The sequence below is a fragment of the Bacteroides sp. DH3716P genome (genome assembly GCF_025914115.1).
In the GTDB taxonomy this organism is placed as follows: domain Bacteria; phylum Bacteroidota; class Bacteroidia; order Bacteroidales; family Bacteroidaceae; genus Bacteroides; species Bacteroides ovatus.
In genome coordinates, this window is sequence record NZ_CP083673.1 from 5,538,445 (window position 1) to 5,579,339 (window position 40,895).

Genomic DNA, 40,895 nt, shown 5'->3' on the forward strand with positions numbered 1-40,895 from the left:
GTTGATGTCCATATTCGCCAACTCATTGATATTCTTATCATGGATACGAAAATGCAAAGCTTCTTTATTCAAACGAGCCCCTTTACATTCGGGACAAACCGTTGTTTTGGCAAATTGTTCCGCCCATTTCTGTGCTGTTGCAGAAGCATCCTTTTCCTGCAACATCTGAATATACTTCACCACTCCTTCGTAAGTAACAAAGTAATCGGAGGAAGTACCGATCAGCGAACTCTTGATTTTAATCCGTTCATCAGAACCGTACAAGACTTCATCAATCGCATCGTCCGGCAACTCCTTTATCGGAGTTTTCAGTGTTGCGTCGTACTTCTCGAGCAAAGCACCGATTTGCCAGAAAATCATCGCATTCTTATATTTTCCCAAAGGTGCTATCGCTCCTTCATAAATGGAAAGTTCACGATCGGGAATCACTTTGTCCACATCAATCTGATTGACTACTCCCAATCCCTTACACTTCGGACATGCCCCTTGCGGTGAATTGAATGAGAAGTTATGCGGAGCCGGTTCACGATAAGACAATCCGGTGACAGGACACATGAGCCGCTTACTATAATGACGGATGCTTTCAGACTGGGCATCCAGAATCATCATCAACCCATCTCCCTGGCGCATAGCGGTTGCCACACTCTGTTTCAAGCGCCGGTCATCTTTCTCCGCTACCACTAATTTATCAATAACCACTTCTACATCGTGATTTTTATAGCGGTCGAGTTTCATGCCATGCGTTATTTCACGCACTTCACCGTCCACCCGTACATACAGGTATCCTTTTTTACGTATTTGTTCGAAAAGTTCCCTGTAATGTCCCTTACGTGAACGAACTAGCGGAGCCAGCAGATATATTTTCTTTCCTTTATAATCTTTCAGAATCAAGTCCAGAATCTGCTCTTCGGTATATTTCACCATCTCCTCACCCGACAGATACGAATAAGCCACTCCAGCACGGGCATACAGCAAACGGAGATAATCATATATCTCCGTAGTCGTTCCTACGGTAGAACGGGGATTTTTATTCGTTGTTTTCTGTTCTATGGAGATAACCGGACTCAAACCAGTTATCTTATCGACATCCGGACGTTCCAGATTGCCCAAGAAGTTACGGGCATACGCTGAAAAAGTTTCGATATAACGACGCTGTCCTTCGGCAAAAATCGTATCGAAGGCTAAAGAAGATTTTCCACTACCGCTCAATCCCGTGATAACAGTCAAACTGTTACGGGGAATTTCGGCATCAATATCCTTTAAATTGTGCACGCGCGCACCGTACACATTAATATATTCTGTTTCCTGCATATTCATATCCTTCCATAAATGTTGCAAAATTAATGTTTCCGCCCGAAATATGCTCCTAAAAAAGCACAATATTATTTTCTTAACTCAAATCTTATGAAGATATAGGGCATTATTTGTACCTTTGTTCCTTGATTTCAAGAACCAATAGTTATAATTTGATGAAACCGATAAACCGTATATTCTTATTTCTGCTTTTTATAAGCGTTTCATATGCTATCAGTTATGCACAGGAAAACCAATCATATTTCTTGCATACCATCGAAAAAGGACAAAGTTTATACTCCATCTCCAAGATGTATAATGTCACTACATCAGACATCATACGTCTGAATCCGGGCTGTGACGAAAAGATCTATGCCGGACAGACAATCAAAATTCCTACGGGAAAAGAGAGTCAGAAGGGAGAAACATTCCATACAATTCAAGCCGGAGAAACACTATACAAACTGACAACCATGTATAATGTATCCGCCAAAGATATTTGTGAAGCAAACCCCGGTTTGAGTGCCGAAAATTTCCGTATCGGACAGGTTATCCTGATTCCACAGAAAAAAGAAGAGCAAACTGCTACTGCAACTCAAACGCCTACCGAACAGACCACCATTCAAGGTCCTGTTGTTCCGAAATGCAAGGATATGCATAAGGTAAAACGCAAAGAGACTATTTTTAGCGTGAGCCGTGAATATGGAATCAGCGAGCAGGAGTTAATTGCAGCTAACCCGGAACTGAAAAAAGGCATGAAAAAGGGACAATTCCTTTGCATCCCTTACCCGGCAGCAACGACCGTGCAACCTACACAGAAGGAAGATCCTTACGCTATTCCTCCCAGCAATAGCGAGCTTTTCCGCAAAAGTAAAGAGACTCCCCAAAAGCTGTCTACCATTAAAGCAGCCTTATTGTTGCCTTTCCAGGAAGACAAACGCATGGTGGAATACTACGAAGGTTTCCTGATGGCAGTAGACAGTCTGAAACGTACAGGTATTTCTCTTGATCTATATGTATATGATTGTGGAAAAGATGTTTCTACATTAAATACAATTCTTGCCAAGAACGAGATGAAAAGTATGAATATCATCTTCGGTCCGATGCATCAGAATCAAATAAAGCCATTGTCCGACTTCGCAGAGAAGAACGACATACGCCTGGTGATTCCTTTCTCTCAAAAAGGAGAAGAGGTATTCAACAACCCGGCTGTTTATCAGATCAATACGCCTCAATCTTACTTATATTCAGAAGTTTACGAGCACTTCACCCGTCAATTTCCCAATGCAAACGTTATCTTCATAGAACCGGCGAGCGTTGATAAGGAGAAAGCGGAATTTATCAGCGGCTTGAAACAAGAGTTGAAAAGTAAAGGAATTCCAATGAGAACCGTCAGTGAAAGCGCAACGAAAGAAACGTTGAAAGCAGCGCTCCGCAGTGATAAAGAAAACATCTTTATTCCGACATCAGGCAACAACGTCTTACTAATTAAGATACTTCCTCAACTGACGCTGTTAGTCAGAGAGAATCCTGCAGAGAATATTCATCTGTTCGGCTATCCGGAATGGCAGACCTATACCAGAGATCATCTGGAAAACTTCTTTGAATTGGATGTATATTTCTATTCTTCATTCTATACGAATACGTTGTTCCCGGCAGCTGTGCAGTTTACCAATGCTTACCATAAATGGTATAGCAAAGATTTGGCAAGCAAATACCCTAATTACGCAATGCTGGGTTTTGACACCGGCTTCTTCTTCCTGAAAGGATTATCGCTTTATGGCTCGGAACTGGAAAACAATCTGCCTAAAATGAACCTGACTCCCATCCAGACCGGATTCAAATTCGAGCGTGTAAACAACTGGGGAGGATTTATTAATAAAAAGGTGTTCTTCATACGTTTCACTAAGAATTTTGAATTAGTAAAACTTGACTTCGAATAATACGAAAATGATAAAGATAAAACCATTTTTGATCGCAACACTCCTACTTACAGGATTTGCCCTTCCTGCTGTCGCTCAAATCGGAGAAGCACGAAACAATTTATCGGTAGGTATCAATGGAGGTGTCAATTTAAACAGTGCTTCTTTTACTCCCACCATCAAGCAAAATAGCCTGATGGGAATTACCGGAGGTTTGACAGCACGTTATATATCCGAGAAGTATTTTGCCATGATTTGTGGCGCACAGGTCGAGTTGAATGTCTCGCAACGAGGCTGGGACCAATTATTTGAAACAATATCACTGGACGCCAACGGATATGAAGTCACTTCGAAGGACCCTACTAAAACTTACACTCGCAAAATGACTTATATAGATATTCCTTTCCTCGCTCACCTTGCTTTCGGACGAGACAGAGGATTGCAATTCTTTGTCCATGCAGGTCCTCAAATCAGCTTTCTAATCAGTGAATCGGAAACAATAAAAGGTATTGATATGAATAGCTTATCTGATACACAGAAAGCCCTGTACGGAGTTAAGATTCAAAATAAGTTTGACTATGGTATTGCTGGTGGCGGTGGTGTAGAACTTAGAACAAAGAAAGCTGGTAGCTTCATCGTTGAAGGCCGTTATTACTTTGCCCTGTCTGATTTCTACAGCACTACTAAGAAAGATTATTTCGCCCGTGCAGCGCATGGAACCATTACCATAAAGCTCACATATTTATTTGATTTGAAGAAATAACCCCTCTTTCAAGGAGGAAGAGATTAAAACCTCTTATTTATAAACAAAATCCCATTCATAACGAACTAAAAAATCCCCACTAACTCTAAACGAATTAGCGGGGATTTCTATTTCTGGGGACTTTAGTCCTTTTTATCGCAATCTATCCGCAGCTTTTACCATCACCTCATCCCGTCCGATAGCACGGATAGCCAGTATATTCAGGATGATGGAAACAAGCGGCAAACACAATGCCCAGCCTATACGGAACATATTTTCATCATTCTTCAATGCAAAATAAAAAGCAAGGGCAGCAATGTAATAACCTACTAATAATAAGCTATTGAAAATTGTCATGCGAATCTGCAACATACGGTTCTTATACAAAAAGATAGTAGCCACAGCCACGATAGTGCTAACCATCAGAATTCCGAATAAGCCCCATGTAGACTGAATAGCACCGTTTACTTCCAATCCTAATGCCTTAAAAGGATGTTCTCCCATCGCATCAATGAAGTAGCCCATCGGCAAACACATGGCTGTAATCAGCAATCCTACAACAATCAATAAATAAACAGTTTGAATTCGTTGAATCATAAGTATTCTAAATAGTAGTTGAGTTAAACAATAATAGCCAAGCAATAAGGAGCAGGGATCATCATCCCACTTACTACTTGACTATCAAATTCTTCGTCAGAAAATAAATTACTGAAGTTTTTCTTTCTCCTTAGCCGGATTTCTATAATATATTTTCCCTTCGATGTATTCTTGCGTAGCAATCAAGTCCGGTTTCGGCAATTTCTCATAATAACGAGAAATTTCGATTTGCTCTCTATTTTCAAACACTTCTTCCAAATTGTCATTGTAAGAAGCAAACTCTGCCAGTTTCTTAGAAAGATCGTTTTTGATTTCTACACTGATCTGATTAGCACGCTTACCAATAATGGCAACTGTTTCATAAACATTACCTGTATCAGCACAGAGTTCCATCATATCACGGGTTACTGTTGTAGCAGGAGCATTCGTTTTTTTGTAGTCCATAAATCTATTTAAATTTAGTCTTTAATTACTTTCTGTGATTCATTGAATATCTTCTCGGCTTCTTTCAAATATTTACTTTCAGGAAATTCATTCTTAAAAGCGTAATATTCATCAATCGTTTCGCGGTAACGATCCATCTTCTTGTCTTCAACGCTATAGATAGCCATTTCGTGTCTTGCACGCAGAACCAAAATGGAAAGTTCTTCACGATAATCAGTATAAGGATAATCCTTCAATGCATTTTGAGCTGTGATTACACAAGACTCATAGTTATTGCCCAAATAATTACCCAGATTATAATATAACCTTGCTGAATAAAGCTCTTTCAATACCAGTTTATCCTGTAAAGCAAAAATCATATCCTGTGCTTCCTGCTTCTTTGTGCTGTTCGGGAAATACTCCATGAACATCTGCAATTGCTGGATAGCCTGATAAGTGCTTGACTGATCCAAACGTGGTTCCGGAGTATCCAGGAATAAAGCCTTACCTGCATGGAAACGTGCCAGTTCAGTAAAAGTACCACGAGGATATGTATTGAAATAGGTGATAAATGTCTGGGCAGCTGTCTGATAATCTTTCTGATTATAGTAGCTCATTCCCAACATATACAAAGATTCTTCCGCTTTATCGGTTCCTTTCAGAATGGTTATCAACTCATTCAGCAACGTAGCTGAACGATTATACTGTCCCTTCGCAAAATAGTTTTTGGCGGCTTCGTACTTGTATTCGTAATCGGTGCTTTTCAGCAATTTATTGTACTCTCCACATGATGTAAGAGTAGCCGCCGCAAGCAAAGTTATAATGATATTTTTCTTCATCCTATTTAAAAATAATGCGCAAAGTTACTTATTCGCTGGGAATTTAGCAATTAATCTGTGTTTTTTAATACATAAAAGGCGTTAAACATCGACAAAAGGAGAGAAAATGACGTCGAAATACAAATGACAAACTATAAACTGCAGATTATAAACGAATCACAATAGTGACGGTATGTGTTCAGGATAGTGACGGTATCGTTGGCATATACCGTCACTATCTTCACCGGATAGCGTCACTATATTTATAGTAAAAACGGTAAGCAATTGCGCTGTCCTTGAATTGGATAACACAACTGTTTACCGTTCATTATTTATTGCTCACTGTATATTTACAGCTTATACAAGTCACTTGCAGCCAGTAGATCGACTTTCTTTTCTTTCAACACCTCGATACACTTATCCAGGTTGCTGGGGCGGATCACTACATTTGCAATATGGTTATTGGCAAACGAATACATATATTCAATAAATACGCCCTCTTCTGATAAATATCCCAGCACTTTTGCCAAAGCACCTGGTATATTGGGACAGCTTATACCTACCACATCAGTCACATTCACTGCAAAATGATTATCTTTTAAAGCTTTGTATGCTCTATCCGGATCGGATACAATTCCACGCAAAATACCAAAATCAGCATTTTCGGCAATGCACAAGGCAGAAAGATTGATATTTTCTTTCGCCAGCACTTCAGTCACTTCCGTCAAACGGCCTGACTTATTTTCCAAAAAAATAGAAAGTTGTTTTGCTACCATTATCGTAAAGTTTTAAGTATTAAATCTTTCTGTTATCAATCACACGTTTTGCTTTACCTACGCTGCGTTCAATGCTGCGAGGCTCTACCAGTTTCACGTTGACTCCCAGTCCGAGTACGCTTTGCAAACGTCCTCCCAGTTTCTTCTTCAAAGCCAGCATTTTGTTGATCTCATCCGAATAGAATTCCGGACGTACTTCAACCTGGAGTTCCATTGTATCGGTATTGTTTTCACGACCTACTATCAACAAATAATGCGGTTCAAACTCTTCCATTTCAAGAATGACTGATTCAATCTGCGTCGGGAATACATTCACACCGCGGATAATCAACATATCATCACTACGTCCCAAAATACGATCCATACGTACCAATGTACGGCCACAGGAACATTTATCATGATGCAAGGCCGTCAAATCACGCGTACGGTAACGAAGTAACGGCATACCCTCTTTGGTTAAATGAGTAAATACCAGTTCTCCCGTTTGACCGGATTCCACCGGTTGCAATGTATTCGGGTCGATGATTTCCGGGAAGTAATGGTCTTCATTCAAGTGAGTCCCGTGCTGACATTCGCACTCGTACCCGACACCCGGTCCGGCAATCTCACTCAAGCCATAAATATCGTATGCTTTGATTCCCAACTTTTCTTCTATCTCATGACGCATATTTTCCGTCCAGGGTTCTGCACCGAAAGCACCGACTTTCAGTCGGAATTCTTCACGCGGTAAACCGGAATCTTTGATTGCATCTGCCAGATAAAGCGCATAGGAAGGAGTACAACACAGCACGGTCGATCCGAAATCGTGCATCAAGGTTATCTGTTTTTCCGTGTTACCACTGGACATCGGAATAACAGAAGCACCGATATTTTCGGCTCCTGCATGTGCTCCCAATCCGCCCGTGAACAGTCCGTATCCATAAGATACCTGAAAAATATCAGAACGCCCCGCTCCATAAGCGGTAAAAGCACGTGATATACATTCCGCCCATGTAGACAAGTCCTTACGGGTATATCCGACAACCGTCGGTTTTCCGGTTGTTCCGGAAGAAGCATGAATACGTACAATTTGGCTCATCGGCACGGCACAAAGTCCGAACGGATAATTATCTCTTAAATCATGTTTCGTGGTAAACGGCAGTTTTACAATATCATCAATACTATTGATGTCATCGGGAGTAATCCCCATTTCCTGCATCTTCTTTCGATAGAAAGGCGTGTTGTGATAAACGTAATCTACAATTTTCTTGAGTCGTATGCTTTGAATCTTGCGAAGACTTTCGCGGTCCATACACTCAATGCTCTCATTCCAAATCATGTGTTTCTGGTATTACTAGTTGTATGAATCTGTTTTTTGATATTAATATGTTGCAAAGTAAAGGATTTATTTGGAAAAATGATTTGTTATCTCGATTATTTTACCGAATATTGCTCCACTTTTTAGGATTTAACTATGAATTATGAACTAACATCAGCTTATAAACCTACCGGAGATCAGCCGGAAGCTATAGCACAACTTACTGAAGGGGTCCTTCAGGGAGTTCCCGCACAGACTTTATTGGGAGTGACCGGGTCGGGAAAAACATTTACCATTGCCAATGTGATCGCCAATATCAATAAACCTACGTTGATTTTGAGCCATAACAAAACACTGGCTGCCCAGCTCTACAGTGAGTTTAAAGGTTTTTTCCCAAACAATGCGGTAGAATATTACGTTTCTTACTATGATTATTACCAGCCGGAAGCTTATCTGCCGAACAGTGATACATATATAGAGAAAGATCTCGCCATCAATGACGAAATCGACAAGCTCCGGCTCTCTGCCACTTCCGCCCTACTCTCCGGGCGAAAAGACGTGGTAGTGGTTTCTTCCGTATCTTGTATCTACGGTATGGGAAATCCTTCGGACTTCTACAAAAATGTCATCGAAATAGAACGGGGACGGATGATGGACCGCAATGTGTTTCTACGTCGTTTGGTAGACAGTTTGTATGTTCGCAATGATATCGACTTGAACCGTGGCAATTTCCGGGTCAAGGGCGACACGGTGGATATTTATCTGGCTTATACCGACAACCTGCTCCGCGTCACCTTCTGGGGGGATGAAATTGACGGCATCGAAGAGGTAGACCCTATCACAGGAGTCACTATCGCACCATTTGACGCCTATAAGATTTATCCGGCCAACCTGTTCATGACTACCAAAGAGGCTACTCTCCGTGCTATTCATGAAATAGAGGATGATTTGACCAAGCAAGTAGCTTTCTTCGAATCTATCGGCAAGGAATACGAGGCCAAACGATTGTATGAGCGAGTAACTTACGATATGGAAATGATTCGGGAATTGGGACATTGTTCCGGAATTGAGAATTATTCCCGTTATTTCGACGGCCGTGCTGCCGGTACCCGCCCCTATTGTTTGCTCGATTTCTTTCCGGATGATTTCCTGATCGTTATCGACGAAAGCCACGTAAGTGTACCCCAAATCCGTGCAATGTACGGAGGAGACCGTGCGCGAAAAATCAATCTTGTGGAATATGGTTTCCGATTGCCTGCCGCTATGGACAATCGCCCGTTGAAATTTGAAGAGTTTCAGGAGATGGCAAAACAAGTAATCTACGTCAGTGCTACACCGGCGGATTATGAATTGATTCAGTCGGAAGGAATCGTCGTGGAACAGGTGATTCGTCCTACCGGTCTGCTTGATCCTATCATCGAAGTACGTCCGAGTCTCAATCAGATTGACGATTTAATGGAAGAAATCCAGCTCCGTATTGAAAAGGAAGAACGCGTACTCGTCACTACACTAACCAAACGAATGGCAGAAGAACTGGCAGAATATCTTCTTAATAATAATGTGAGATGTACCTATATCCATAGTGATGTCGACACACTGGAACGTGTGAAGATTATGGATGATCTCCGGCAAGGAGTTTATGACGTACTTATCGGGGTCAACCTGCTTCGTGAGGGTCTCGACCTTCCGGAAGTGTCTCTCGTCGCTATTCTCGATGCAGACAAAGAAGGATTCCTCCGCTCCCACCGTTCGTTGACACAAACTGCGGGACGTGCCGCGCGTAATGTGAACGGTAAGGTAATCATGTATGCTGATAAGATGACGGATAGTATGAAACTGACGATTGATGAAACGAACCGTCGCCGCGAAAAGCAGTTGGCATACAATGAGGCAAACGGAATTACCCCGCAACAGATTAAAAAGGCCAGAAACTTGTCTGTATTCGGTAATGCAAAAGAGGCAGATGAGCTGTTGAAAGAAAGACATGCTTATGTAGAACCTTCTACTCCGAATATCGCAGCAGATCCGATAGTGCAGTATATGAGTAAAGCGCAGATGGAAAAGAGTATCGAGCGTACCCGCAAACTGATGCAGGAAGCAGCCAAGAAACTTGAATTTATCGAAGCCGCACAATATCGTGACGAATTATTGAAACTGGAGGACTTGATGAAAGAGAAATGGGGATAAAATTTCCCCTTTGTTCACTTATTATAGCCTGATTGCTAAGGGCTGAAACTCTTAACAAACCTGTAACTTCGCATTTAGTCTATTAATTAGTGTTATAAAAACACCAATTAAGGGCTGATAATTTGCAAAGTTACCGGAATCCCGTATCTTTGCACTGTGTTTTTCATAGTATTAGATTTAAGGTTAACAAAGGTTGGAGCAAGGCGTTGCTCCTTTTTTTATGTCTATACGTCACCTTCAATGAAAAATATAAAATTGAAAAGACATAATGTACCACTCTCTAAAGCATAAATTAAGGAGGATTGCAGATATAGACTGATCGTTCATTACGACTGAATCTATTCATGCAATCCTCCCATTTCTTATAGTTGGATTATTCCTACTTCAAGCGATGATAAATCAAAGAGCCTTCTCTATGGCATTTTTAATCAACGGTTCCATAATATCATATCCCTCGCTCGTTGGATGAACTCCATCTTTAGTATATTGAGGATTCAAGGCCTGATTTTCGTCAACCACCATTGCCTTGTAATAATTAACAAACGGAATTTTATTTGCTTTTGCATAAGCCTCTATCCGGTCATTTAAAGATTTAATTTTCTGCGGAACATCTTTTATTTCCATTCTCCACTTAAATGCAGCAGCAGGCAATACGGAAGTCAAAATTACTTTTATTTTATTTGCTTTTGCCAGTTCCGCCATAGAAACGATGTTTCCGAATGTATAATCTTCATTATACGCTTGTGTATTTTCAGCGACATCATTTGTTCCGGCATTAATCACCACTAAAGCAGGAGAAAGATTAATCACATCTTCCCGGAACCGTAACAAGAATTGATAGGAAGTCTGCCCACTGATTCCACGGCCAATGTAACCATTTGATTTGAAAAAATCCGGATGAGTCCTTACCCATCCTTCCGTAATGGAATTTCCCATAAAAATAACCCGTTTGTCTTTCTTTGTCGCTTGTGGAAGTGCAGCATTTTCTTTTGAATAACGACGTAGATTAGCAAAATCATTTTTCTGCGCATAGCTTTCTCCTATCGAGAAACTCAAGCAAACAACAGCCAATAATATCCATTGGCCCCATCTTCTTTTATCCATGTTTATATTAAGTATTAGTAATATTATATTTCATGCAAAGATAAAAAGAAAAGCGATGCACCATACTTTGTACGGCTATTTTTTGTGCATTTCCATGCCATAATGTGCTGATAAATGTCAGACGCGAGAGATTTTTTCTGCATATTTGTTATTGTTTTCAGGTTTCCAGCAAAAATACGCCATACGCTGGGAGCTTCTAAATTCATCGGTTCTTTTCAATTGGTTTCGGTTCTAAATAGTCATATACGTTCGCATATTAATAACCTTTCTTTGGGGAAGCAAAAGTTAGAGGCTTCATTTGCCTGAAACGAAGCCTCTGAATGTATCAAACAGAGGCTCTGCCGCATGGGTTTAGAGCCTCCATTTAGGGAATAAAAAGCGCCTTTTTGCCGAACGCATAGTGGAACACTCTCCAAAGGCAGATAACTCACTATATGACAACTGGTTACGCCTTCCTAAAAAGCCCCCTTGAACACTTACCGGTATTATTATAAATATATAAATAATAAACTATATATATTAAAATGTATAGTTCGATTTTTCTATTTTTGAATCTTTATAACGCAAATCGCATGTGCTAAAATTTATTTGTAGCTTTGCTTTTTTCGAATAAATTCAGCTGTTAAATCAGTTCATAGTAATTATTAAAAAAGTTGATGAAGAAAGAAAAATGGAAGCATACGCATTTATCTGTCGTCCAAAATATCGAATAACCGTTAAGGCGAAGGTACTTTTTCTTAATCTATGTTATATAACATGCGTTTTTTCTTGGATTATTTGCTAATTTCACAACAGTCCGTATCTTTGCATTGTGTTTTTCATAGTATTAGATTTAAGGTTAACAAAGGTTGGAGCAAGGCGTTGCTCCTTTTTTTATGTCTATATGCTTGATTTCCTAAAAAAGAATGGTATTTTTGTAAAGTCACAATTATTATCCGAAACATGAAACGCAAACTACTTTATACCACTCTAATAATAGCTATTCTGTGTGTAATCAGCATACTTGTATGTAACAGGACGATCAAGAAACACACAGTCTCCAAACTATATACGGAAGTAAATACTATCCCCTCCAACAATGTAGGATTACTTCTCGGAACTTCTCCCAAGTTGAAAAATGGAAATAACAATTTATATTTCGATTATCGAATTCTTGCAACAGTAGAGTTATATAAAGCCGGGAAAATTAAATATATCCTCATCAGCGGCGATAACCGTAAAGAGGATTACAATGAACCGGAAGAAATGAAGAAAGCACTCATACAAAAAGGTATTCCTGAAAAATTCATTTATTTAGATTATGCCGGATTCCGGACTCTCGACTCTGTTGTACGTGCCAAAGAAGTGTTTGGACAGAATCGTCTGACCATCATCTCACAACGTTTCCATAATGAACGAGCGATCTATCTTGCAGAGAAAAATGGAATAGACGCCATCGGGTACAACGCACAAAATGTAAATGCTTATGCCGGACTGAAAACTAACATCCGGGAATTACTCGCAAGAGTCAAAATGTTTATAGATTTAGGTATGGATAAACAACCTCATTTCTTGGGGGAGAAAATCATTATTGGAAACAATAAATGACTAAATACAAAATGCCATGAATAAACACAAAAGATAAAACCTATGAGACATCAACAAAATAAGAAAAAAACAGCCTGGAAGAAAAGTCGCACCTTTGGTGACATTAAAGGAGGAAGAATGCGAATCAAATTAAAGGATAATATAGTGAAAAGAGAACACTCTTTATTAAAACCAACTGAATTTGATAAATGCCCCATTTATATAATGGAAAATCCGTCCAGGGATTTCTATTTTCCAATAACAATAGACCATATTGAAAGTGTATTGAATCAATTACCCGAAAAAGATGTATCATGTATAACACACATATGGCTACGCAAGCCTAATTCTAAAGTAAATTGCCAAAGTTATTTTACTACGGGTAGTGGAGTATATGCCATCATACTGTATCCATTTCCCAAAAACAACAAAATATCCATAGGAAAGAGCAAACCCAGTCACAAACTACTAACATGGTATAAAGGCTATGCATCTGAACCTGTAAAAGAACGAGATAACTGGTATATTGAATTCACAGAAGAAAATGCAAGAAGATATTATCTTGAACGTTTATTAATGCATGAAATCGGACATTGTGTCAATGTATGGTTAGTTTATAATAAAGCAGCAAACTACAAATCAGAAAATAGTGCAGATAATTATGCTTTGAATAATAAACTTGAAATAACTTATTAAATTATGGAACAACAAATTCAACTCAACGATCACAATAAGCAGGAATACCCTCCTATGCATACAGCAGAGCATTTACTCAATGCAACCATGGTGAAAACCTTTGGCTGCCCACGTTCTCGCAATGCCCACATCGAAAGAAAAAAAAGCAAATGTGACTATATACTTTCGTCATGTCCGACAGCGGAACAAATCCAGTCTATTGAAGATAGAGTGAACGAGGTAATCAGTCAGAACCTACCTGTGACTGTTGAGTTTATGACTCATGAACAGGCCAAAGATATTGTAGATTTAAGTAAGCTACCTGCCGATGCAAGCGAAACTCTTCGCATTGTCCGCATTGGAGATTATGATGCCTGCGCCTGCATCGGATTGCATGTATCCCATACTTCTGAAGTGGGTACCTTCAAAATCATTAGTTATGATTATGACGAAGAAAGGCAAACACTAAGAATAAGGTTCAAACTGATCGAGAAGAAGTAAACAGGTTATCAAATTAATATCTATCTTATATAAAATAAATAAAAACAGGATACATTTTGTCATTTATATTGCAAAAATGACATTATAAAAATGACAAATAGACAATTTTAGTCTCTAAAATCTCTTGGCATAAGGTTTGCATTTATAGAAACGAACAACGGTTCGAGAGCGGACGATGGAAGGCGGGATAACCGATACCATCGGAAGTGAAAATGCCGAAGTTCTAAATTTATTAATTGAATGTTTAACTTAAAGATAGGAGACTAAAATTATGATGCCTGTTAGAAGAACTCAAAGTTGGTTACCAAGTATCTTTAATGATTTCTTTGATAACGATTGGATGGTAAAAGCAAATGCTACTGCACCTGCAATTAATGTTTTGGAAACAGAAAAAGAGTACAAAGTGGAATTGGCTGCTCCTGGTATGACGAAGGATGATTTCAATGTTCGCATTGATGAAGACAACAACCTCGTTATCAGCATGGAGAAGAAGACTGAAAACAAGGAGGAAAAGAAAGACGGTCGCTATCTGCGTCGCGAATTCTCATACTCTAAGTTCCAGCAAACAATGATTCTACCGGACAATGTGGACAAAGAAAAAATTGCTGCATCCGTAGAACATGGTGTTTTAAACATCGAACTTCCGAAACTCTCTGAAGAAGAAGTGAAGAAGCCCAATCGGCAAATCGAAATAAAGTAATACGGTAACCACTTGCTGTTCACCGGAAACGGTGATAAGAAGTAATAAAACAGCTCTTTCCCTGAAAAGGAAACGAGCTGTTTTTATATTATTATCCTTAGTTATTCTTCCGATAACTAATCACTGCCCAACTATTAAACACTACTGCAAAAAACAACAATACTCCAAACTGTGGCAGTAAATCAAAGAAACCACTCCCCTTTAAATACACCATTCGCATCACTTCCATAAAATACCTCAAAGGATTGAGCCTGGTTATTATTTGAGCCCATTCCGGCATACTGCTAATGGGAGTAAACAAACCACTCATCAAAATTACAACCAACAAACAGAACCACATAACAAACATAGACTGTTGCATCGTTGCCGAGTAGTTGGAAATAACAAGTCCGAAACCGGACATTACCAGAACGAAAAGAACTGCGAAAAAGTAAATCAATAGAAAATGACCGACCGGCACTATGCCATAAATTAACCAAGCTAATATGAAACATACAGTCAGCACCACAAAACCAATCAACCAGTAAGGCAGGAGCTTTGCCAAAATAAAGATAAACTTCGGAACCGGCGTCACATTGATTTGCTCAATCGTTCCTACTTCCTTCTCGCTAACTATATTCAATGCAGGCAAGAAACCACAAATCAAAGTTAATAACATGACCATCAATGCCGGAATCATATAGAGTTTATAGTTCAGATTCGGATTAAACAACCCCTGTGTATCAATGCCTATCGAAGGGAAAGCACCGGAGACTGTAGCAGTTGCAGGATATTCCGAACGCAGCTCGGCTGCATAATCATTAATAATAGAAGATAGATAAGAACTCCCCAGCCCTCCTTTTGTCCCATTCACAGCATTGGCTGCTATCAGTATGTGGGTATCTTCTCCATTCATCCAATCCCGTTCCAGATGCCGCGGAATTTCCATCACAATATCCGCCGTTCCAATTTCAATATTCCGTAGGCCTTCTTCATACGAAACCGGCACTTCCACCAGACGGAAATAGGTAGAGGCGGCAATCTTATTGACTAAACGTTGTGAAATAGCCGAATGGTCATTATCCACAATATTCAGCTGTATATTCTTGATTTCCAGATTTACCGCCCAAGGCATCAACAGCATAATCATGCATGGAAATACAAGAATCAATTTCGGAAGAAACGAATTGCGAAGCAATTGTTTAAACTCTTTTTCTATCAGGAACTTTATCATAAATAATTCTTCCATTTATCAATCTGCCCATTAGCACACTGTATAGTATTCATACAACCAATTGGCATATCGACATATTATTCCAATCTATACTTAAATTTCTTGATACTGATCGTAATAAGTACCGTCGCCATCAATAACAAGATACCAATCTCTTTATACACCAATGCAACTGGTACTCCTTCAATCATCAGTTTACGCACAGCCTGTATATACCAACGTGCCGGAAGTATATCCGAGATCCATTGAAGTATCACCGGCATACTCTCTATAGGGAAAATCATGCCCGATAAAAGCATTGTGGGCATCATCAGCATCAATCCGGAAACCAGCATGGCCGCAACCTGTGTACGTGTGACTGATGAAATCAATAAGCCCAATGCCAAGGATACGAAGATAAACAGCAAAGATACGGTGATTAACCAGAACAAACTTCCTACCACCGGAACATCCAACACAAAGACCGAAAGCAAAAGGATCGTTATCAGATTGACAAACGACAGCACAAAATAAGGTACAGCCTTTGCCAAAATAATAAATAGCGGCTTCACAGGTGAAACCAATAATACTTCCATCGTGCCTGTTTCTTTCTCACGAACAATGGAAATCGAGGTCATCATGGCGCAAATCAGCATCAGGATCAAGCCCATCACTCCCGGAACAAAGTTATAAGCACTCTTCATCTGCGGGTTGTAGAGCAATTTGATATCAGGAGTCAGGCGGGCAGCCGACATATTCGGGGGAATCATCTCCTGGCCTACCATAGAAACGATTCCTGTCGCATAATTAACTTGCGAAGTCGACATATTGGGATCTGTTGCATCTACTATCAGCTGTACACGAGCATCACCCGTATAGAGATCATCCGCAAACCGTTCGCTAAAGACAATCGCCATATCAACTTCATTCTTTAGGAAAGCAGCTTCCATTTCCTGGGGCGAATGAAAACGTGCAGTAACGGTGAAATACTCACTGGCATCCAAACAATCAATTATTTTTCGCGTTACCACATCATTAGAAGGATCGAGCACCGCCAACCGAACATTCTTCACTTCCGTGCTGATAGCAAAACCGAATAGAATAATTTGCACGACAGGCATCCCCAACAAAATCAGCATGGTTCGCCGGTCACGGAAAATATGATAAAACTCTTTCTTTATAAAAGCTATAAACTGTCTCATAATCAATCTGCTTTGCGCACCGCACCGCGGGCTAATTTCTGAAAAACGTCATCCATCGTTTCCGCACCGAATTGTTGTTTCAGACGGGCAGGTGTATCAAGTGCTTTAATCTGACCGTCCACCATGATAGATATCCGGTTGCAATATTCCGCTTCATCCATATAATGGGTAGTGACAAACACGGTAATACCCTGATCAGCTGCCTGATAGATCAATTCCCAGAACTGTCTTCTCGTAGCAGGATCTACTCCACCGGTCGGCTCATCCAGAAAAACGATTCTCGGTTCATGGAATATTGATACTGAAAAAGCCAATTTCTGTTTCCATCCCACCGGAAGGCTCTTCACCAGAGTATCCCGTTCGGCAGTAAGCTCCAAACGATCCAACAATTCTTCTGTCTTCCGTTCTATCTCTTGTTCCTTCATGCCATAAATTCCGGCAAACAGACGGATATTCTCCCACACTTTCAGGTCTTCATATAGCGAAAACTTTTGGCTCATATATCCGATATGTTTCTTAACTTGTTCGGCCTCCCGGTAAATATCATATCCTGCCACCTTTCCGATGCCTGATGTCGGTTTACTTAATCCGCAAAGCATACGCATAGCTGTCGTCTTTCCTGCTCCATTAGCACCCAGAAAGCCAAATATCTCGCCTCGATTCACCTGAAAGGAGATATGATCTACTGCAGTAAAATCTCCAAAACATTTTGTCAACTGTTCCACTTCAATGACCGGAGCTACTTCATGCTTCACTTCCTCCCGCTCCAAAGAAGGAGGGCAAAGGATAGACGCAAATTGATGAAGAATACGTTCCGGGGTATCAATGCCATGAATCTGTCCATGATTGATGAAAGCAATCCGGTCACATTGCCGGGCCTCATCCATGATAGGAGTAGAAACGACAATGGTAATACCCTGTTCCCGTAAGTTTCGGAGCATTTGCCAGAATTCCTTACGCGACACGGGATCTACTCCGGTAGTAGGTTCATCCAGGAATAAAATATCCGGTTTATGAATCAAAGCACAGCTCAATGCCAGTTTCTGCTTCATACCACCTGACAAAGCCCCTGCCCTTCTTTTCCTGAACGGTTCTATCTGTTGATAGATATCTTTAATTAAATCATAATTCTCCTGAACTGTCGTATGGAACACGGTAGCAAAAAACTCCAGATTCTCTTCTACCGAAAGATCCTGGTAAAGTGAAAAACGACCGGGCATATATCCCACCTTCGTACGAATCTGTTTATAATCCGTTACCACATCCAGCCCGGCAACTATGGCCGTTCCTTTATCCGCCAGCAACAAAGTAGTCAGAATACGGAATAAGGAACTCTTACCGGCACCATCAGGCCCTATCAGCCCAAAGATTTCTCCCCGTTCCACAACGAAAGAAACGTCTTTCAGCGCCTCCACTGTTCCATAGTTCTTGCCGACTTCTTTCACAACCACTATGGGTTCTTCCTTTGCCATTCCCTTGCGTTTAATTTTTAATCTTCAATTTTTAATTTTTCAATGTCACTCCTCCGTACATGCCAATCTTCAATGCTCCGTCATTCTTCACGGCAATTTTCACTGCATATACCAGATTAGCACGTTCGTTTTTCGTCAAAATCGTTTTGGGAGTGAACTCCGAACGGTCGGAAATCCAGGTCACTACCCCCGGATAAGCTTTCTGCTCCGAGTTTCCATAATCAGCATACACAGTTACCTCATCTCCCAGTTTCACTTGCGACAACTGTTCGGAGGTGATGTAAGCCCTCAAATACATGCGATCCACTTCAGCCACTTTAAACAGCGGTTTACCTATTGCCGCCAATTCACCGGCTTCTGCATATTTTGCCAATACGGTACCTTCAATAGGCGACTGGACATGACATTTAGCTAATTGATCCTCCATCTGTGCAACTTGTATGGCAACCGAATTTCCTTGTTCTATCAGGCTGTTCGTACTATTCTGCAATGACGATTCCTGTGCGACAAGCTGCCTTTCAAGCAATTTGACTTGTGCGTCCCAGTCGTCCAACTGTTTCTGATTCGCCGCTCCAGCGGCAAGCAGGTTTTCCACGCGTTTCTTTTCACGTTCTGCTGTTGCTATTTGCTGTTTGGTAGCAGCTATCTGTTTAGCAAGATCCGGACGTTGGCTTTCCACTGATTTCATACTGGCCTCCAGTTGTAATTTCTTCAAATACAATTGCACCGTATCCACCAGCCCAATCTCCTCACCTGCTTTCAGTCTTGTTCCCTCTTCTACCTCCAGTCGCAACAGCTTTCCGGCAGCTTCGGCAGAGACTATCACTTCCGTGGCTTCAAACGTGCCGGTTGCATCATAGCCGGGTATTCCCTTACCACAAGCAGCCAACATAATCAATGCCACTCCATACATTCCTATCTTTGTCATTCGTTCCATATCTAAAGAAGTTATATTAATCATTCGTAGTATATTTCAATTGATAAATTCCCATTAACCGTTGAATTTCATGCAACGCTTTCGACTGACGTGCCAAACTCTCATTGGTCAATTCCCGAAGCATCTCGGTCACCGTCAATGTTCCATTCGCCACTTTGGCCTCTGCCGATTTGCGAATATTGGTACGCAAACGGATAATCTCATCATCATCCTGCATTTGCTTTTCCAATGATTGGATGGCCTGATCTTGTTGTGTCATCTCCAATCTTGTATTAAACAGAAACACATCCCGGTTATTATCCAATTGCCGGCGTTTATTTTCAATTACCTTCCGGTCATTCTTCAAGGTATACAAACTACCAAAATTCCATGAAAGGCGAACACCCGCAATATAGTAGGGAGAAAATTCATTTTTCAGCATATTCAATCCGGGGTTTCCATAAGCTCCCTGCACGAATAATCCGAACTGTGGAAGATGACGCACATTCAAAGCTTTCTCCTGTACTTGCAATCCTACTCCTTGCGCATTGAACAAAGATAATTCCGGACGACGAATCTCACCGACAGCCGAAATGTCATCTTGAGGAACAGGTTTCTCCAAAACCGTTTCCTGCGACAATTTCTCTCCTACCAAAAGTGAAAGCATCTTCAAATACGCCATACGCGATGAAGCCAGTTCAACTCTTTTCTGCTTTGTGTTCAACTGCTCCACTTTCACAGCATCCAAATCGGCCTGATTGGCAATGCCATTTTCTACGTAAGCAGTAATCTGGCGATAATTTCTCTCCAGTTCATCTTGCAACAATGCATTCTGTTTCAGTTGCTCGTCCAACAAAAGAATCCCAAAATAAAGGTCATTTACACGACTATTTAGCGCATACATATCCACATTCAGTTTTTCTTTCTCTATCTCCGCTTCCGCAGTCGTTTGTTTCTTCTGCATCCGGATTCCTCCACCATCCCAGATTTTCTGTTGTAACTCCAACATCACCTGATACTGATCTTTCGGCACTCCTTTCAAATCCACTCCGGGAAGCTTCACCGGAATTTCCGTTACCTCACTCTGATAAGAAGCTTTAGCCGAAAGGGCAAACTGTGGCAAATATCCTTTTGCCGCATTCTCAAGATTATATTCCTTTGTTTTCTCCACCAAGCCATACTGATGTACCAACGGATAATTTTCTTGCGTCTTCCGTTGACATTCTTCCAACGTTATCTGCGCATTTATTCCCGATACAAACAATAAAAAGGAGAAACTGAAAACCATTCTTTTCATACACATCATTTCTTTAATTTCTTCAAAAGACAAAGATAGAGGTTTCAAAGATACGTTCACATTCCGATAGTTAGTAAAAATGTTCCAATAGTTCGATAAAGAGAAAGAATAAAAGGCTATTTGCTGATTTTTATTATCTTTGGCGGAAAAAACAGATAAAGATGGAAAAGAAAATACCATTAAATATAGGTCTCGAAATCTTAGAAAATCCGGATATCGTCCGATTTAACGAATTTCGTTTCATATCTCCGCATTTCGGATTCGTAAACAGCTTCGCCAAAATAGAATCCAATCTTATCACAATAGATCAACCTTATCGTATCAAAGAGGGACGTATCGCAGTTATCAAACAGGGATATGCACGCGTATTAATCAACCTGATAGAAGAAACTTTTCAGCCGGACAAGCTACTATTAATTGTTCCGAATTCCATTCTTCAGATTATAGAAGTCTCTCCGGATTTTGATATGCAGATGGTAGCCATGGACGCGGAATTTCTTTCTATAGCCGGAAAAGACAATTTCTTCACTCATCTCTCACAGTTACAGAAAAACCTCATATTATCTCTGACCTCACATGAATACGACTTGTTTAAGAGTTATTTTGCTTTAATATGGAATATATTACAAGAACCGACGTTCCGACGGGAAGCTATTCAATATCTACTAATCAGTCTTTTGTGCAATATAGAATATCTTGTCAAAAACAACAATCAAAAAGAACAGAGCTGTCAGACACATCAGGAAGAGATTTTCCAGCGTTTCATTTCTTTAGTCAATGCTTATAGCAAGAAAGAACGTAATGTTAGTTTTTATGCGGATAAGCTATGTCTCACTCCTCGTTATCTTAATACGATCATCCGCCAAACCAGTCAACAAACAGTAATGGACTGGATAAACCAGTCCATTATATTAGAAGCTAAAGTATTGCTAAAACATAGCAATCTGCTTGTTTATCAAATTTCTGATGAATTGAACTTCCCTAATCCTTCTTTTTTCTCGAAGTTCTTTAAGCGAATGACAGGAATGACACCACATGAGTATCAATTCTCGAAATAAATTTTATTTCGAGAATTCCTTAATTCTTTGCTCTTCTTCCAGCTTGCAGATCAATAATGTGTTATCTTTCTCTGCAATGATATATCCATCCAAGCCTTGAATGACTACTCGTTTTTCTTCGCTGGCATGCACAATACAATTTTTACTTTCGTACAAACGGATATCGGTTCCTACGGTTGCATTTCCAGACTTATCCTGTGGAAGCAAACCGCGAAGTGCTCCCCATGTACCCAGATCTGACCAACCAAAAGAAGCGGGAAGTACATAAATCTCCTGTGCTTTCTCCATCACTGCATAGTCGATAGAAATGCTTTCGCAAGTAGGGAATAACTTCTTGATTGTTTCATTCTCTTTCTCTGTATAGAAATCGGGGAAAATGCGATCGAAAATTTGTGCGATGCCCGGAGCATATACACGCATCACGGAAGTAATAGTACGCACATTCCATACAAAGATTCCCGCATTCCAGAAGGAATTGCCTTCTGCCAGATACTTTTCGGCAGTCTCTTTATCCGGTTTTTCCTTAAATGCATCTACTGTATAAATCTCTTTATCTGTCTGGAGCTGATCGGCAGCAGCAATATATCCGTATCCGGTTTCCGGACGAGTTGGCCGGATACCTATCGTTACAATAGCGCTGCCATCATCTGTGAAACGAAGGGCTTTCTCCATCACTCTACGGAATTCTCCCGTATCAATGACTAATGCATCCGAAGGAGTTACTACAATGTTAGCATTCGGATGTTTTTTCTTGATCTTCCAGCAAGCAAAAGCAATGCAGGGCGCAGTATTGCGCGCACAAGGCTCCGCCAAAATATTACTTTCCGGAATTTCCGGCAACTGCTCCCGAACAATATCAATGTATTTTTCAGAAGTTACGACCCACATATTTTCCCTAGGGCAAACACCGTCGAAACGGTCTGCCGTCAACTGAATCAGCGACCGGCCACATCCCATTACATCAATAAATTGTTTAGGACATTCCGGAGTGCTCATCGGCCAAAAGCGGCTCCCTATGCCACCAGCCATTATTACAACATGATTATCCATACCTGTTATTCTCCTGTTAAAAAAATATTCTTTAAAATAGGTGTGCAAGGTACTTCAAAATGTCCAAAACAGCAAATAAAAATAAGAGTATTTGTAAGCTCCCGATAAAGTACCAATATTTATAATGAAGAAGTATTCAATATAAAAACGGAAGACAACAAAAGTGCTGTCTCCCGTTTTGAGTTGTATATTATCTAGTGATAATATCATTTCAAATATCAACGATCTTCACAGACAGTTGATATAATAGAAATCACATCGGATTTACACCGACATGAGGGCATTGATCAGGAATACACCGCCGTACATTTCCTGACCACAAAATGTAGGGTGCTTCATATGTGTAGCATGAAGTTAGGGACCTACATGTTCCATCTCACTTTTGTGTAAAGTATTAAAAGTACTCTATGACATTATTAACTTAAAAAAATCTCGATCACCAATAAAATATATATTGGCGAATTCTATGTCAAAGTTTATTAACCGCTATATTTTGGTTGAATTTATGACTCCTTGTCATGAAAATGTTCTCCATATCCATAACCGTAACCATAGCGCTTACCATAACCATAGAACTTGCCATATTTACCATAACCGTAATAATAACCGTATTTTCTTCTTTTCAGATCCAAACCATTGATTACAGTACACAGGCTAGGCAATTTATCTTTTTTAGCAAGTTCGTTGATCAAAGTATACTCGTTTTTATGAGTATAGTCTGCACGGCAGACATAAACAGACAGGTCAGCCACACGTCCTATCAACAAGGTATCAGTTACCATACCAACAGGAGCTGTATCCAGAATCACATAATCAAAATTCTTCTTAAGAGTTTCAATCGCTTTATCCAGTCCATCACGAGCCAATAATTCGGTAGGATTAGGAGGAACTGTTCCACCGGGAAGAATATAAAGATTCTTACTTACATCAGAAAGCTGTACTAAATCCATCAAGTTCTTTTCCGGATTAGCCAAATATTGAGTTATACCAACTTCTTTTCTCGGAATATTAAATACTTTATTCAAGCCCGGTTTACGAATATCAAGACCAACGATTACTACTTTCTTCCCTAATAAAGAAAGACTAATAGCAAGATTAGCAGAAATGAAAGATTTACCCTCACCACTAACCGTAGAAGTAACCAGAATCACCTTCTTGTCATTTTCAAGCATAAACTGAAGATTCGTTCGGATATTGCGGAAAGTTTCACTCATCAAGTTATTGTGATTCTCAAATACAGCAATAGTACCCTGCTTTTCATCAGTCAATGGAATATCACCAACAATAGGCACACAAGTAAGCTTTTCTACATCAGAACGACCTTCAATCTTGAATTTGGTTAATTCGAGCAGGTAAATAATCCCCACCGGAATTCCGATTCCTAACACTAAAGCAACCAGATAAATTATCTTGCCTCTAGGAGATACAGGAGTATCATCCGCTATAGCGTCATCTATAATCTTCGCATTATTGGCTGTAGCAGCCAGAGTTATCGCATTCTCTTCACGCTTCTGAAGAAGCATCAAATAAAGTCCGGCCTTTATCTCCTGTTGGCGAGCAATACTCACAAACTCACGCTCCTGACCAGGTGCCTCACTAATACGACGGGAATAACGATTCGCTTCACGATCCAAATCTGCCTTTGTAATCAACAATCCACGCAAAACCCTGTCTAAAGATACTTGTACATTCTCTTTCATGGCATGAATACTTGTATCCAAGTTTATAATGGTAGGATTATTCTCCGTTGATGTACGCAGCAAACGTTTTCTCTCAACAAGCACATCATTATAACGGTTGATGGCAGCCGCAAGATTCACATCCTGCAATCCGATATTACTAGGTAAAACCTCATAACCTTCATTTTGCATATATTTTTGCAAATCCTGCAGCAAATTAATCTGGGTTTGATTCTCCACACGCTTCTTTTCATATTCAGCACTACCCGTCAAAGCTATTTGTGCATCACTGGTCAAATCCGTAATACCCGCCCCACGTTTGAAACTTTCCAGATCCTTTTCCGTACTACCCAGTTCTTTAGAAATAATACTAATACGTTCATTGATAAATTCTGCTGTTTTCTGTGCCACTTCATTCTTATCATTATTCGTATTGATATTATACATCTCCAATAACTTATTGATAAAATCCTTGCCGCGTTGTACATTTGAGTTTTTCAATGATATGACAGCCACAGAAGTGGTCTTGGAAGTAGGCTCAATAGTCATATTTTTGCAATACCCTTTCGCTACAGCCAAAGGCTTATTAATTGTTGCTGTAATATTACGTGTAGTCTTTTCTGAATCTGTATTTTTTTCCAATATTTTTTTAGATAATACAGAATCCGGTGTCAGGAAAAAAGCCAATGTTCCTTTATCGGTAGGAAAAACAGCCGGTAACTTTTCGAAATGTTTCTGATATTCATCATCGCCAAGCTTCACATTCACATCCAGACTTCCTTGTGGTTGCAATATCATCTCCACAATTATCGGTTTCTCCAATAAATCGGCCTCCTGCGGAGTCATGCTCACTTGTACAGGTGAAGTTTTATACATATTCCTGGAAAGAAATTCATCCTCATCCGTATAAGAAATATAGAGGCCCAAATCTTCAACCACTTCTTTGACGATAGTCTTGGAACGGAGCACTTCAATCTCGTTATCAATATTCTGTGAAGAAGACATCAAACCATCCAATCCCAAACTCTCTAGCCCAGAAAGCATTCCGGCACTACCTCCCTTTTTATCGTCCTTTATTAAAACCGTAGCAGATATGTTATACACAGGAGTAGCTATATACAAATAGACCCATGCTGTAATCAAACATACCACAACCGCCCCCACAAACCAAGGCCAATGGAGCAAATACTTAAACAGCAGTTCCTTGACATCTATACTTTCTTCCTTAGGCTCTTGTGTTCCGTTGAATTCTGTTTCTTTCATTGCAAATCGTTATTTTAAGATGTTTACTAATAGGCTGACAACGGATACCAAGATAGAGGTAGCGGAGAACCAGAGGCTGGTACTATTGCCCACATCAGAATTTCGAGCCTTTGCTTTATTGGGAGTTATATAAACAATATCATTCTGTTGTAACCAATAGTAAGGTGAAAGAATCGTTTCGGCATTATTTAAATCCAAAGTGACAATTTGCTGTTTGCCATTTGCGTCCTCACGAATCAGCTTCACATTATCACGAAGACCGTATACCGTCATATCACCAGCCATGGCCAATGCCTCCAATAGATTCACCTTCTCATTAGAAATAGTAAATGTACCCGGTCGAGCAACCTCTCCAATGACTGATATCTTATAATTTACCATACGTACTGTAACAATAGGATTTTCTTTCATATAAGGCTTCAATTTATCAACGATTAACTGCTCTGCCTGTTTCTTTGTAAGCCCTCCAACTGTCAGTGCTCCTAATACTGGAAAAGATATTTTCCCTTCATTGTCAACCAAATATTGTTGTAACACAGGCTGAGTAGTAGTGTACTGTATTGATAAATTAGACGGGCTGGCAATTGTCAAGTTAAAGGGTGCAGCTAGTTCCGGACTGGTACACGAAACCACAATTGTCAATAAATCTTTCGGCATGATCTTTGCATCATAAAGAGTTTCCTGCTGAGTAGCTTGATTGACTGCTTCCACGTCTTGCAAATAAGGTACCTTTTTATAAGATTGACATGCTGCTAATAAAAAAGACAACAATATCACACATATTAGTTTATTTACTTTTTCCATATTCTTATCATCTTATTCACTTTTAAAAGTAATATCATCTGTAGGGGGGTATATAAATTCAAACTCTAAAGTTCTTGCCAGCCCCTCTCCTAAAGAATAAGGAGCTTTAAAAACAGAAGAATGTATTTTAGCAGCATCAAATTCAGTTGTTGCACAAAACTTCTTCACACGCACAGAACTTACTGCCAATTTCTTACGAGTAATGCAAGCAAATATATCAAAACAATATCCTCCTATCATGCCCAACCAATAAGGGAAATGAGTAGCCGGAATATGTTTATTCATAACTTTGCTCACATGAGCCACTAGTTCATTCATTGTAAAATCCGGCTTGTCAACATAATTAAACACATTATAACCTGTCCGAACCTCATCAATCATGTATTTTACAAAAGCAACAACATTACCGACATAAGCCATTGACTTTTTATTGTTTCCAGAACCAATCATTAGAAACTTTCCACTCGCAATTTGCTTTAATAAATTGTACACATTGCCTCTGTTACGTTCTCCAAAAATGACTGTTGGACGAATAATATCAATATTCCAATCCGGATGTAACTTATACCATTCATGCAAAATTTGCTCTGCCTGCCATTTACTTTTCCCATAGTGATTAAACGGATCTGCCGGATATTCTTCATTTGGATTCTTTTTATTTAGACCATATACTGCAACAGATGAAAAAAAAATGATTCGTTTTATATTATTTTTCTCCATTGCTTTTAATGTCTTTTCTATACCACCTACATTTGTATCATAATAAAGAGATACCGGAACAACATCATCCCGATGCTGTGCTGCTAATAAAACAACACATTCAGCCCCTTCCAATTTCTTATCTAAATAATCCTGATCACGTACATCACCAATTGCTGTAACTTCTGGAAAGAAACGACTTTGTTGCAAATCAATATTCAACATCTCATATCTTTGTGCTTTTTTCAAAAGTGTAATCAAACGAGTCCCGACAAAACCTGACGCACCAATTAAAGTTATTTTCATGTTTTTTACTAATTATCTTTTTACTAACAATTTACAAATTACAGACATCTTTAAATTTCACGCATAGTTTCGCATAATCATATTTTTCGGCTGCTTTTTTCGCTTTATTACATATTGTCTGATACTCATCAGAAGGCAAGTTTTTAAGCGAAAGTATAGCAGCGGCATAATCCTGCGGATCAGTTAACTTACAGTCTATGCCGACACCCTCCTCTAATATGATACTGTATGGCATTCCCACATTACAACATAATGGTTTACCACTTGCCAGTCCCAAAAACATCTTATTCATACTGCCACCATACTTCCCGAAATTAGTAGAATAATTCAGAGCATTCACATCTGCTTTTGAAAGTATATATGGCACATACTCAGGTGATGTCCATTTTGCTTTAAATTTTACGTTTGTAATCTGTTGTTCTTCACAATAATGCTCTAAAAAAGCCCTATCCTCACCATCACCATAAATCAAGACCTGCACACTATTATTCTGCAATATTTTAGCTGAATCTATAAGCAGTTTAAGATTATTTGCCAATCGAATGCTTCCCAAATAAATAATATTGAAAGTTTTATCGTTTGCCAAATCAAAATCTTCTATTTTGTATCTTTGCATGTTAACATTAAACTCAGACAAATCAATACCATTATTTATATAATGCAATTTATTTAAATCAATTGTCCCCCCCTGATCACTATCCCATCCGTTTTCTCTCACATAATTAACTGCACCAGGCATAGAAAAAACAACGTTGTCTGCTTTACTATAAATATATCGTTCTAAACAATAAGCAATTTTCACGCATGGATTATTTTTTCCCAATAAGCCTAAGCTTACGAATGAATCAGGCCATAAATCTGTAACATCCACAATATATTTTGCTTTTACCTTTTTAGCAAGTTGATAAATTGGAATATCAAAAGGAATACGAGATGTATGAATTATCACATCCGGTTTCTCAAATTGTTTTCTATGGATGAATAATTTAACCGCAAACCTAAAATATGATATAATCCTTCTTATCCCATTAGTAGATCCACAACCTGCATTTACTAAAACAAAAGGGATATTATCATAAGTTTTCTCTTCAAATGTCTTATTAGAGTCAGACAAACATAAGTTTCTATTGTGAACATAACTAGAACAAAACAATTTCACATTATAGCCTTCTGATTGAAAATATTGTGCCAACTTTATTGTTCTCAAATGAGTGCCATAAAATTCAATAGGTGCTGCATCTTTATTTATGAACCAAATAGTCTTTTTCTTCATCATAAGATTATTACTTCCAAGCATTCAACACTTTTACAACCCTTTCAACCTCTTCCATAGATATAACAGGACTCATTGGAATACTCAATTCTTCAGCATGAATCAATTCTGTAATTGGAAAGCTAAGATCATTCCATTCTTTATAGCATTCTTGTTTATGAGGAGGAATAGGATAATGGATATTAGTTTGAATATCATTCTCTGCTAAATATTGTTGCAAGCCATCACGATCTGCACAACGAATTGTAAAAAGATGAAATACATGTGCATTCCAATCTTTCACAATTGGCAAAATAATCGCTGGATTCTCAATGTTTTCTATATAATATTTTGCAACTTCTTTTCTTAATTGTATATCATTATCAAGATAACGGAGTTTAACATCAAGAATAGCTGCCTGAATTTCGTCAAGACGACTATTACGCCCTACATATTGGAAAACATATTTCTTTGCAGATCCGTAATTAGCAACCGACCTTACTATATGTGCCAACTCATCATCATTCGTTGTCACAGCTCCTGCATCCCCTAATGCACCTAAGTTTTTACCCGGATAAAAGCTATGCCCTGCAGCATCGCCTATCGAGCCTGTCATTCTCCCATTAAATTTGCAGCCATGTGCCTGCGCATTATCTTCTACAAGCTTAAGATTATATTTTTCACATAATTCTCCTATTTTCTCAGTATACGCACACTGACCATAGAGATGTACTATAAGTATAGCTCTTGTACGAGAAGTTATAGCTTTTTCAATCTTAGAATCATCAATTTGATATGTTTCCAGATTGGGTTCAACCAACACAGGAATGAGTCCGTTCTCAGTAATGGCTAAAATAGAAGCAATATAGGTATTTGCAGGAACGATAACTTCATCTCCAGGTTTCATTATCCCCATTTCAATATAAGCACGGAAAATCCAAATCAATGCATCAAGGCCGTTAGCACATCCTATAGTATATTTAGTACCAATATATGAAGAATAATGTGTTTCAAACATTGCATTTTCTTTGCCTTGTAAATACCACCCTGAATCAACGACTCTCAATACTGCTTCATGAATCTCTTCTGCATATTTTGCAGTAACTTTCTGTAAATCTAAAAATTTAATCATATCCGTTTTATATTTTATGTTTAACTCCATTTTTATCACACATATTTAAGTCCAGAGCAATACCATCTTTAGTGATATACCCTTTTTTACATGCAGGATTACCAAACCAAATCTCATGTGCCGGAACATTTTTTGTAACAACACTTCCTGCCCCGACAAGAGCGTACTCACCAATAATCAATCCTCCCATTATTGTAGAATTGGCTCCGATCGAACAATGTTCCTCAAGTGTCGTCATTAAAAATTCACTTGGATAGACTTTTGAACGAGGAATCAAATCATTAATAAAAGAGACATTTGCTCCGATAAAAACATTATCTTTTACTCTTAGACCATCCCACAATTGTACTCCTGATTTTACAGTAACATTGTTACCTATAATAACATCATTCTCTACAAAAACATGGGCACATAAATTGCAGTTACTTCCAATAACAGCACCATTTAAGATGACACAAAATTGCCATATAGTAGTCCCGTCACCAATTAATTTACTTTGACAGTCAGCCAGTGGGTGTATCATATATTCCTCGCTTTATATATTTGTTAATACTTCAATGTATAGTTTAGCCTGACTTTCCCAGTTATACTCTTCTAAAACTGCTCGCCGACCATTTTGCCCCATCTGATAAGCCATTTCCTTATTTTCAACTAAATATTGAATAGCCTCCTTTATTTGCTGCGAATTATGTGGATCAACACAAATTCCACAATTATATTTTTCTACAATTTCACGATAGCATTTCACATCCGAAAGCAACACCGGTAACCCCGCCTCCATACTTTCAAATATTTTCAACACACCAAAAGATCCATTCGGACTGCCTGTCCGACTAAAATCCCGAAGAGTATTACTAATAGTCATTTTTGAAAAAACTGTTGATATCTCTTCTTTCTTAAACGGCCCTGCAAAATCCACATTCTTCCAGTTTGGAAAAGTTTCAAGAACATCAACATATCCTTCTTCAATCACACCTGCAACATAATATTTGATATCCGGCAATTCCGCTAAAGCTTTTAATACTTCTTTTTGACAACTAATCCAATAGACTGTTCCAATATATCCAAGAACATTTTTACGGGATAAATATTCCTCCTTGGATAAAGTAAACCTGGAAGATACAACAGGGAAATTTTTAATAACATAATGATTCTTTATTCCCCACTTTTCAAGGCGATTGTCAGTATCATCAGTTACAGTAAATACAGCATTATATTTCTTTAGAGATGACTTCAGATATTTCTCCATCAGCACTGCAATTACATTACGAGCCATTTTAGGCAAATATGCTTTATCATGAATGATGCCAGGATAAAACTCACGAAGATTAAATACAACTTTATATCCCTTATGTTTCAATTTAACCCCAAGAGATAATAGCTCCGGATCAGAAATTTGGTATACATCTGCATTTATCATCAGTGCTTTCCTATAAAGAAATTTCTTGGTATTCAGCATCCTCTCTATACGCGAGCATGGCTTATAGTTACACGAAATAAACTCAATACCATCAATTGTTTCATTCGGTTCTAAGTCACAAACAACAATAGTAACTTTATAGCCAGCCATTGCCAATGCCTTCCCCTGACGGTCAAAGATCAATGGGTCTTTTCGAGAATAAAGCCCTGTGAGATAACAAATATGCATCATGGATTTAATTTTATATTTTCACGTTTGTCGTGCATTACTATATACATAGAAAATAGAAAGATATAATTAACAGAAAATAACCCAGGACGCTGATATAATGTAGCAAGTAGCAAGGTTATAAATATAAGAATATACCATATGGACTTTATACGATTTAAGGCATAAAGAACAAAGAAAAGCAGGTACATAATACAGACAACAGCTCCATTGGACAGAATTGCATTTCGATAACCAGCACTATCCGAGAAGTTTGCCAACTGTCTCTTATTATCTACCCCCCACCAATATTGACTTGTACCCTGAATAGAATTAAAATAACTTTTTAAACTACTATCAGCCCTATTATCCCCACTGATCATCCCTTGTGTTTTATCATATTCCAATCTATCCCAAATCAACAACCTAGTCATTGTATTTTGCATAGAAAAAACAATTAACAATGCCATTAAAGAAGAGATGAAGAATTTATATACGACCTTGACATTTCTAGAAAATAAAAAATACACTAAAAAAATGGCAGAAAGGACATAGAAAAATAGAGACAATGAAAGAAGTCCAGAAATTAAAATAAATATATTCCTTTTATCCTTCAGATTAAAATTATCTATATACAGCATAAGTCCGGCGATAGTACCAACAACACCCGGCTCATCAAAAGGGCCACAAAATCTTAATGATTGAAAATAAACATCAAGACCTGCCCCTAAATAGTTGGGAATAACTAAAAATGGATATGCAATATAATTATATGTTTTTACAGCATTCAAAGGAGCTATTATTTTTCCAGGGACAGGAATACCAAAGAAAAGTAACAGCCATACCAAAATGGATATTCCAATTATTATAGAATATAACGTTTTGTACCTATCAAACACGTTAACCATAAATCTTTTCGATCCAAAAGGTACTGCTGCCAAAATAATCATAAAAAAGAATCCTATCAGATTACGATTTTGAGAAATAGAAGCTAACAAAAGGGTAAAAACAAAGAAAAACAGATACAGCACATTCAATCTATTCATTCTATAATTCCGCCAGAATAGAATCGCCAATGGGAAAAGAAATACAATTTGCGCATAAGACCCACTTAGACTCCAAGTAAAAAATGGCCTTAGAGTTAACAAAAGTAATATACCTCCTATAAAATAAGTTATGTCATTACTATTTTTAATCCTCATTATAATCAATCATTTTTTTCAGTTTATCAGTGCTGACAATGTAATCAGCATGTAAATCTACTGTACTATCAGAAATACCAGCTAAATACCGCATTTTAACATCGACAATATTAGCAATAGTCGAAAATATTGGAGAATAGTTTCTTATGGATCTAAAACAAATAACCTTACAACCGCTATGACAAAACAATAAATTTGTAAATGCAGCTCCAGAACCACCCACAATATAGTCAGCATTATTAAACAAGGCCATTTGCTCACAAAAAGTGTATGTTTCGGGAGCAACAACTTCAAACCCATATTCTTTAAGTACTCCCCAAACTTCAGATTCATTATAATGCCTCTTTTTTGTACTCTTCCGTGTCAGAAAAATGCGTTTCGGAGTTGCTAAATTAGACTTAAACAAGAGCAATTTATCACGCATTTGCAATGTTAAATGACAATCAAAAACAAACCCAAATAAATGATCAGGATCAGTAATATCTCTATAATGAGGTGCAATAGAATTCACAGCAGAAAGAGAATATAAAGTACCAAATTCTACTATTTCTTTTTCTCCTATAGTAATTATGTCACGTTGGGTTTCATTAAGAATCTCAAAAATCTTTTTAAAAGAATCTATTTTCATTACGATTTCATCGATTATCAACGGAGCATCTTTTGATATGTTTATTCTGTTGAAGACAAGCAGTTTAATGAGAATTTCATACAATTCATGATAGTAATTACATGAAAATTTCCCTGAAAGCATAATTCCAGACTTCAAATAACGACATTTCCCAATACCGCCATCGTTACGTAAAACAGCAACATTATTCTTTAACCGCAATAAAAGCCCATCAAACATCACATAGCGATCGTTCATATTATAACAGAAGTCGTTAATTACACACTTTTCTTTCACATTTAAGATAAAATCGGAATTTCCTTGTATTCTAACACCTTCATGTTTATAAATAAAAATATCTTGCATCGGAACTGATATCAGTTCTTTCTTCAAAGGCTCCAACTCATAGGTTAACTTACTTGTATACCCTACTCTATTAGTAATAAGTGGTATTATAGATGAAGTCAAATGCGATTTCGCATAGACATGATGACTAACAACTTCAAACGGTACAAACGAAACACAACGTAAAACCATATTATTCATCGCATATAAACAATGCCCCCAACTGTTCTTTTTTGAATGATAATAGAGTCTACATGATATACTTTCTATAGCATTTCCGATTCTTTTATTTATTGAATGTTTTATTTCGAGCAATATTTTCTTCATCATCCATCATATTAGTTTTTACGATGTAATTTGTTTATTATAACCTGCCTAATCCCTATCCTACGATCTAGTCCCGTATATGAATAATATGTCGTTAAAACTAAAAACACTGTCACCACTGCGTATCCACTCCAGCCAAACATTAATATTTTGCAGGTAAGGACTATGGCAGTGATACAAGAAAATAGTATAAATAATTTCATTATTGATCTGGTAAATTTGAGATTACATTTTATTCGACAAATGATCCATAGCTGCAAAAAATAGAATCCATATTTAATGAATGATGATATGCCAAGTCCTATTAATCCCCAATAGTAATACCCTATCATATTAAAAATTAATCCATAACAAACTGTAATAAATTCATTCCAAAAGTATACTTTGGAATCACCTTTCGCTAATAAACCATAAGACATACTCCACGCCATGGCTTTAAAAAACATGGCTGCCATTGCCCAATACATCATACCTTCAGTAGGTATAAACTTTGTAGAATAAAGTACTACTACAGCTACCCGTATATAAGCGATAAAAGCAATAATTATTGGAGCAAGCAACAGTAACGAAATCTCAGCCTGCTGATTAATCGCCCTAACAAATGAGTCATTATCCGAAGCTATCGCTGACAATCGGGGATAATAATCTGTTGCCATAGCCGTAAATACCAATCCAACATATGTGTTGACTATTGTAAACCCCGCATTGAACAACCCGACATCATCAATAGAACCCATACGACTTATGAAAATACGAATGAAATAGGAAGCTAATATTGCCAACATACCCTGAAGACTGATCAACACTCCCATCTTCAACATATCTCGCCCTTCAACTTTTATATCCGTAATGGTTATTTCTTCCTTCTCAATCTTTATTTTGCGGGCATATATATAAGACAGGATAAAAATCAAAGCATTCGAAAACAATAAAACAGGGACAATAGCATCTATCTTCCAAAAATAATATAACGGTATGATAAATATTAAACCGACTGCATTGCCAACTACATTGGCCTTCGCCAAATAACGATACTTCCGCATCCCCTGCATTAAAGCATTTTGCCCGGAAGTTAATTGCATCAATAAAACCGAGAATGAAAGTATTATAAAAGCAAAAGTAAAATCTGTATTTCCAAATGTCACTTGACTTAACAATGAAGCTGAAACCAAACAAATCAATGCACCTGTCAATCCGGTAATCCAAACCAATCTCCTAAATACAGAAATAATTAAAGCTATACGTTTAGTATCATTGGCTCCGTTAGCTTCTGCAATATTACGTACGGCACTGGTCCCTAAACCACAATTTGTAAAGGATGAAATCATTGTAATGGTAGAATTAAGCAATCCCATAACCCCCATCCCTTCAGGGCCTAATAATACTGCAGCAAATTTAGACCTGATGATTTGTATAAGTATATTAAAGATTTGAACCCCTCCAAACAATGATGTAGCTTTTAGGCTTTGTTTATACGAGTTTCTGTTTTCAGTGTCCATTGCTTCTGACATTCCTAGTATTATTGAATTAATCTTCCATAATTCTTCTCAAGAATTTTGCAGGTAACCCTACATGTATTTCAGAGTCTGGTATATCATGAGTAACCAAACTTCTTGCTCCTGCCATAGCAAAATTGCCAATCTTTCTCTTTTCTAAAACTGTAGCACCTATAGAAACATCAGCACACTTACCTATAACCACCAATGAACCGGTTATCGAACCCATTGCAAAATGACATAATGGTCCACATTTAACATCGTGTCCGATACAAGTATTGGATTTTACCATTGTCCCTATGCCCAGTTCTGTTCGAGGAGCAATATATGCATGACACATGACCACTACCCCTGGATGAAGAACCACGTTCTCTCCAATAAATGCTGTATAATGTATTATTGTTACTAATCTATCCAATGGAACATTTAGTCTCTTAAACAGTTCTTCTGTCAAGACATTTCGTCCTATCATATGTATTCCCCATATAAAATAATACCCTTCATCGACAAAATGCTGAATTCTATCAGTACCTCCCAAAACAGCATACTCATCTACATTATCTACAAAATCGTTCACAAAACCACAGATTTCAATATCTTCATCGTATCCGTTTTTCTGATTATCTTTTATACAAGCTGCAATAACAGAACCATGTCCATTACCACCAATTATCAATACCCGCTTTTTCATTTTGTATTCTTATACTCCAAGAAATCCTTATATATTCGTATATAATCAGCTTCATCATAAGGCATTGAAGCAAGTACCAGGCACACTGCTCCAGATGAAAAGTTATCCAGTTCTCTCCACATTCCCGGAACAATATATAGACCTTGATAAGGACGATTTAATGAAAAGGTACGTTTCACACTGCCATCATCAACTGTTACATTAAAACTACCGCTAGCAGCTATCACCAGCTGAAACAATTCTTTATGAGCGTGTCCACCACGCGCCTCGCCACCTGGTATATCGTATAGATAATAGGTACGTTTTACTTCAAATGGAACAGTTTTAACATTTTCAACCACAGTGATATTACCTTCATCTCTGTGATGCTTATCAAGCTCTATAATTGTGCAGTCATAGACTGTACTATTTTTACTCATAATGCAGTATTTTTGAAAGTTTCGTAATCACGTATATAATCATTTTCTCCATATGGAGTTGAAGATAATATTAAAGCTAACGAATTAGTAGAAAAATTATCCATCTGTCTCCATATCTGCTTTGGTACGTACAATCCATAGTATGAACGATTCAAATGGATTTTTCTCCTCTCTTTACCATCATCCAAGAGCACATCAAAACTACCGGAAAGTGCAATAATAAATTCCTGATTTTCTTTATATGCATGCCCTCCACGTTTCTCTCCACCAGGGACATCGTATATCCAATATGTCCGTTCTATTTTAAATGGAATATGCTTAAATTCCTCGGCAAAAGAGAGATTACCTCTTTTATCCAAAAATTTTGGAAGATCAATCAACCTACAATCTGATACATTCATAACTTTTATATTTTGTACATACTTTCATAATACTTATTATACTCTCCACTCGCTATATTTTCCATCCATTCGTTATTTTCCAAATACCAGCGAACAGTTTTTTCAATACCTTCCTCAAATTGCAAAGACGGTTCCCATCCTAATTCTTTTTTCAACTTATTAGAATCAATAGCATAGCGTAAATCATGTCCTTTTCTGTCAGCTACATATGTAATCAACTTTTCGGAAGTACCGTCCGGATTACCCAATAACCGATCCACAGTTTTAATGATAACCTTAATTAAATCAATATTTGTCCATTCATTGAAACCACCAATATTATAAGTCTCAGCTATTTTTCCTTTATGAAAAATGATATCAATAGCACGTGCATGATCTACTACATACAACCAATCACGTACATTCTCACCCTTACCATAAACCGGTAAGGCTTTACCATGACGGATATTATTAATAAAAAGAGGTATAAGCTTTTCGGGAAATTGATAAGGCCCGTAATTGTTACTGCAATTGGTAACAATAACAGGCATTCCATATGTATCATGAAAAGCACGTACGAAATGATCACTACCAGCCTTGCTAGCAGAATAAGGACTATGTGGCTGATATTTTGTTTGTTCAGTGAAGAATGTTCCGTCAAAATCTAATGCACCATATACTTCATCTGTTGAAATATGATAAAAAAGTTTATGATCATATCCCGTTTCTGAAGTTTCCCAAGCCAACTTAGCTGCCTGTAATAATGAAAGGGTACCCATCACATTCGTTTGTGCAAAAATAAATGGATCTTTAATACTACGATCAACATGGCTTTCTGCTGCCAAATGTATCACACTATCAATATTATACTGTTTAAAAAGCTGTATTATTCTCTCAAAGTCACAAATATCAGCTTTTACAAAAGTATAATTCGGCTGACCTTCAATATCTTTCAAATTAGCTAAATTTCCAGCATAAGTCAACTTATCTAAATTTATAATATGATACTCAGGATATTTATTCACAAATAAGCGAACAACATGGCTTCCAATAAATCCTGCACCACCAGTAATCAATATATTCCGCTTCATCTTTCTATTTCTCTTTTAATTCATCTATTACATTCATCAAGTATTTCCCGTATTGATTCTTTAACATCGGCTGTGCCAATGCCATCATTTTTTCAGGAGTAATCCAGCCTTTCCGAAAAGCAATTCCTTCTAAACAAGCTATTTTTAACCCCTGACGTTTTTCTATCACTTCAATAAAATTACTAGCCTCTGATAAAGAATCGTGCGTACCAGTATCAAGCCATGCAAAACCACGTCCTAAAAGTTGGACTTTTAATTCTTTAGTATCCAAGAAACATTGGTTTACTGTAGTTATTTCCAATTCTCCACGTGCAGATGGCTTGCTATTCTTTGCTATTTTAACCACTTTATTGGGATAGAAATAAAGGCCCACTACAGCATAGTTTGATTTTGGGTGAACAGGCTTTTCTTCCAATCCTAATACATTACCGTTTTTATCAAATTCCGCAACTCCATAACGTTCGGGATCTGATACCCAATAGCCAAATACAGTAGCTTTGTTTTCTTCTTCAGCCATGCGTACAGCTTCTTTTAGCATATAAGTCAGCCCCTGACCATGAAAAATATTATCTCCTAGTACCAAGCAAACCGAATCATCACCAATAAATTCCTCTCCAATAATGAATGCTTGCGCAAGACCATCAGGCGAAGGTTGTTCTGCATATTCAAAACGGACACCGAAATCAGAACCATCACCTAATAATCGTTGAAAACCAGGAAGGTCATACGGAGTAGAAATTATTAAAATCTCACGAATACCTGCAAGCATCAAAACCGAAATGGGATAATAAATCATCGGTTTATCAAATATGGGAAGAAGCTGCTTACTAACTCCCTTGGTAATAGGGTACAAACGAGTACCAGATCCACCGGCTAAAACAATACCTTTCATTTTAATATAATCTGTTTAAATGTGTGCGCTTATCTCTCACTTTATCCCACCAAAGATTTAAAGCAATCCAGGCTACAATATCTCCTATCAATATCACAGTATTATTCACCCATGGTATCAATAAAATATTTACAACACTAAATGCACAGGATATTAATATTATAATAATCATAGCTTTACGGGGTGTAAATCCCATTGCCAAAAATTTATGATGAATATGATTCTTATCTGGTTCAAAAGGGCTCTTTCCATTACGCAAACGTACCATTACCACACGAATCACATCAAAAGCTGGAATTATTAATGTACTAAAGGCTATAAGAAAAGTACCTTTGGTATTAGAAATTACCTCAGGATTGTTCTGACTATATTTGATAGCAAGAAAACTTAGTATATACCCCAAAGTTAAGCTGCCGGTATCTCCCATAAATATTTTCCGTGCCCGTTCTGCATTACCGAAAACATTATAATAAAAGAAAGGAACTAATACACCTAAGGTACTAAACGCAAGCATACTATACATCCACAGCCCTTTCTCTATAAACAAAAGGCCAAAGACCAAAAGCGCAACACTACTCAATCCTGATGCTAATCCATCAATTCCATCTATTAAATTAATAGCATTAGTAATGAAAACAATGGTCAATATAGTAAAAGGAATACCAATCCAATTTGGAATTGCATATATTCCCAATAACCCATATAAGTCATTTATCCAAAGCTCTGCGACAGAAAAAAAACAAGCACAGAGAATTTGTATCACAAACTTTTGGCGATAACGCACTCCAATAAGGTCATCTGTAATTCCTGTCAAATATAAAAGAGTCAACCCACAGACTAAAAACAAACATTCCAATAAAAAACAAGTTGCATGTAAATCTGAAATATAATATCCTGTTATAGTACGGAATGCCAATACCAAACAACAAGAAAATAATATCGTTGGAAAAAAAGAAACTCCCCCCAAACGTGGAATGGCACATGTATGGATTTTACGTTTATCTGGTATATCAAATAATCTCTTACGAAGAGAAATTAGTAATATGCGAGGTATGACAAATAACGCTATACAGACAGAAATAACAAAAGCTAAGATTATAAATATATAATTCATTCGAATAATTATTTCATGAATAAAGTTTAATATTAAGCCCCATTTAGTTGATGCAATAATTCATTTTTATACAGCAACTTGATTTTCAATCTTTTCCACATACCCAACCGGCATATCCGCACAAGCGCACCCCAGCATATTCAACCGGACAGCAATCTTACTTCTGCCATCCACCGTGACAAGCTCTCCTACAAGACCAGTCAAAGGACCTTTGACAACACGTACTTTTTCACCACGTGCCAAAGGAGCGCTATTCATACAGATTGCCTCTTCNACAAGACCAGTCAAAGGACCTTTGACAACACGTACTTTTTCACCACGTGCCAAAGGAGCGCTATTCATACAGATTGCCTCTTCGGAATAGTCGAGCATAAAACGGAAACGGGCCATTTGTTCATCAGGAATGATAGTCGGACTACTCTCACCGCGCATTACCATATAACGACTAACTGTAGAAAAGGAAAGAACCTCTTTACGTTCTTTAGGATCAGCATGTACAAAAACCATCATCGGAAGCAACACGGATTCAACCACTTTACGGCGGTCACTCCATTGATGTACTTCTTGCTGGACCGGTACAAAATTTTCAATCCCCATTTTATCTAAACGCTCGGCTACTTTCTTCTCATGATGCATACGGACCAGAGCAACATACCAGCGTTTAGAGTGTGCTACGCCTTCCCCTGTCCCAATTTTAGGCCCAGCACTTAAAGTTTCTTTCGTTAGAATCATACTTTTTTACCCCTTAAGTTTCCGTTACTTCTTAGGTAACGGAAATTAT

At 38.1% G+C, this 40,895-nt stretch carries 38 protein-coding genes (1 of these 38 running past the window's edge); 8 read left to right on the forward strand and 30 right to left on the reverse strand.

The window, feature by feature from the left end; genetic code table 11:
* A protein-coding gene (uvrA, locus tag KQP79_RS21130; protein ID WP_004303626.1) for an excinuclease ABC subunit UvrA crosses the window boundary here: on the reverse strand, nucleotides 1–1,311 show its start. Its footprint begins 1,515 nt before the window's first position; only the first 1,311 of its 2,826 coding nucleotides appear in the window; the start codon lies at nucleotides 1,309–1,311; the stop codon falls past the left edge of the window.
* Between the two features lie 158 nt (nucleotides 1,312–1,469).
* On the opposite strand from uvrA, the gene KQP79_RS21135 reads away from it, so the two are divergent.
* Together KQP79_RS21135 and KQP79_RS21140 are read left to right on the forward strand one after the other, a co-directional pair.
* Entirely contained in the window at nucleotides 1,470–3,236 is a 1,767-nt protein-coding gene (locus KQP79_RS21135) for a LysM peptidoglycan-binding domain-containing protein (protein WP_004303628.1), read from the forward strand.
* A gap of 7 nt (nucleotides 3,237–3,243) precedes the next feature.
* Nucleotides 3,244–3,978 carry a porin family protein gene (locus KQP79_RS21140; RefSeq protein ID WP_004299987.1) on the forward strand — a complete coding sequence of 245 codons (735 nt, stop codon included), beginning with the start codon at nucleotides 3,244–3,246 and terminating at the stop codon, nucleotides 3,976–3,978.
* 132 nt (nucleotides 3,979–4,110) lie between these two features.
* Here KQP79_RS21140 and KQP79_RS21145 read toward each other — a convergent pair whose 3' ends face one another.
* The 5 genes from KQP79_RS21145 to KQP79_RS21165 all read right to left on the reverse strand — a co-directional run bounded on the left by KQP79_RS21145 (nucleotide 4,111) and on the right by KQP79_RS21165 (nucleotide 7,889).
* Nucleotides 4,111–4,554, reverse strand: a complete 444-nt coding sequence (locus tag KQP79_RS21145) for a DUF4293 domain-containing protein (protein ID WP_004299988.1) — start codon at nucleotides 4,552–4,554, stop codon at nucleotides 4,111–4,113.
* 108 nt (nucleotides 4,555–4,662) lie between these two features.
* Nucleotides 4,663–4,998, reverse strand: coding sequence for a DNA-directed RNA polymerase subunit omega (locus KQP79_RS21150; RefSeq protein ID WP_004299989.1), 336 nt, complete (start codon nucleotides 4,996–4,998; stop codon nucleotides 4,663–4,665).
* A gap of 14 nt (nucleotides 4,999–5,012) precedes the next feature.
* A complete protein-coding gene (locus KQP79_RS21155) occupies nucleotides 5,013–5,816 on the reverse strand; it encodes an outer membrane protein assembly factor BamD (RefSeq protein ID WP_004299990.1) in 804 nt (267 codons plus the stop codon).
* 329 nt (nucleotides 5,817–6,145) lie between these two features.
* Nucleotides 6,146–6,571, reverse strand: coding sequence for an amino acid-binding protein (locus KQP79_RS21160; RefSeq protein ID WP_004299992.1), 426 nt, complete (start codon nucleotides 6,569–6,571; stop codon nucleotides 6,146–6,148).
* A 19-nt stretch (nucleotides 6,572–6,590) separates the two neighbouring features.
* Complete coding sequence (locus KQP79_RS21165; RefSeq protein WP_008648218.1) at nucleotides 6,591–7,889, reverse strand: phenylacetate--CoA ligase family protein; 1,299 nt, start codon at nucleotides 7,887–7,889, stop codon at nucleotides 6,591–6,593.
* A gap of 135 nt (nucleotides 7,890–8,024) precedes the next feature.
* On the opposite strand from KQP79_RS21165, the gene uvrB reads away from it, so the two are divergent.
* On the forward strand, nucleotides 8,025–10,055 hold the full coding sequence (uvrB, locus tag KQP79_RS21170) for an excinuclease ABC subunit UvrB (RefSeq protein WP_004303633.1): 2,031 nt from the start codon (nucleotides 8,025–8,027) through the stop codon (nucleotides 10,053–10,055).
* Between the two features lie 399 nt (nucleotides 10,056–10,454).
* Here the strand turns inward: uvrB and KQP79_RS21175 are convergent, their stop codons facing one another.
* Nucleotides 10,455–11,159 (reverse strand): SGNH/GDSL hydrolase family protein, encoded by a 705-nt coding sequence (locus KQP79_RS21175; protein ID WP_004309262.1) that lies wholly within the window; start codon nucleotides 11,157–11,159, stop codon nucleotides 10,455–10,457.
* A 942-nt stretch (nucleotides 11,160–12,101) separates the two neighbouring features.
* Between KQP79_RS21175 and KQP79_RS21180 the strand changes: the two genes are divergently transcribed.
* The 4 genes from KQP79_RS21180 (at nucleotide 12,102) to KQP79_RS21195 (ending at nucleotide 14,601) form a co-directional block, all read left to right on the forward strand.
* On the forward strand, nucleotides 12,102–12,746 hold the full coding sequence (locus KQP79_RS21180; protein WP_004309264.1) for a vancomycin high temperature exclusion protein: 645 nt from the start codon (nucleotides 12,102–12,104) through the stop codon (nucleotides 12,744–12,746).
* 42 nt (nucleotides 12,747–12,788) lie between these two features.
* Nucleotides 12,789–13,421 carry a hypothetical protein gene (locus KQP79_RS21185; RefSeq protein WP_004309265.1) on the forward strand — a complete coding sequence of 211 codons (633 nt, stop codon included), beginning with the start codon at nucleotides 12,789–12,791 and terminating at the stop codon, nucleotides 13,419–13,421.
* Nucleotides 13,422–13,424: 3 nt separating this feature from the next.
* On the forward strand, nucleotides 13,425–13,901 hold the full coding sequence (locus tag KQP79_RS21190) for a hypothetical protein (protein WP_004303639.1): 477 nt from the start codon (nucleotides 13,425–13,427) through the stop codon (nucleotides 13,899–13,901).
* 271 nt (nucleotides 13,902–14,172) lie between these two features.
* Complete coding sequence (locus KQP79_RS21195; RefSeq protein ID WP_004300008.1) at nucleotides 14,173–14,601, forward strand: Hsp20/alpha crystallin family protein; 429 nt, start codon at nucleotides 14,173–14,175, stop codon at nucleotides 14,599–14,601.
* Between the two features lie 97 nt (nucleotides 14,602–14,698).
* Here KQP79_RS21195 and KQP79_RS21200 read toward each other — a convergent pair whose 3' ends face one another.
* The 5 genes from KQP79_RS21200 to KQP79_RS21220 form a co-directional block, all read right to left on the reverse strand.
* Nucleotides 14,699–15,814: an ABC transporter permease gene (locus tag KQP79_RS21200; protein ID WP_008776607.1), complete on the reverse strand. Its 1,116-nt coding sequence runs from the start codon at nucleotides 15,812–15,814 to the stop codon at nucleotides 14,699–14,701.
* Nucleotides 15,815–15,891: 77 nt separating this feature from the next.
* Nucleotides 15,892–16,995 (reverse strand): ABC transporter permease, encoded by a 1,104-nt coding sequence (locus KQP79_RS21205; protein ID WP_004309268.1) that lies wholly within the window; start codon nucleotides 16,993–16,995, stop codon nucleotides 15,892–15,894.
* 2 nt (nucleotides 16,996–16,997) lie between these two features.
* Entirely contained in the window at nucleotides 16,998–18,467 is a 1,470-nt protein-coding gene (locus KQP79_RS21210) for an ATP-binding cassette domain-containing protein (RefSeq protein ID WP_004309269.1), read from the reverse strand.
* Between the two features lie 31 nt (nucleotides 18,468–18,498).
* Complete coding sequence (locus tag KQP79_RS21215; RefSeq protein ID WP_004325720.1) at nucleotides 18,499–19,404, reverse strand: HlyD family secretion protein; 906 nt, start codon at nucleotides 19,402–19,404, stop codon at nucleotides 18,499–18,501.
* Nucleotides 19,405–19,420: 16 nt separating this feature from the next.
* Nucleotides 19,421–20,680 carry a TolC family protein gene (locus KQP79_RS21220; protein WP_022199077.1) on the reverse strand — a complete coding sequence of 420 codons (1,260 nt, stop codon included), beginning with the start codon at nucleotides 20,678–20,680 and terminating at the stop codon, nucleotides 19,421–19,423.
* Nucleotides 20,681–20,841: 161 nt separating this feature from the next.
* Between KQP79_RS21220 and KQP79_RS21225 the strand changes: the two genes are divergently transcribed.
* Entirely contained in the window at nucleotides 20,842–21,738 is an 897-nt protein-coding gene (locus KQP79_RS21225) for a helix-turn-helix domain-containing protein (RefSeq protein WP_004300016.1), read from the forward strand.
* 3 nt (nucleotides 21,739–21,741) lie between these two features.
* Here the strand turns inward: KQP79_RS21225 and KQP79_RS21230 are convergent, their stop codons facing one another.
* The 18 genes from KQP79_RS21230 to KQP79_RS21315 all read right to left on the reverse strand — a co-directional run bounded on the left by KQP79_RS21230 (nucleotide 21,742) and on the right by KQP79_RS21315 (nucleotide 40,846).
* Entirely contained in the window at nucleotides 21,742–22,788 is a 1,047-nt protein-coding gene (locus KQP79_RS21230) for a mannose-1-phosphate guanylyltransferase (RefSeq protein ID WP_004309272.1), read from the reverse strand.
* A gap of 503 nt (nucleotides 22,789–23,291) precedes the next feature.
* Nucleotides 23,292–25,730 carry a GumC family protein gene (locus tag KQP79_RS21235; RefSeq protein ID WP_004309274.1) on the reverse strand — a complete coding sequence of 813 codons (2,439 nt, stop codon included), beginning with the start codon at nucleotides 25,728–25,730 and terminating at the stop codon, nucleotides 23,292–23,294.
* Between the two features lie 9 nt (nucleotides 25,731–25,739).
* Nucleotides 25,740–26,534: a polysaccharide biosynthesis/export family protein gene (locus tag KQP79_RS21240; RefSeq protein ID WP_004309275.1), complete on the reverse strand. Its 795-nt coding sequence runs from the start codon at nucleotides 26,532–26,534 to the stop codon at nucleotides 25,740–25,742.
* Between the two features lie 12 nt (nucleotides 26,535–26,546).
* Nucleotides 26,547–27,539, reverse strand: a complete 993-nt coding sequence (locus KQP79_RS21245) for an NAD-dependent epimerase/dehydratase family protein (RefSeq protein ID WP_004300024.1) — start codon at nucleotides 27,537–27,539, stop codon at nucleotides 26,547–26,549.
* A gap of 31 nt (nucleotides 27,540–27,570) precedes the next feature.
* Nucleotides 27,571–28,815, reverse strand: coding sequence for a glycosyltransferase family 4 protein (locus KQP79_RS21250; protein WP_224262691.1), 1,245 nt, complete (start codon nucleotides 28,813–28,815; stop codon nucleotides 27,571–27,573).
* Nucleotides 28,816–28,822: 7 nt separating this feature from the next.
* Entirely contained in the window at nucleotides 28,823–29,923 is a 1,101-nt protein-coding gene (locus tag KQP79_RS21255) for a DegT/DnrJ/EryC1/StrS family aminotransferase (RefSeq protein WP_004309278.1), read from the reverse strand.
* A 7-nt stretch (nucleotides 29,924–29,930) separates the two neighbouring features.
* Nucleotides 29,931–30,446: an acyltransferase gene (locus KQP79_RS21260; protein WP_004300033.1), complete on the reverse strand. Its 516-nt coding sequence runs from the start codon at nucleotides 30,444–30,446 to the stop codon at nucleotides 29,931–29,933.
* A gap of 12 nt (nucleotides 30,447–30,458) precedes the next feature.
* A complete protein-coding gene (locus KQP79_RS21265; protein WP_004309280.1) occupies nucleotides 30,459–31,574 on the reverse strand; it encodes a glycosyltransferase in 1,116 nt (371 codons plus the stop codon).
* Entirely contained in the window at nucleotides 31,571–32,596 is a 1,026-nt protein-coding gene (locus tag KQP79_RS21270; RefSeq protein WP_224262690.1) for a hypothetical protein, read from the reverse strand. The genes KQP79_RS21265 and KQP79_RS21270 overlap by 4 nt, the downstream gene beginning before the upstream one ends.
* A gap of 145 nt (nucleotides 32,597–32,741) precedes the next feature.
* Nucleotides 32,742–34,034 carry a glycosyltransferase family 61 protein gene (locus tag KQP79_RS21275; protein WP_004309282.1) on the reverse strand — a complete coding sequence of 431 codons (1,293 nt, stop codon included), beginning with the start codon at nucleotides 34,032–34,034 and terminating at the stop codon, nucleotides 32,742–32,744.
* Between the two features lie 8 nt (nucleotides 34,035–34,042).
* Complete coding sequence (locus tag KQP79_RS21280) at nucleotides 34,043–35,542, reverse strand: O-antigen translocase (protein WP_004300040.1); 1,500 nt, start codon at nucleotides 35,540–35,542, stop codon at nucleotides 34,043–34,045.
* Nucleotides 35,543–35,558: 16 nt separating this feature from the next.
* Entirely contained in the window at nucleotides 35,559–36,218 is a 660-nt protein-coding gene (locus KQP79_RS21285) for an acetyltransferase (protein WP_004309283.1), read from the reverse strand.
* Nucleotides 36,215–36,637, reverse strand: coding sequence for a sugar 3,4-ketoisomerase (locus KQP79_RS21290; RefSeq protein ID WP_004300044.1), 423 nt, complete (start codon nucleotides 36,635–36,637; stop codon nucleotides 36,215–36,217). Before KQP79_RS21290 ends, KQP79_RS21285 begins: the two co-directional genes overlap by 4 nt.
* Complete coding sequence (locus tag KQP79_RS21295) at nucleotides 36,634–37,038, reverse strand: sugar 3,4-ketoisomerase (protein WP_004300047.1); 405 nt, start codon at nucleotides 37,036–37,038, stop codon at nucleotides 36,634–36,636. Before KQP79_RS21295 ends, KQP79_RS21290 begins: the two co-directional genes overlap by 4 nt.
* Nucleotides 37,039–37,043: 5 nt before the next feature.
* Nucleotides 37,044–38,108 carry a dTDP-glucose 4,6-dehydratase gene (gene rfbB, locus KQP79_RS21300; protein WP_004309284.1) on the reverse strand — a complete coding sequence of 355 codons (1,065 nt, stop codon included), beginning with the start codon at nucleotides 38,106–38,108 and terminating at the stop codon, nucleotides 37,044–37,046.
* Nucleotides 38,109–38,112: 4 nt separating this feature from the next.
* Complete coding sequence (gene rfbA, locus KQP79_RS21305) at nucleotides 38,113–39,000, reverse strand: glucose-1-phosphate thymidylyltransferase RfbA (RefSeq protein ID WP_004309285.1); 888 nt, start codon at nucleotides 38,998–39,000, stop codon at nucleotides 38,113–38,115.
* Between the two features lies 1 nt (nucleotide 39,001).
* A complete protein-coding gene (locus KQP79_RS21310; protein WP_004309287.1) occupies nucleotides 39,002–40,114 on the reverse strand; it encodes an MraY family glycosyltransferase in 1,113 nt (370 codons plus the stop codon).
* A 66-nt stretch (nucleotides 40,115–40,180) separates the two neighbouring features.
* Nucleotides 40,181–40,846: a UpxY family transcription antiterminator gene (locus KQP79_RS21315; RefSeq protein ID WP_264386559.1), complete on the reverse strand. Its 666-nt coding sequence runs from the start codon at nucleotides 40,844–40,846 to the stop codon at nucleotides 40,181–40,183.
* Between the last annotated feature and the right edge of the window lie 49 nt (nucleotides 40,847–40,895).

Excerpts from the sequence above, each read along its gene's own strand:
- KQP79_RS21135 (WP_004303628.1), top strand. The coding sequence starts at position 1,470 with ATGAAACCGATAAACCGTATATTCTTATTTCTGCTTTTTATAAGCGTT.
- KQP79_RS21195 (WP_004300008.1), top strand. The coding sequence starts at position 14,173 with ATGATGCCTGTTAGAAGAACTCAAAGTTGGTTACCAAGTATCTTTAAT.
- KQP79_RS21270 (WP_224262690.1), bottom strand. The coding sequence starts at position 32,596 with ATGAATAGATTGAATGTGCTGTATCTGTTTTTCTTTGTTTTTACCCTT.
- KQP79_RS21250 (WP_224262691.1), bottom strand. The coding sequence starts at position 28,815 with ATGATGAAGAAAAAGACTATTTGGTTCATAAATAAAGATGCAGCACCT.
- uvrB (WP_004303633.1), top strand. The coding sequence starts at position 8,025 with ATGAATTATGAACTAACATCAGCTTATAAACCTACCGGAGATCAGCCG.
- KQP79_RS21285 (WP_004309283.1), bottom strand. The coding sequence starts at position 36,218 with ATGAAAAAGCGGGTATTGATAATTGGTGGTAATGGACATGGTTCTGTT.
- KQP79_RS21245 (WP_004300024.1), bottom strand. The coding sequence starts at position 27,539 with ATGAAAATAACTTTAATTGGTGCGTCAGGTTTTGTCGGGACTCGTTTG.
- KQP79_RS21155 (WP_004299990.1), bottom strand. The coding sequence starts at position 5,816 with ATGAAGAAAAATATCATTATAACTTTGCTTGCGGCGGCTACTCTTACA.
- KQP79_RS21260 (WP_004300033.1), bottom strand. The coding sequence starts at position 30,446 with ATGATACACCCACTGGCTGACTGTCAAAGTAAATTAATTGGTGACGGG.
- KQP79_RS21225 (WP_004300016.1), top strand. The coding sequence starts at position 20,842 with ATGGAAAAGAAAATACCATTAAATATAGGTCTCGAAATCTTAGAAAAT.
- KQP79_RS21175 (WP_004309262.1), bottom strand. The coding sequence starts at position 11,159 with ATGGATAAAAGAAGATGGGGCCAATGGATATTATTGGCTGTTGTTTGC.
- KQP79_RS21275 (WP_004309282.1), bottom strand. The coding sequence starts at position 34,034 with ATGATGAAGAAAATATTGCTCGAAATAAAACATTCAATAAATAAAAGA.
- rfbB (WP_004309284.1), bottom strand. The coding sequence starts at position 38,108 with ATGAAGCGGAATATATTGATTACTGGTGGTGCAGGATTTATTGGAAGC.
- KQP79_RS21190 (WP_004303639.1), top strand. The coding sequence starts at position 13,425 with ATGGAACAACAAATTCAACTCAACGATCACAATAAGCAGGAATACCCT.
- KQP79_RS21215 (WP_004325720.1), bottom strand. The coding sequence starts at position 19,404 with ATGGAACGAATGACAAAGATAGGAATGTATGGAGTGGCATTGATTATG.
- KQP79_RS21290 (WP_004300044.1), bottom strand. The coding sequence starts at position 36,637 with ATGAGTAAAAATAGTACAGTCTATGACTGCACAATTATAGAGCTTGAT.
- KQP79_RS21145 (WP_004299988.1), bottom strand. The coding sequence starts at position 4,554 with ATGATTCAACGAATTCAAACTGTTTATTTATTGATTGTTGTAGGATTG.
- KQP79_RS21185 (WP_004309265.1), top strand. The coding sequence starts at position 12,789 with ATGAGACATCAACAAAATAAGAAAAAAACAGCCTGGAAGAAAAGTCGC.
- KQP79_RS21160 (WP_004299992.1), bottom strand. The coding sequence starts at position 6,571 with ATGGTAGCAAAACAACTTTCTATTTTTTTGGAAAATAAGTCAGGCCGT.
- KQP79_RS21295 (WP_004300047.1), bottom strand. The coding sequence starts at position 37,038 with ATGAATGTATCAGATTGTAGGTTGATTGATCTTCCAAAATTTTTGGAT.
- KQP79_RS21280 (WP_004300040.1), bottom strand. The coding sequence starts at position 35,542 with ATGTCAGAAGCAATGGACACTGAAAACAGAAACTCGTATAAACAAAGC.
- rfbA (WP_004309285.1), bottom strand. The coding sequence starts at position 39,000 with ATGAAAGGTATTGTTTTAGCCGGTGGATCTGGTACTCGTTTGTACCCT.
- KQP79_RS21265 (WP_004309280.1), bottom strand. The coding sequence starts at position 31,574 with ATGATGCATATTTGTTATCTCACAGGGCTTTATTCTCGAAAAGACCCA.
- KQP79_RS21205 (WP_004309268.1), bottom strand. The coding sequence starts at position 16,995 with ATGAGACAGTTTATAGCTTTTATAAAGAAAGAGTTTTATCATATTTTC.
- KQP79_RS21240 (WP_004309275.1), bottom strand. The coding sequence starts at position 26,534 with ATGGAAAAAGTAAATAAACTAATATGTGTGATATTGTTGTCTTTTTTA.
- KQP79_RS21140 (WP_004299987.1), top strand. The coding sequence starts at position 3,244 with ATGATAAAGATAAAACCATTTTTGATCGCAACACTCCTACTTACAGGA.
- KQP79_RS21210 (WP_004309269.1), bottom strand. The coding sequence starts at position 18,467 with ATGGCAAAGGAAGAACCCATAGTGGTTGTGAAAGAAGTCGGCAAGAAC.
- KQP79_RS21235 (WP_004309274.1), bottom strand. The coding sequence starts at position 25,730 with ATGAAAGAAACAGAATTCAACGGAACACAAGAGCCTAAGGAAGAAAGT.
- KQP79_RS21150 (WP_004299989.1), bottom strand. The coding sequence starts at position 4,998 with ATGGACTACAAAAAAACGAATGCTCCTGCTACAACAGTAACCCGTGAT.
- KQP79_RS21310 (WP_004309287.1), bottom strand. The coding sequence starts at position 40,114 with ATGAATTATATATTTATAATCTTAGCTTTTGTTATTTCTGTCTGTATA.
- KQP79_RS21220 (WP_022199077.1), bottom strand. The coding sequence starts at position 20,680 with ATGAAAAGAATGGTTTTCAGTTTCTCCTTTTTATTGTTTGTATCGGGA.
- KQP79_RS21200 (WP_008776607.1), bottom strand. The coding sequence starts at position 15,814 with ATGATAAAGTTCCTGATAGAAAAAGAGTTTAAACAATTGCTTCGCAAT.
- KQP79_RS21180 (WP_004309264.1), top strand. The coding sequence starts at position 12,102 with ATGAAACGCAAACTACTTTATACCACTCTAATAATAGCTATTCTGTGT.
- KQP79_RS21255 (WP_004309278.1), bottom strand. The coding sequence starts at position 29,923 with ATGATTAAATTTTTAGATTTACAGAAAGTTACTGCAAAATATGCAGAA.
- KQP79_RS21230 (WP_004309272.1), bottom strand. The coding sequence starts at position 22,788 with ATGGATAATCATGTTGTAATAATGGCTGGTGGCATAGGGAGCCGCTTT.
- KQP79_RS21165 (WP_008648218.1), bottom strand. The coding sequence starts at position 7,889 with ATGATTTGGAATGAGAGCATTGAGTGTATGGACCGCGAAAGTCTTCGC.